Source organism: Caballeronia sp. INML1, from assembly GCF_023631085.1.
GTDB lineage: Bacteria > Pseudomonadota > Gammaproteobacteria > Burkholderiales > Burkholderiaceae > Caballeronia > Caballeronia turbans.
Genome location: NZ_JALQDT010000058.1, coordinates 1 through 56,515, shown reverse-complemented (window position 1 = coordinate 56,515; position 56,515 = coordinate 1). Strand labels below are relative to the sequence as shown.

The 56,515-nt window shown below is 60.6% G+C and carries 46 protein-coding genes and 7 pseudogenes; 31 read left to right on the top strand and 22 right to left on the bottom strand.

The window, feature by feature from the left end; all coding sequences use genetic code 11:
* Both NCR38_RS22930 and NCR38_RS22925 read right to left on the bottom strand, forming a co-directional pair.
* A partial coding sequence (locus NCR38_RS22930) for a porin (RefSeq protein ID WP_250477667.1) occupies positions 1-577 on the bottom strand: 577 nt, incomplete at its 3' end.
* A 284-nt stretch (positions 578-861) separates the two neighbouring features.
* Positions 862-1,191 (bottom strand): FAD-dependent oxidoreductase, encoded by a 330-nt coding sequence (locus NCR38_RS22925; protein ID WP_061121655.1) that lies wholly within the window; start codon positions 1,189-1,191, stop codon positions 862-864.
* Between the two features lie 419 nt (positions 1,192-1,610).
* On the opposite strand from NCR38_RS22925, the pseudogene NCR38_RS22920 reads away from it, so the two are divergent.
* Positions 1,611-1,865, top strand: a pseudogene (locus NCR38_RS22920) (SDR family NAD(P)-dependent oxidoreductase); the annotation flags it as partial.
* Between the two features lie 338 nt (positions 1,866-2,203).
* Here the strand turns inward: NCR38_RS22920 and NCR38_RS22915 are convergent.
* Positions 2,204-4,063: a sulfatase-like hydrolase/transferase gene (locus NCR38_RS22915; RefSeq protein WP_061121654.1), complete on the bottom strand. Its 1,860-nt coding sequence runs from the start codon at positions 4,061-4,063 to the stop codon at positions 2,204-2,206.
* Positions 4,064-4,329: 266 nt separating this feature from the next.
* Entirely contained in the window at positions 4,330-4,794 is a 465-nt protein-coding gene (locus NCR38_RS22910; RefSeq protein WP_061121653.1) for a DUF4440 domain-containing protein, read from the bottom strand.
* A 646-nt stretch (positions 4,795-5,440) separates the two neighbouring features.
* Here NCR38_RS22910 and NCR38_RS22905 point away from each other — a divergent pair.
* Both NCR38_RS22905 and NCR38_RS22900 read left to right on the top strand, forming a co-directional pair.
* Entirely contained in the window at positions 5,441-6,172 is a 732-nt protein-coding gene (locus NCR38_RS22905) for a protein-L-isoaspartate(D-aspartate) O-methyltransferase (protein WP_061121661.1), read from the top strand.
* A gap of 87 nt (positions 6,173-6,259) precedes the next feature.
* Positions 6,260-8,764 (top strand): SAM-dependent methyltransferase, encoded by a 2,505-nt coding sequence (locus NCR38_RS22900; RefSeq protein ID WP_250477666.1) that lies wholly within the window; start codon positions 6,260-6,262, stop codon positions 8,762-8,764.
* Between the two features lie 141 nt (positions 8,765-8,905).
* Here the strand turns inward: NCR38_RS22900 and NCR38_RS22895 are convergent, their stop codons facing one another.
* From NCR38_RS22895 to NCR38_RS22880, 4 genes are all read right to left on the bottom strand, one after another.
* Entirely contained in the window at positions 8,906-9,160 is a 255-nt protein-coding gene (locus tag NCR38_RS22895; RefSeq protein ID WP_061121651.1) for a hypothetical protein, read from the bottom strand.
* Positions 9,161-9,713: 553 nt separating this feature from the next.
* Positions 9,714-10,748 carry a Gfo/Idh/MocA family protein gene (locus NCR38_RS22890; RefSeq protein ID WP_061121650.1) on the bottom strand — a complete coding sequence of 345 codons (1,035 nt, stop codon included), beginning with the start codon at positions 10,746-10,748 and terminating at the stop codon, positions 9,714-9,716.
* Between the two features lie 21 nt (positions 10,749-10,769).
* Positions 10,770-12,122 (bottom strand): aromatic acid/H+ symport family MFS transporter, encoded by a 1,353-nt coding sequence (locus NCR38_RS22885; protein ID WP_250477665.1) that lies wholly within the window; start codon positions 12,120-12,122, stop codon positions 10,770-10,772.
* Positions 12,123-12,161: 39 nt separating this feature from the next.
* A complete protein-coding gene (locus NCR38_RS22880) occupies positions 12,162-13,007 on the bottom strand; it encodes a sugar phosphate isomerase/epimerase (protein WP_061121648.1) in 846 nt (281 codons plus the stop codon).
* A gap of 173 nt (positions 13,008-13,180) precedes the next feature.
* Between NCR38_RS22880 and NCR38_RS22875 the strand changes: the two genes are divergently transcribed.
* From NCR38_RS22875 to tnpB, 7 genes are all read left to right on the top strand, one after another.
* Positions 13,181-13,939, top strand: a complete 759-nt coding sequence (locus tag NCR38_RS22875) for an IclR family transcriptional regulator (protein ID WP_250477664.1) — start codon at positions 13,181-13,183, stop codon at positions 13,937-13,939.
* A gap of 593 nt (positions 13,940-14,532) precedes the next feature.
* On the top strand, positions 14,533-14,817 hold the full coding sequence (locus tag NCR38_RS22870) for a hypothetical protein (protein ID WP_086961630.1): 285 nt from the start codon (positions 14,533-14,535) through the stop codon (positions 14,815-14,817).
* Between the two features lie 274 nt (positions 14,818-15,091).
* On the top strand, positions 15,092-15,928 hold the full coding sequence (locus tag NCR38_RS22865; RefSeq protein ID WP_250477663.1) for a transporter: 837 nt from the start codon (positions 15,092-15,094) through the stop codon (positions 15,926-15,928).
* A gap of 307 nt (positions 15,929-16,235) precedes the next feature.
* Positions 16,236-16,538, top strand: coding sequence for a hypothetical protein (locus NCR38_RS22860; RefSeq protein WP_250477662.1), 303 nt, complete (start codon positions 16,236-16,238; stop codon positions 16,536-16,538).
* A 145-nt stretch (positions 16,539-16,683) separates the two neighbouring features.
* Entirely contained in the window at positions 16,684-17,172 is a 489-nt protein-coding gene (locus tag NCR38_RS22855; protein ID WP_086961628.1) for a MaoC family dehydratase, read from the top strand.
* 287 nt (positions 17,173-17,459) lie between these two features.
* The gene (gene tnpA / locus NCR38_RS22850) at positions 17,460-17,900 is read left to right on the top strand and encodes an IS66-like element accessory protein TnpA (RefSeq protein ID WP_086961626.1); all 441 of its coding nucleotides are present in this window, start codon (positions 17,460-17,462) and stop codon (positions 17,898-17,900) included.
* Positions 17,900-18,253 carry an IS66 family insertion sequence element accessory protein TnpB gene (tnpB, locus tag NCR38_RS22845; RefSeq protein WP_061121645.1) on the top strand — a complete coding sequence of 118 codons (354 nt, stop codon included), beginning with the start codon at positions 17,900-17,902 and terminating at the stop codon, positions 18,251-18,253. The genes tnpA and tnpB overlap by 1 nt, the downstream gene beginning before the upstream one ends.
* A 76-nt stretch (positions 18,254-18,329) precedes the next feature.
* Here tnpB and NCR38_RS22840 read toward each other — a convergent pair whose 3' ends face one another.
* Positions 18,330-19,100 carry a LysR family transcriptional regulator gene (locus NCR38_RS22840; RefSeq protein WP_086961624.1) on the bottom strand — a complete coding sequence of 257 codons (771 nt, stop codon included), beginning with the start codon at positions 19,098-19,100 and terminating at the stop codon, positions 18,330-18,332.
* Between the two features lie 105 nt (positions 19,101-19,205).
* Between NCR38_RS22840 and NCR38_RS22835 the strand changes: the two genes are divergently transcribed.
* On the top strand, positions 19,206-20,321 hold the full coding sequence (locus NCR38_RS22835; RefSeq protein WP_061121644.1) for an NADH:flavin oxidoreductase: 1,116 nt from the start codon (positions 19,206-19,208) through the stop codon (positions 20,319-20,321).
* 28 nt (positions 20,322-20,349) lie between these two features.
* Here NCR38_RS22835 and NCR38_RS22830 read toward each other — a convergent pair whose 3' ends face one another.
* Entirely contained in the window at positions 20,350-21,321 is a 972-nt protein-coding gene (locus tag NCR38_RS22830; RefSeq protein ID WP_061121659.1) for an AraC family transcriptional regulator, read from the bottom strand.
* A gap of 119 nt (positions 21,322-21,440) precedes the next feature.
* Between NCR38_RS22830 and NCR38_RS22825 the strand changes: the two genes are divergently transcribed.
* The 5 genes from NCR38_RS22825 to NCR38_RS22805 all read left to right on the top strand — a co-directional run bounded on the left by NCR38_RS22825 (position 21,441) and on the right by NCR38_RS22805 (position 26,898).
* Positions 21,441-21,980, top strand: coding sequence for a carboxymuconolactone decarboxylase family protein (locus NCR38_RS22825; protein ID WP_061121643.1), 540 nt, complete (start codon positions 21,441-21,443; stop codon positions 21,978-21,980).
* A 68-nt stretch (positions 21,981-22,048) separates the two neighbouring features.
* Entirely contained in the window at positions 22,049-23,446 is a 1,398-nt protein-coding gene (locus NCR38_RS22820; protein ID WP_061121658.1) for a mercuric reductase, read from the top strand.
* A gap of 201 nt (positions 23,447-23,647) precedes the next feature.
* Positions 23,648-24,334 carry a DUF3667 domain-containing protein gene (locus NCR38_RS22815; protein WP_250477661.1) on the top strand — a complete coding sequence of 229 codons (687 nt, stop codon included), beginning with the start codon at positions 23,648-23,650 and terminating at the stop codon, positions 24,332-24,334.
* Between the two features lie 333 nt (positions 24,335-24,667).
* Positions 24,668-25,069: a phasin family protein gene (locus NCR38_RS22810; protein WP_061121642.1), complete on the top strand. Its 402-nt coding sequence runs from the start codon at positions 24,668-24,670 to the stop codon at positions 25,067-25,069.
* A 95-nt stretch (positions 25,070-25,164) separates the two neighbouring features.
* The gene (locus tag NCR38_RS22805; RefSeq protein WP_061121641.1) at positions 25,165-26,898 is read left to right on the top strand and encodes an alpha/beta hydrolase; all 1,734 of its coding nucleotides are present in this window, start codon (positions 25,165-25,167) and stop codon (positions 26,896-26,898) included.
* A 27-nt stretch (positions 26,899-26,925) separates the two neighbouring features.
* Here NCR38_RS22805 and NCR38_RS22800 read toward each other — a convergent pair.
* The 3 genes and pseudogenes from NCR38_RS22800 to NCR38_RS22790 all read right to left on the bottom strand — a co-directional run bounded on the left by NCR38_RS22800 (position 26,926) and on the right by NCR38_RS22790 (position 28,764).
* Positions 26,926-27,342, bottom strand: a pseudogene (locus NCR38_RS22800) (nuclear transport factor 2 family protein).
* Positions 27,343-27,360: 18 nt separating this feature from the next.
* Positions 27,361-27,958, bottom strand: a pseudogene (locus NCR38_RS22795) (NADPH-dependent F420 reductase).
* 71 nt (positions 27,959-28,029) lie between these two features.
* Positions 28,030-28,764: an SDR family NAD(P)-dependent oxidoreductase gene (locus tag NCR38_RS22790; RefSeq protein WP_061121640.1), complete on the bottom strand. Its 735-nt coding sequence runs from the start codon at positions 28,762-28,764 to the stop codon at positions 28,030-28,032.
* A 106-nt stretch (positions 28,765-28,870) separates the two neighbouring features.
* Here NCR38_RS22790 and NCR38_RS22785 point away from each other — a divergent pair.
* The 3 genes and pseudogenes from NCR38_RS22785 (at position 28,871) to NCR38_RS22775 (ending at position 32,288) form a co-directional block, all read left to right on the top strand.
* Positions 28,871-29,843 (top strand): annotated as a pseudogene (locus tag NCR38_RS22785) (LysR family transcriptional regulator).
* 123 nt (positions 29,844-29,966) lie between these two features.
* Positions 29,967-30,710 (top strand): GntR family transcriptional regulator, encoded by a 744-nt coding sequence (locus NCR38_RS22780; protein ID WP_061121639.1) that lies wholly within the window; start codon positions 29,967-29,969, stop codon positions 30,708-30,710.
* A gap of 262 nt (positions 30,711-30,972) precedes the next feature.
* Positions 30,973-32,288 (top strand): annotated as a pseudogene (locus tag NCR38_RS22775) (MFS transporter).
* Between the two features lie 325 nt (positions 32,289-32,613).
* On the opposite strand, the gene NCR38_RS22770 reads toward NCR38_RS22775, so the two are convergent.
* Both NCR38_RS22770 and NCR38_RS22765 read right to left on the bottom strand, forming a co-directional pair.
* The gene (locus NCR38_RS22770) at positions 32,614-32,751 is read right to left on the bottom strand and encodes a hypothetical protein (protein ID WP_250477668.1); all 138 of its coding nucleotides are present in this window, start codon (positions 32,749-32,751) and stop codon (positions 32,614-32,616) included.
* Between the two features lie 83 nt (positions 32,752-32,834).
* Positions 32,835-33,371 (bottom strand): hypothetical protein, encoded by a 537-nt coding sequence (locus NCR38_RS22765; RefSeq protein ID WP_311394675.1) that lies wholly within the window; start codon positions 33,369-33,371, stop codon positions 32,835-32,837.
* Between the two features lie 8 nt (positions 33,372-33,379).
* Here NCR38_RS22765 and NCR38_RS22760 point away from each other — a divergent pair.
* A pseudogene (locus NCR38_RS22760) lies at positions 33,380-33,598 on the top strand (tyrosine-type recombinase/integrase); the annotation flags it as partial.
* 587 nt (positions 33,599-34,185) lie between these two features.
* Here NCR38_RS22760 and NCR38_RS22755 read toward each other — a convergent pair.
* A complete protein-coding gene (locus NCR38_RS22755) occupies positions 34,186-34,338 on the bottom strand; it encodes a hypothetical protein (RefSeq protein WP_250477660.1) in 153 nt (50 codons plus the stop codon).
* Between the two features lie 312 nt (positions 34,339-34,650).
* On the opposite strand from NCR38_RS22755, the gene NCR38_RS22750 reads away from it, so the two are divergent.
* A complete protein-coding gene (locus NCR38_RS22750; protein ID WP_143756456.1) occupies positions 34,651-34,860 on the top strand; it encodes a hypothetical protein in 210 nt (69 codons plus the stop codon).
* 363 nt (positions 34,861-35,223) lie between these two features.
* On the opposite strand, the gene NCR38_RS22745 is transcribed toward NCR38_RS22750, so the two are convergent.
* Both NCR38_RS22745 and NCR38_RS22740 read right to left on the bottom strand, forming a co-directional pair.
* The gene (locus NCR38_RS22745; protein ID WP_250477659.1) at positions 35,224-36,609 is read right to left on the bottom strand and encodes a UbiD family decarboxylase; all 1,386 of its coding nucleotides are present in this window, start codon (positions 36,607-36,609) and stop codon (positions 35,224-35,226) included.
* Positions 36,584-36,904, bottom strand: coding sequence for a hypothetical protein (locus tag NCR38_RS22740; protein ID WP_143756455.1), 321 nt, complete (start codon positions 36,902-36,904; stop codon positions 36,584-36,586). Before NCR38_RS22740 ends, NCR38_RS22745 begins: the two co-directional genes overlap by 26 nt.
* A gap of 350 nt (positions 36,905-37,254) precedes the next feature.
* Here NCR38_RS22740 and NCR38_RS22735 point away from each other — a divergent pair.
* The 5 genes and pseudogenes from NCR38_RS22735 to NCR38_RS22715 form a co-directional block, all read left to right on the top strand.
* A pseudogene (locus NCR38_RS22735) lies at positions 37,255-37,395 on the top strand (aldehyde dehydrogenase family protein); the annotation flags it as partial.
* A gap of 780 nt (positions 37,396-38,175) precedes the next feature.
* Entirely contained in the window at positions 38,176-39,399 is a 1,224-nt protein-coding gene (locus NCR38_RS22730) for a glutamine amidotransferase-related protein (protein WP_250477658.1), read from the top strand.
* 113 nt (positions 39,400-39,512) lie between these two features.
* Positions 39,513-40,406 carry a LysR family transcriptional regulator gene (locus NCR38_RS22725; protein ID WP_061121807.1) on the top strand — a complete coding sequence of 298 codons (894 nt, stop codon included), beginning with the start codon at positions 39,513-39,515 and terminating at the stop codon, positions 40,404-40,406.
* Between the two features lie 93 nt (positions 40,407-40,499).
* On the top strand, positions 40,500-42,461 hold the full coding sequence (locus NCR38_RS22720; protein ID WP_061121806.1) for an aconitase family protein: 1,962 nt from the start codon (positions 40,500-40,502) through the stop codon (positions 42,459-42,461).
* Between the two features lie 52 nt (positions 42,462-42,513).
* Positions 42,514-43,956 (top strand): MFS transporter, encoded by a 1,443-nt coding sequence (locus NCR38_RS22715; RefSeq protein WP_061121805.1) that lies wholly within the window; start codon positions 42,514-42,516, stop codon positions 43,954-43,956.
* A gap of 441 nt (positions 43,957-44,397) precedes the next feature.
* Here the strand turns inward: NCR38_RS22715 and NCR38_RS22710 are convergent, their stop codons facing one another.
* From NCR38_RS22710 to NCR38_RS34355, 4 genes are all read right to left on the bottom strand, one after another.
* A complete protein-coding gene (locus tag NCR38_RS22710) occupies positions 44,398-45,951 on the bottom strand; it encodes a methyl-accepting chemotaxis protein (RefSeq protein WP_061121804.1) in 1,554 nt (517 codons plus the stop codon).
* A 162-nt stretch (positions 45,952-46,113) separates the two neighbouring features.
* A complete protein-coding gene (locus NCR38_RS22705; protein WP_284502353.1) occupies positions 46,114-47,331 on the bottom strand; it encodes an MFS transporter in 1,218 nt (405 codons plus the stop codon).
* Between the two features lie 304 nt (positions 47,332-47,635).
* Positions 47,636-47,902, bottom strand: a complete 267-nt coding sequence (locus NCR38_RS22700) for a hypothetical protein (protein WP_143756454.1) — start codon at positions 47,900-47,902, stop codon at positions 47,636-47,638.
* Positions 47,903-48,188: 286 nt separating this feature from the next.
* The gene (locus NCR38_RS34355; RefSeq protein WP_250477656.1) at positions 48,189-48,527 is read right to left on the bottom strand and encodes a reverse transcriptase domain-containing protein; all 339 of its coding nucleotides are present in this window, start codon (positions 48,525-48,527) and stop codon (positions 48,189-48,191) included.
* Positions 48,528-48,814: 287 nt separating this feature from the next.
* Here NCR38_RS34355 and NCR38_RS22690 point away from each other — a divergent pair, with 287 nt between their 5' ends.
* The 5 genes from NCR38_RS22690 to NCR38_RS22670 all read left to right on the top strand — a co-directional run bounded on the left by NCR38_RS22690 (position 48,815) and on the right by NCR38_RS22670 (position 55,953).
* Positions 48,815-51,133, top strand: coding sequence for an EAL domain-containing protein (locus NCR38_RS22690; protein ID WP_061121801.1), 2,319 nt, complete (start codon positions 48,815-48,817; stop codon positions 51,131-51,133).
* Between the two features lie 6 nt (positions 51,134-51,139).
* The gene (locus tag NCR38_RS22685) at positions 51,140-51,877 is read left to right on the top strand and encodes a TenA family transcriptional regulator (RefSeq protein ID WP_061121800.1); all 738 of its coding nucleotides are present in this window, start codon (positions 51,140-51,142) and stop codon (positions 51,875-51,877) included.
* A gap of 127 nt (positions 51,878-52,004) precedes the next feature.
* Positions 52,005-52,736, top strand: a complete 732-nt coding sequence (locus NCR38_RS22680; protein WP_409219301.1) for an OmpW/AlkL family protein — start codon at positions 52,005-52,007, stop codon at positions 52,734-52,736.
* Positions 52,737-53,041: 305 nt separating this feature from the next.
* Positions 53,042-54,178, top strand: a complete 1,137-nt coding sequence (locus tag NCR38_RS22675; protein WP_086961656.1) for an extracellular solute-binding protein — start codon at positions 53,042-53,044, stop codon at positions 54,176-54,178.
* Positions 54,175-55,953, top strand: coding sequence for a GGDEF domain-containing protein (locus NCR38_RS22670; RefSeq protein ID WP_061121799.1), 1,779 nt, complete (start codon positions 54,175-54,177; stop codon positions 55,951-55,953). The genes NCR38_RS22675 and NCR38_RS22670 overlap by 4 nt, the downstream gene beginning before the upstream one ends.
* Positions 55,954-56,515 lie beyond the last annotated feature (562 nt).

Here is a 56,515-nt window from a genome sequence, read left to right as displayed (position 1 = left end):
CCGAGAGCAACAAATCAGCACTTGCGAAAGGAGGTAAAAACAAGGATTCTTGATCCCCGTTCGAGCCCCGAAACAGGCGCCTTTCTCTGGCGCCATTACGCCGAAAACACCCGGCTCCTTTACGGCGAAAGGCAACACCGCTGGCGAGACTGCCGGGCACGCCGCCCGGCGCGTAGTCCGCGCGTGCCGTCCACGGACCGAAGTCGCCGTGGTAGTAGATCGCGTTGTCGTCCCGTCCGCTCGTGCCTCCGGCGATCGCCGCCGCTTCGGTGACAGAAAGATAGTCGAGATCGAACGGCTCGAACTCCTTGATCAGCCTGTGCTGCAACGTGAATTGATGGCCGATATCGACCCGTCCGAACGCCCCGCCGACACCGATCGTCGAATTACGCTGGAACATCTGGTTGGTCGTGCTGCTGTTCGCGCCGGTCGAGAGAACGTAGCCCGCCTCCAGGTTGAAGCGAACGTAGTATCCGCCGCCCAGGTCCTCCGTGCCGACAAAGCCCCAACGGTTCGATTTGTACATCCCGTTCGAGGCCATCGTCAGCGCCGCGCCGCCTGCCTTGGTGCCGTTCACCAGATTGCGCAGACCGCCGTCAAGCGGAACCGTACAGCGTGACGCTGTTTTGTCCGTACGCGGCGCCGCTCGACAGCCCCACCAACGTCAATGCGGTCAGCGACCGTCTCATTCCACTTCTCACCATTTCTCCTCCAGTTGACATCGTTAAATTTGTGCATCGAGGATCGGCGGTGTCATCGCCCTCCTCGTGTAGGTCGGTCTTGAAACTCACGCATGTCGAGGCTATCGATTCGTCATGCTAATCGATAGATATCGCACACTCATTCACTTCACTTCGATGCTCAATGCCGCGTAGGCGTGGCGGCGGCGGATGGCGTCGCCGATGGCCGTTGCGACGAGCAGCCGGTACGGTGGTAAAGCCGTTTGCCCGTCTGCGCTTCGAGCTCCTGCCAGATGTCATGGGAGCGCTTGATGAACGGAATGTAGTCTGCACCTTCGCCTGCCGCGAGCCGTGTGATTCGCGTGTTGCCGTGACTCGACCCTTTGTTGTGTGGCGGTGCAAACTGGTCGATACCGAGGACGCTCGCGCCTCGTTTCGCCAGCTGATAAAGCGTCGCGCTCCCGAACGCACCGAGGCCGACAACGATAACGTCAAATGAAGTACGGCTCACGGCTTCCCTCACGTGTTAAGCAATAAGTGTTGAAGGCCGATACCTTACCATCCGATGTTAGCGCGATGGCAGAATGGTGCATCAGATCGGGCTTGCGGTTCAGAATTTGTCGTTTCGTTGCTGCGAGGGATGGTTGTCGGTCGCTTCTCATTTGCTGCATTCTGTATGACGCTCGCCATGCTGCTTCCTCTCCAAGGAACTAGCATTACTTTCGGCGTCGCGCTTGTGCTCTCGATGCTTGTTCAATGGAGCACGCGGATGTTGCTCAGACGGTTTCGGCGGGTCGCATCCGGAACGCATAACGCTGCCAACGAGGGCAAAAGTCATGACCCGCGCGGAACTGACCGAAATTCCCAGTCACGAACTGGTCCATCTGCTTGATTGGATGGTGTGGGACATGAATCACCGAGCTCAGAGCGATGAGACGCCAAGGCTTTGGAGGCATTGTGAACCTGTCCTCCATCGGCGGACAGGTCGGATTCCCCACCAGCGCAATTTACGCGGCGAGCAAGCATGCTGTCGAAGGATTGACCAAATCGGCGGCGCTTGAGGTTGCGTTTTTGGGCATTCGAGTGAACGCGGTCGCCCCAGCTCCAACCGAGTCCCCGATGTTTGACCGACTTGCTGATTACGGCATGACCAAGGACGTCCTTGCAGGGATTACTCCTGTGAAGCGAGCGGGTAACCTCGCCTTCATGCCGGGGGAGATAAGGCGACAAAGATCGGCGTCAATCGCGTGGTACCGGTGCGCGCTCAATGGGGTCCCGTTGTCGCCGTCGGGAATCTCGAAAGCCCAGGTTAGCGTGGTTCTCACGCGGACCGCTTCAGGAGCGGAGACCGCCACGCGCATCTGCGAGAACGCATATGACGCGCGAGCGCGGAGTCGGCGGCGCGGCTTCCTGCAGTTAAAAACGCATCGAGGAGCACGCCAATTTGCCGGTGTCGACGTCCACGCAGAACGAACTCTGTCGTCGCCGGCGATGCGGGCCTTCCTCGATGCACCGCTGATGCTTCAGATGTCCCCGATCTTGAACGGCAGCTCGAAGTTCCCTCCGCTGTTGATGAGGCTGATGTACTCGAGATATCGCGACTGCGCCGTATTCTGCGCGGCGACGAACTTCCCCGGGATCGGGGCTTGCAGCTCGTTCGGAAGGATCTCGTTTATTAGCTTCTGATACATTTCCTGCGCCGCGTGAGAACTAGACCGATTGTCCAGTTCGAGCCTGCCGTGCTCGGTAGCGTAGTCGTAATACTCAAGATCGCTCGATCCGCTGATGGTGGTCGTCGACGGCGCCCAGTACGAGTACGTTCCGAGTTTGCCCGCCTCGGTTCTCACGCCAATGATGTGCGATGCCGAAGAATTGAAGTTGTAGACCTCTGGCACGATCTCGTCGGATGCAAAGACCACATACGGCCGGCCTGGCGCGCTCGCGCTCTTCAGCATTGGAAGCAAGTCGTGTCGGTTCCCGTACAGCTGCGCATAATCTCCAGTCATCCAGCTTCGCGTGCCGCCGTTGGCAAAGGTTGCCAACATCGGCAGGATATCAACTGACGAGGTCAGGCCGCTGCGAACGACGTCAAGATCCCCGTTGTACTGCCCGGTCGGATCCATCACGATGAGCGGGACGTTAAACGCCTCTTCGTAGCACGTCCCGGTCTTACCCGAAATCAAGCCATGAGCGCCTGCATAGTCGCCATGGTCCGAGGTCAGCACGATGATCGTCTTCTTCGCGACCGCAGGCGGCAATGAGTCAACGACCGCGCCAATTTTTGAATCTACTATCGACATGATCTGTGTGTAGGAATCGAGCCCGCGCTTCCAATAGTTGAAAGGCGCCTTGGCAACCCCCTTCGTCTCGGAGGGCGGCGGCAGGTTCGGATTGACTGGATAAGCCGAGATTTCGAAATCCGTACCTCGCGTGTCCTGCACGCCACCCCAGACGGCTTCCTGCAGCGTGCGGTTGAAGGTCTGCATCGGCGGTTTGTTGGCCGACAGTTGCGAGGCAGACTCCCAGTTCGGCGCAGTTGCCGGATACCCGTACTGCGGCGGATTGCGCAGCGGGTTGAACTCCCAGTTGTACGTCGGGGGCCCTGCGGTGTAATCGATCCACTGGGAATAGCCATTCGGGTTGTAGTTGTTCGAAGCAAAAAGCTCCGTAAAGCGCTTGAACTCCGTGCCCGCGGGGAAGAACTCCTTGTCGTGCGGATTGATGAAGCCGACGGTCAAACACCAGGGCGGGTCGGCCGGCCTGCGCCGCTGCAACCACTGCGTTGCCTGGTCCGCGATGTTCGTGTCGCTCAGGTAGCCTTGTCCCGGGTCGCCAATTGTGCCTTGAAGGTTGCTGCCCGTCGGATCCGGGTACGTCATCCCTTCGAAGCCGTAGAGCCCGAGCGGCCTTTGCCCTTTGTGCACGATCGACAGATGCCACTTCCCTATATAGGGCGTGATATAGCCGAGCGACTGCAGGACCTTGCCGTAGGTTGGAAACTGCCGGTTCAGCACCGGCTGGATCGAAACCTTGGTGTCGGGTGAATCCAAAATGGTCGTGAGCAACCAATTCTGGTGGGTGTACAGCCCGGTGACGAGCGCGGCGCGCGCGGGACTGCACGCCGAGGCTGCGGTGTAGTGGCCCGAAAATTTGACTCCCCTCTTCCACAAATCGAACGTTCGGGGCATATAGGCCTTGAGAAACTCGCGTGCGTCCTGAACCCCTTTCGGAAACACCCGGGGAAAGCGCATTTCATCCAGGAGAATGAACAAGATGTTGGGCTTGCCGCTTGGGCCGTCCCCGGCGCCCTGGGCGGCGGCGTTCGTCGTCGCAATGGCTGCGCCAACCGCGGAGGTCTTTTTGATAAAATCTCGCCTATCCATAAGTAGTACTCCTTAGAAAACCTAGTGGGGATACGCTTTTGTCCGGGCGTTGCCCGACTTTGATACGATTAATTCAGCCGGCGCCGTTGTTTAGCTATCGCAAGCGGTGTTGGGCCAAACGAAGGATAGGCGAAACCGCCCGTCGCCCCAGCGAAGAATTAATTTCATACGATGTCACCACCGCAAGGGGACGGCGGCCTCGGCGTGATGCTGGCGGTGTCTGTTTCGACACAGTGGTTCACGAGGGCAAATCGCACCGGCGCCGCTTATTGGTTCTCCGGCATTTTGGAAGAATAATGGCTAGTAATCACCCATTTGTGCCCGTCCCAGACGTGGGTGAACGTGTAGCGCGCTTTGACGATCGAACCGTCCCGGAACTTGAAGGTGTAGGTTCCGGCGTCGATCGCGGTATTGCACTCGATCATGATTTCGCGGAAGTCGATGGTGCCATCGGGCTCGCTCTCGAGAAAATGCTTGGAATAGTCTAATTTCTCATCGACAGACACGCGCGGCTTGTTCGAGACGGTCGGCAATAGAACCGAGCGTGGAGCGGAGTTCGCCACCACTTTCTGAGGATCACCCGTTTTAAGCGAATCGTTCCAGCGATCAAACAACGCAGCAATCTGCTTTTCTGATGCCGGATGGCAGGTTTCAGTCTTCGCGAGGGCACTGCCGCTTAGAACGAACAGCACTGCCGCAATTGCGAATCGTTTCGGTAGGTGATTTACCATGAAAGCACCCCTCTGCCCGTCGAACGTGGTGGCACGAACGCCGTCCTTTCGCTGAGACTCCCGAGACCTTTTATAGTTGAAAATTCGCACAACACCAACAACATTTGGTTCGCGCTTTTCCGCCGTGCAAGCAATGTGCGTTAGCGCACGTAGTCCCGACTTTGGTCAACCGGAGTCGTTCGGAACCGTTCAGACAGTCCCGCGCTCCCGCAACTATCCAGGTGGTCCAACTGTGCGACCGCCTGGCCTGAGTCGCCGTTTTGATGGGCAATCGCAATACAACCGCCGCGTACACGCGAGCAAGCCTCACGCGCGAACGAGTCAACGTCGATGCCCTCGAGTTCGAGGTACACCACGCCCGACTATTCGCTGGAGGAACGGGTTCGTTGTCGCGCTCCGGCACGCCTACGCCGTTCTTCACCCTTGCCAAGTCGACGCCCCTCACTCCCGTCCCGATCTGCTCTACCACTCGAATGCGGACCTTTGCCTTTCCAGAGGCAATGTGGCCTTTGGCGGCGACACGACGACGCGCTCGAAGTCTGCGCTAAACATACGACAAACGGCCGGACGCGCCCTGCCCGACCTCGCGTGCGCGGGCGTAGAATTTCAGCAGACAGCCAACTGGGGCCGGACGGTGAAACGAGTCATGCTGCGCTGGCTGCGTATCCTGATTCCCGCAATCACACTGGCGTGGATGCCTTCTGGCATTCACGCCGCCGATGACTTCGCGTCCCTTCGTGCGACGATGATCAGGAACATCTCGGAGCTTGCGACCGAAACCTCCGTCGCAACCGGCAGAGCCGCAATCGATCCGCGCGTGCTCGCCGCGATGAACCAAGTGCCTCGCCACCAGTTCGTGCCACCCGACGACGAGCGCAACGCCTATGAGAACCGGCCTCTTCCCATCGGCTATGGCCAGACCATTTCCCAGCCCTATATCGTCGCGTTGATGACCGACCTGATGATGATCAAGCCCACTGACGTCGTGCTGGAAGTCGGCACCGGCTCAGGGTATCAGGCGGCGATTCTCTCGACCCTCGCGCGAGCGGTCTATACGATCGAAATCATCGAGCCTCTGGGCCAAGCGGCTCAGGAGCGCTTGCAACGGCTTGCGTACAAGCGCGTAGAAACCAAGGTAGGAGACGGCTATTACGGATGGGAAGCCCACGCGCCCTACGATGCCATCATCGTCACCGCCGCCTCGAGCCACGTCCCCCCTCCTCTCGTGCGGCAGTTGAAGCCCGGCGGCAGGATTGTCATTCCCGTAGGCGCGCAGTTTCTGACGCAATACCTGCTGCTGATCACGAAGGCGAACGACGGGACCGTCTCCACCCGACAGATACTGCCCGTCCGCTTCGTGCCTCTCGTCGGGCATTGAAACGAGCGACCCAACGAGATCGCGCGAACCCGCATCGCAGCATGGCTGAGCGCGCGCCCTCCGCATCCCCTTCAGGTTCATGCCATCATGCCTGCCGTGCCGTTGCTCTCCGTCTCGCTGCTTTCAGCCGCTGCCCTCGGTTACGAGCTGCTGTTGATGCGGCTCTTTTCGATCATTCAATGGCATCACTTCGCGTACATGATGATCAGCGCGGCGCTGCTGGGCTACGGAGCAGCCGGCGCGATGGTCTCGCTTGCGCAGCGCTGGCTCGTGCCACGGTTCGCAGCCGTGTTTGTAGCCGGTGCAATCCTGTTCGGCGTCTTTGCGGTCACCTCGTTCGCGTTCGCGCAGCGCATTGCGTTCAACCCGCTGGAGATTCTCTGGAATCCGCGCGAACCTTTGCGCCTGCTGTTGATCTACGTGCTCCTTTTCGTTCCTTTCTTCTGCGCCGCGACCAGCCTCTGTCTCACCTTCACACGTTTTAATGACCAGATCCCGCGTATCTACAGTTTCGACATTGGCGGAGCGGGCGTGGGCAGCGTCGCGATCATCGGCGCGCTGTTCGTGCTTCGTCCGCTGGATGCGCTGCGGGTACTGGGCGCTGCAGGCATCACGGCAGCGGCGCTGGCATGCGTCGAATGCCGCTGGCACCGGAAGTGGTTGCCGATCCTGTTGCTCGGCGCCGCAGCCATGCTGGCCACCGGCCTGCCGCGAGACTGGATCGTATTGCGGCCATCGGAGTACAAGGAACTGAGCCAGGCTCTGCGCATAAAGGATGCGCACGTGGTCGCCGAAAGCTCAAGCCCGCTGGGTGTCGTCACGGTGGTGGAAAGCCCCTCGATTCCCTTCCGACATGCGCCCGGGCTTAGCCTCAACGCGACGATGGAACCGCCGCCGCAACTCGGCGTATTCACCGACGGCGACGGACTGTCCGCGCTCAATCGCTATGACGGGCGGCGCGAGCCGCTCGGTTATCTGGACTCTATGACCTCCGCGCTCCCCTATCACCTGCTGCGGCGGCCCAAAGTCCTCGTGCTCGGCAGCGGGGCAGGAGGCGACGTATTGCAGGCGCTGTATCACGAAGCGAGCGCAATCGACGCGGTCGAACTGAATCCACAGATCGTCGAAGCGGTTCAGCACCGCTTTGCCGACTTTTCCGGCAAGCCGTACAGCGCACCGAACGTTCGCCTATTCGCCGGCGAAGCGCGTGGTTTCGTCGCTGCGCGCGGTGAGCGCTACGACCTGATCCAGGTCGCGCTGCTAGACTCCTTCAGTGCCACCTCGGCCGGGCTTTACTCCCTTTCCGAGAGTTACCTCTACACGGTGGAAGCATTTCAGGACTATCTGCGTCATCTCAACGTAGGCGGCATACTGGCGATCACTCGCTGGGTCACGCTGCCCCCGCGCGACGTCCTCAAGCTGTTTGCGACGGCCGTACTGGCGATGGAGAACGCCGGTGTAAGACAACCATATCGACGGCTCATGCTGATCCGCGGATGGAAAACCGCGACGCTGCTGGTCAAAAACGGGGAATTCGATGACAGGGACATCGCCGCGCTGCGCAGCTTCTGCCATGCCCGTTCGTTCGACGTCGAATACTACCCGGGGATGCAGGCCGCAGAAGCGAATCGCTACAACGTACTTGAAAGGCCCTACTTCTTCGAAGCCGCGCACGCTCTGCTGAGTCCCGGGCGAGAAACGTTCTGGGCGCGCTACAAGTTCGATATCCGCCCCGCCACGGACGACAAGCCGTACTTCTTGCACTTCTTCAAATGGCGATCGCTGCCCGAGTTTCTCGCGTTGAAAGGGCGAGGCGGCATGACCTTGCTGGAATGGGGATACCCGGTACTGATCGCCACCCTGCTGCAGGCGACATTCATGGCCTTCGTGTTGATCCTCTTTCCTCTGTGGGTGATGAAGCGCCGGACGTGCACGGCTCACGGTTCATCGCGTTTGGACGCCACTTCCCGCAATGACGCCACAGCTTCGGTGGCGGCGATATCGGAAAGCAGAGTCGCGATCTATTTCGTCGCGATCGGCTTCGCTTTCATGTTCATCGAGATCGCGTTCATCCAGAAGTTCGTTCTGCTCCTGAGCCACCCGCTCTACGCTGTGGCGGTCGTGCTGTGTGCGTTCCTCTCGTTCGCGGGACTTGGAAGCCGGTACGCGCAGCGCCTGCAGGGTCGCGAGGTGCCGGTCGCCCGTTCCGCGACACGGCCGCGCACGATCAGAAAGCACCGGTCGACTGCGGCGACCGCCATCGTGGCCCTTTCTGCCATCTCGCTGTGCTACCTGCTCGTGCTGCCCCATCTGTTCTCGTTCCTGATACCTCTATCCGACCCGGTCAGAATAGCGATTGCCGTGCTGCTCATCGCGCCGCTCGGCTTTGCGATGGGCATGCCCTTTCCGCTTGGGCTCAACCGCGTTGCCGGCTGTGCCGAAACGCTCGTGCCCTGGGCGTGGGGCGTCAACGCATGCACGTCCGTCGTGGCTGCAGTCCTGGCGACGATAGTGGCGATTCATCTAGGCTTTACTGCGGTGGTCGTGACAGCGGTCGTGCTCTATTTCGCCGCGGCGGCTGCCTATCCCTGATCCGCCCAATCCAACTTGACCGGGCGCCCCTTTGAGCGGGATCGCGCTCAAAGGGCGACCAGCCCGGCGAGCGTCCGCTCGAGCGACGCGACATTCTTGCCAGGCGGAGTGTCTTGGCCGCTCGATCAAGCGTCGATCCGACTACTCGCAGTATTCGTGACAGCCGCCATGTCGCGTTCGCCGCGCCGAGCACGAAAAGCGGCGCATCCGCGCGTCGGTTGCCGCCACGCCGAGGCCATCGCGCACGAGTTGCACGATCACCGAAATCGACGTCCAACCGGTGATGCGCGTATCTGCGAGCGGCACGCCGTTGGCGAGCGCGAGCTTGTCGACGATGTCCTCCAGCGCGCGATGCGGTGCCGTCCCGCGCCCGAACGTCAGGATCGGATGACGCAATACGCGTTTCGCGAGTCCGCTGCGCGAAAGCGGTAGCCGGCCCCGCGCGCGATGGATTCTTCGTCGCTGCCTTCAACGCGAATGCGTGAATCAAAACACATCACAACGAAAGTGAGCAAGCGGGCAACTACCCCTTTCCCGCAAGAGGCAGGAGTCTGGTCGCCTTCGCAAATGGAACGTCTGCTGCCAGGGGGCAAGCCGACGTCGGAGTGACCAAGCGAGATCCCCGTCGAACGTCGCTCACTGGCCGAGAGCGCCAGCTCGATGAACCTTCTACAGGGCTGTCGTTAGGGTTGCCCGTGTCAGCTTTTCGGTGGCGAGTCGGAACGCGAACAAACGGCCATCTGCCGACGTTCGAATCGTTGCCGCCGATAACTTGAGACGGGGCGAATGCGGCCATTCGCCTTTCACGAACGACCGCCGTCAGCACGAACAACCAGCGATAGCCGATCAGACAGTCGAATAGAACTTATGCATTTCGAGCCTTTGCACCGGGTTCATTCTTGTTACCGCGTCTTAATCGCGGCTCTTCCCGATTGTCGATGCGTTAGCATCACCCAAAGCGGATCGTCGTACCGGAACGCGCGGCGTCGCGAACTGCCAGTGTGACTTCGAGGGTTCTGGTCGCGTCAAACGCATCGGTCAGCGGTTGCTCTTTTCGCCGAATCACCGCGCCGAAGTGTCGCATCTGCTCGATGTACGGATTGGCCGCGTCGAAGTGCACCTCTTCGTCCTGCAGCGGCTGCAACCAGCCGCGCTCGCCCGGATAACGCCACATCCGCAACGTCGGCAAGGCGACAGACGCCTCAGTTCCGCACAAAAAATGACTCTCGACCGGAGTCTTCGGAAAGGCCGGGTTCTCGCCCGACGACAGATCCCAACTCCACGGCGCAGCACTGCTGTCTGACAGGGTAATCGTTGCGATTGCTCCGCTCTTGAAACACAGCAGCGTGGCCGCCGTGTCCTCGACTTCGAATCCGCGAATCGCATTCGACGTAACAGCCTGCAGGCTTTCGATCTCGCCGCATACGAAGCGCAACAGGTCGATCTCGTGAATCAGGTTGATGAGGACGGGTCCCGCAGCAGGCGTGCGGCGCCAAGCTTCGTTGAAGTAGGCGTCGTGTTTGAGGAAAGTCGCTAGCACCGATGCAGAGACGAGCCGCCCGAGTTGTCCTCCCTGAACCAAAGCCCGCGCGGTGCGGACGATCGGATTGTGCCGCCGGTGATGGCCGACGAGCAGAGGAACATCGGCGTCGGCAGCCGCGCGCCCGAGACGCAAGCCTTCGTCGACCGTATCGGTGATCGGCTTTTCGACGAGCACTGCCGTGCCGGCGGCGATCAACTCCAGCGCCATGGGAACATGCAGCGCGTTCGGCGTGGCAACAATTGCGCCGTCAGGCTTCGTCTCGTCGATGAGCGCGCGATGGTCCTTGAACCACGGGATCGAGAACTCCTCGGCGAGCGCCTGCGCCGCCGGATTCGGGTCGGCGATGCCGACGATTTCGAGCCCCTCGGCGCCCGCTGCGCCAACAAGATGCGCACGACCAATCGCGCCTGCACCAATAAGACCAATCTTCGAATCAGACATGAGAAAAAGGGTCTCCGAGAATCAGTGAGTAGTGGCGTTGCGCAACACCGGCGCTGCGCCCGCGCTGCGGCGGCCCTTGATGTACGCCGCGACGATGGCGATCGCGATTGGCACGGTCAAGGCAAGGAACAACTGCCCGAAATTCCACTTGAAACTGAGCAAAACCGCGCCGATCGACGCGCCCGAGATCGCGCCGAAGCGACCAATGCCAGTCATCCAGCTCGTACCGGTGGCGCGCATCTCGGTCGGATAGTAACCGGCGGCCATTGCGGTCCAGCCAGTGTTCGTTGAGTTGATGCAATAGCCCAACAGAAAAACCAGGGTCATGAGGCCGTAGAGGCCCGGACTCATCTTCGCCAGCGCAACGGTGAAGATGCCTGCAGCGAGGAGCGTGCCGATCATCACCTTGTGCGGGTTGAAGCGATCCATTTCCCAACCGATGATGATGTTGCCAAGCGTTCCGCCCACTTGAAGCATGGCGCCTACCAGCGCGGCATCGGCAAGCGAAAAGTTGTTGTCCTTCACGATGATCGGCAGCCAGCTATTGAGGAAGTAGACCGTCATCAGGTTCATGAAGAGGCCGACCCAAAGAGCGAGCGTCACAGTCGTGTGCGGCTTGGCAACGATAAGTCTGATCGCGCCTTTGCCGGCGTGCTCGCGTTCCGCGGTGATCAATCTCGTCGAGGCATCGACCGCGTTGGGTTCGATCTGGTTGACGATACGTTCGAGCGCGCGTCGGCCACCGTGTTTGACTGCGAGAAACTTCGCGGATTCCGGCAGGATGAAGCACAGGACGAGCGCAAACAGGATCGGCACAACGCCGCCGACAACCAGAATCGATGCCCAGCCGTGAGTCGGGATCAAATAACTCGAAAGGAAGCCGCCACCGGCCGCACCAAACGTGAATCCGCAATAGATCACCGTCACCATCAGCGCACGATACTTCTTGGGCGCGTACTCGGAGGCAAGCGTCGCGGCATTGGGCTGAGAGGCGCCAAGTCCAAGTCCCGTGAGAAAGCGCATGATCGAAAGCACCTCGACGTTCGGCGACCATGCGGAAGCGAGACTCATCAGCCCGAAGAAGAAAATTGCGCCGATGATGACCTTGCGACGGCCGAACCGGTCCGCCAGCGGACCGCCGGTCAACGCGCCGATCGCGAGCCCGAACAAGCCCATGCTCAGCACCGGCCCGAGCGCGGCGCGTGTGAGCTTCCAGTCGGCGACGACTGCGGGCGCGATGAAACCCATCGCGACAACATCAAATCCGTCGAGAATCAGGACCACGAGGCCCAATAACAGTATCTTCCAGTGAAAGGGCCCAAAAGACCGGGAATCCAGGAATTCCTGAATGTTGAGTTGTTTCTCGAATGGCATGGTTGTCTCCTGTGGATTTCTGGCGAGCGACGGGCATGCTCAGAGCAGGCTTCGCATGTAGTGAATGCTTTCGGCGATGGCTTGCTCATCGCTCTCGTAAGCGGGATGTAGATAGTCGATTTCCAGCGCGAGCAGTCCTGCGTAACCGTGTTTGCGTAGTTCGGCGAAGGCGCGTGGCATGTCGATAATTCCTCGGCCGACCGGCACGCTCGGCCAGAACGCAAAATCGCGCGGATCGCCACCCTTGGCAGCAATGTCCTTAACGTGGGTCGCCCGGGCGTAGGGCGCGAGCTTTTCAATCGCGACGGCCGGGTCTTCGAGCATGCGCAGGTTATTCGCGGTATCCAGGCACACGCCGAGCCACGGCGAATCGATCGTATCAATCAGCTCCACCAGTTCGTCCGCGAGCATGTCGATGTGATTTTCGATGGCGAGCACGACGCCGTGCCCCTTCGCATGCGCGGCGGCGTCGGTCAGAAGTGGGACGAGCTTTGCCTTGTGGTCGCTCCAGTTGTCGGGGCGGGTGCGGCGGCCGCCGCAGCAGATCCGCATGACCGTCGCGCCCACAGCAGCGGCTATTTCCGTATGGCGCTTCAGGTCGGCAACTTCCTCGGGTGCGTCGCCCGAGCGGAGGCCGGACGGGTGGCCCCATGCCCACGCGGGCTCGAGTCTCAGTTCGTCTAGGTCGGCGCGCAACGTGGCGATTTCTTCGGGCGACGGATTCGGCATGAAGCACGACTCCAGAGAAACACCCGCGACGCCCAGTGCCTTCGCCCGGTCGAGGAAGCCCCGCATAGTTATCCGCGTTCCGGGATCCTGCTCGAGGCCGGCATAGACCTCGCCGAAATAACGGTGATAGCTGTATGAATCGATGGCAAGTTTCACGGGGCAGCCTTCGCGGTTTGTTATTTGGATTACTTTACCAAGTGGATTATCAATCCACATCGAGCGTAAACCCGGATTGTCGTTCCAGATGAATCGCAAAGCCACATGGGTTAAAATTTCGATCCATCGTCATCACGCTTAAGGTGCATATGACCGCAGTCCGAGACCGAGCCTTGGCCATCGTCGAGCTTCTGGCGCACAACGTGCACGGCCTGCCAATGTCAGAAGTGGGCGACCGTCTGGGCATTCCAAGGACGGCCGCGCATCGAGTGCTGGCGGATTTGAAAGAGAGCGGATACGTCAAGCAGGACCCGAACAGCTCGCAATACATGCTGACTGTGAAGCTGGCGTCGCTCGGTTTGAGCTATCTCGCTGCGACCGGCATCACCGACGCCGCGCAGCCCTTGCTCGACGATCTGGCACAAGTGAGCGGAGAACTGGTTCGCCTCGCGGTCGTGGAAGGCGACGATCTGATTTGGGTGGCGAAAGCGCAAGGTGCGCGAACCGGGTTGCGCTATGATCCAGATGCCGGTCTGGAGATTTACCTTCCTGCGACGGCGAACGGGCTTGCGTTTCTCGCGGCCGTCGATGAAGACCGGGCGCTGGCACTCGTGTCGCGTCAAGGAATGGACCGCGCTCGCGAGATGGGCCCAGGCGCGCCGCAGACTTTGCGAGCGTTGATGGAACAAATAGCGCAGACAAAAGCACGCGGCTTTGCCGTCGTCTTCGATGCCTATGAGGCAGGGACCAGCGCGGTTGCGGCTGCAATCCGCATCGACGAAAAAAGCGAGCCGATTGGCACTGTCAGTATTGCCGGGCCGTCCATACGGATGACCCGCGAGCGTATGGACGCCTTCGGGCCTAAGGTTCTGCAATGCGCGGAGGCACTTGCGCTCGCGAGCCGCAGTTCGCCCATGTTTGGCCGTCGGTGAGGAAGCGATCAGCCAGTCATCGTCATGGGCGTGCCTACACATTCCTCGGTGCACCGACGGCACAGGACGCTCCGACGCAAAAACTGTCTGCGATCATCTCCCGGTGTCTGAAGGCATCGCAGGAGCGGTCAGTCGCGAGCGGCCGACATATGGCCGTTGAGGGTCGGTGCTGAAGTTCGAGCTGCGGTTGCACGGCGCGCCAACTGCGATTTCAGCAACCGGCCCCGAGACCTCGCGAAACGAATGCGGCCATCGCCGCACTCAAATTTTGAGTCACGAGACCTTCGTTCCCGAGAGCGACAAATCTCCCACAGACCAGCATTGTCAGCACGATCGCATTGACTGGTGCGGTCGCCGTTGTCGTATCGAACGAACCGTTCGCACCGACTTTCAACACCGCGACTGACCCGTGTCGGCGGAGCTTGCCATGCGAGGATTGCCACTGCGGAACAGTGCGAGCCGATGATGTTCGCAGTCGTGGCTCTACCGTCGTCCCTCCATTCAATTGCCCGGATAACGTTAGCGATGCACTACCATTCAATCACGCACACGCCAAAGCGACGGTCTTGTGCCGAAAATGTCCGGAGACGACGATGAAAATCATGGTGATATTGGCATGTGTAGTCCTCTCTTCTAATGCATTCGCCGAGTGCAGAACAAGTGCCACCGGGCGCACAGTCTGCGATAACGGGCAGAAAGCCGGCGGCTATGACCGCAACACCGGCACCGCCTGGAAGTCTGAGAAGGATTCGGACGGTGTAACCACAACCCAGACGAGCAAGGGCGGAGAAGCGAAGACCAAAAATGGCAAGGGCGTATACAAGAGCCCAAGCGGCAAGACATGCGTTAAGACCGCGAACAATCAGGGATGTAATTAAACAGATATTGCTACTCCTCGACCACCGAGATTTTCTCGGACGTCAAACGCGCGCATCCGGCTCGCGCATCGAGCCTGGTCGCTCCGTACGTCGCTCAGTTTGCAAGCGGGCGCGAGCAACTTATGACAATGCCGGGAGCGTCGATCGACTCGCATTGCGCAGTCCGTGTCGGACGCCCTGCGGATTGCGGTTCGACAAAAAGAAATATTTGGCGCTTCCAGTTCGGTGGGCGGGAATACTGCTTGTGTGGTCCATACTAGCGTCCGCGCAGGAAATGGAGCCGCGCAGCTATTCGGCCGTCCCGGTTGGAACGAACTTCGTGGTGGCGGGCTATGCTCGATCAACCGGCGACGTTTCGCTGGACCCGTCGCTGCCCATCACCGATCTTCAAGCCCGAATCAATACGTACTCACTGGGCTATTCTCACAGCTTTGGCGTCGCGGGACATGTCGCCAGCGCTGCTGTGTTGCTTCCTTATGCCAATGCGAACCTGACGGGGAATGTAGCAGGCGTGCCAGGCCAGGCCTGGCGTTCGGGGCTAGGCGATGTACGGTTCCGGCTTGCCGCGAATCTGCTGGGTGGTCCCGCGCTCACGCCAGAGGAATTTGCCCAGCGTAGCCCGAGCACCATACTGGGCGCCAGCCTGAGCATGGTGGCGCCGACCGGTCAATATCAGCCAGCCCGTATCATTAATGTGGGTTCGAACCGATGGGCGTTTAAACCTGAGCTCGGATTGTCTCAGCCAGTCGGCAACTGGTTTGTAGAAGGCGCCGCTGGGGTGTGGGTGTTCACCGACAATACAGACTTTTTTGGTGGCAAGCGACGAAGTCAGGCTCCGCTGGCCGTGTTCCAATGGCATGGAGGCTACACGTGGCGGCCCGGACTGTGGATTGCCGCAGACATTACGTATCTCACGGGCGGCCGGACAAGCATCAACGGCGCCCAGAACGCGGATCTGCAAAGCAGTACTCGCTATGGGATCACGTTGTCGGTTCCTCTTGCTGCACAATGGTCAACCAAACTCGCATGGTCGCGTGGGTTAACGACACGCATCGGCGGAAATTTCCAGACCATCGCGGTCGCGCTCCAATACCGCTGGTTCAATCGCTGACTGAACGTGGAAACACGTGTGCTCGCCACTATTTCGCGCCACGGCCGGCGGCTTCCCGGCTTGCCGGCGGCAGATCCACCTCGAGCTTGCCTCCGATGTCGATCAGGCGCTGGAAATCAGGGGACGCATGATGATCCGTCCCGGGGCAGCGACAACAGTCAACCGCCTTGTGCGGCAGCAAAAAACTCGTGTGGAGTTCATTTAGATAGGCTTCACGTCCATCTCCGCCGATTGGGCGAACGACACGTCTATTGCGTAGATCGTCGACCCGGCGTGCGCGACGCACTCATGGCTTTGGCTTGTCGAGATGAAACCTTGTCAGATTAGAAGCTCACGCGGTGCTCGCCTGATCAATATTCTGTTGCCGTCGCTGGGGCTTTCGATATTGGGTATCCACCGCGAGTTCTTTTCCTTGCTGGCCGCCTATTCGGAGCTGCTCATTTCATTGCTGGGCTTGTATTGCGCTGGCGCCGTGTTCTTGAACACCTACTTTGGCAGGGTGCTGCTGCCGCTGGGTAAACCTTTTGGTTTCATCCAGAAAGGGGCTGGGGGTCAGCGAAAAGGCGCGTTGCAAGCGGCGGACCTCCTCGACCTTAAAAAGATCGCCTGAGGCGTGACGCTGCTCGACAGTCATCAGCCTCCAGTACCGGCTCGCAGTAGGAGAGTCGTCGGCGCTTGATCGGTTGGAAGCGCCCCACGAGTCATGTCATGAAAGGCGTCGGTTCGCGCCTGACTACCGCTACCACGGAGGAGTTATGAACGAGCTTAACGGCTACGACTACGAAGATTTGAAACCGGGGATGAGCGCTACGTTTGCGAAGACCATCACCGAGGCGGACGTCGTGCTGTTCGCCGCGGTCTCTGGCGATAACAACGCGATGCACATCAAGGAAGAGTTTGCGCAGACCACCCGGTTCAAGGGCAGAATCGCGCACGGCATGTTGACCGCGAGCGTCATCTCAGCGGCCATCGCCGGCAGGTTGCCCGGGCCGGGAACCCTGAGCCAGACCCTTCGCTTTAAGGCGCCGGTGAAGCCCGGCGATACCGTCCACGCCACCGTGACGGTGGTTGCATTGTTGCCTGAGAAGAGGCGCGTGTCACTGACCACCATCTGTCGCGTGCTCAACAAGGTGGTGATTGAAGGGGACGCGGTGGTCATGCCTACCTCGAGGCAAACCGCGAGACCTGAGGGCGGAAGCGATAGCTCAGAAGACCGAACTCTAGCCAATGCCATAGCAGCCTAAGTGGATATCACCCTCCCCCTGGGTGTCAATTCGCGAGACAAAATGAAATATCAGGACACCGCCAAGACGACGCTGCTGCCGATGTCATCAACGAAGTATGAGCGGACCGTGCTTCCGATTGGAGAGGCGCGAACGTTCAGCCGGCACTCGGTCATCCTGTAGTAGGCGGTGCCGGAAGGTGCCATGCTGCTGGTTGTTTGAGAGTAAGCGCTAAAACGAGCACACCTATCTTTGTCGGCTTCTAAGAGCGACGATTGCGTCCGCAACCCACATTGCGGACGCAAGCCATGAGCGACGATGAGTTTGACTTTCTGCCACTTCGAGTCATTCGAGAGTGCTCCAACGGCAAACGACGATACGACCCTGACGGGAAGCGCCGACTGATTGAGGCGTGCTTGCGACCAGGAGCGTCAATCGCTGGGCTCGCACTTAGGGCTCAGGTGAACGCAAACCAGCTTCACAAGTGGATAAGGCTACATGAGAGAGCAAACTCTGCTCGTGCAGCACGAAATACGGTCGAGCCGTCAGCGGCGGCCTTCATCCCGGTCCTAGCTATTGAACAGGGCTCTGCGCCGCCGGCGTCTAGTCACAAGCAATCAGCGACTGCGTCGCGACCAACGGCGCGCCTGTCAGCGCATCTCCCGAACGGGGTAACCGTCGAACTTGAGTGCTCACGGCATGATGCGACACTCGTCGCGGCGTTGATCGCCGCGCTGGGAGAGCATTGATGTTCCGCCTTGATTCCGACCTTCGCGTTTATTTGCATCGCGAACCGATTGACTTTAGGGCGGGAATCAATAGCCTCACGGCGCTGGTCGAGCAGTCGATGCAGCTCGACCCCTTCGCTCGCGCCGTGTTCGCTTTCCATAATCGGAAACGCAACCGCGTCAAGCTGTTGTTATACGAACGCTCGGGCTTCTGGCTGATGTTGAAACGCCTCGAGGCAGACCATTTCGCGTGGCCATCCCGGAAGCAGCCCGTGATCGAGTTGACGACCGAACAACTGCACTGGCTTTTAGACGGCATCGACATCGACGCGGTACGACGTCATCCGGCCCGGCAGTACCATCATACGAGTTGATGCGGCGCGCCTTCTCCAGGCGACGTTCCCGATAGCTGTTACAAATTTCCGTAAACCCATCGAGCGTTGCATTTCGCTACTGTGGGTACCATGGATGAACGCGAATTCTCCCAATTGCCTGTCGGAAGACGTCCCAATACGTCAACTGCGCGAGTCCCAGACCTTGCACGGCAGCGGTTCGCGCCGCTTCGACACTGGTCGTGGTGAAACAAGCATCCACGCGCTTGCGGATCAATGCTCCGTCGACGACAAGCGGCCACCGTCGCACCGCACTCAGTCGGATGCAGGCGTGATTGTCCAGATCGGCAACCGTCGAGGGTCGCCCGTGTTTCTTCAGATAGGCCGGCGCGGCGCAAACGAGGCGAGGATTGGGAGCGATCTTCTTCGCCACCAGCTCGGAGTCCTCCAAGGGCGCAATCCGCAAGGCCACGTCGAGGCCCTGCCCGACGATATCGACCTGACGATCCGAAAGATCGAGGTCGATGCGAAGCTCCGGATTGGCTTCGAGCAAACTCGCAAGCATGGGCAGCACGACCGATTGTCCGAACCCGCTTGGAGCCGTCAGACGAAGCACGCCCGACGCCTTTCCCGGCAACGGGCTAAGCTCGGCGCGCGCGCCGGATTCCGCATCCACCATCGCCGTAGCGAACGGGACGAACGCTTCGCCTTCGGCAGTCAGCGTGAGCGACCGGGTCGTGCGATGAAAAAGACGCACGCCGAGATCTTCTTCCAGCGCGGCGATGCGTCGCGACACCTGCATGGGAACGACGTCGAGCTGGCGCGCCGCAGCGGAAAGACTGCCCGCCGACGCGACGGCGAGGAAGGTTTGAACGTCTGGAAGGAACATGGTTTATATCCGATAAAGTTACGGCGGCTTCACCATTCGATGTCTGTTTTCCTGCCCTCCCAACGCCTAGGATGAAGTCACTTTCCTTCCTTGACGAGACGCGAAATGAACGACTTCACCTCGCAGATCCTTTCCCCGTACGACGGCAACGGCATTGCGGTGCGCAACCGCATCGCAGTCGCCCCGATGACGCGCATCACGGCTACCGAATACGGCCATCCGACACAGACGATGTTCGACTACTACGGTCGGTTCGCGAAAGGCGGCTTCGGTCTTGTAACGACAGAAGGTATCTATACCGACAAGGCGTTTTCGCAAGGATACCGTTTTCAGCCTGGCCTGGCCGATGACGAACAGGCGCGCGCATGGGCAGCCTTCAATCGCGACATGCACGCACATGGCGCAAGCGTGTTCGCGCAACTGATTCACGCAGGCGCGCTGAGTCAGGGCAATGTTTATCGCAAGCACACGGTGGCGCCATCGGCCGTTCGGCCCAAAGGCGAACAGATGGCGTTCTATTACGGCGATGGACCGTATCCCGAGCCCAGACAGATGACGGATGCCGAGATCGATGAAGCGATCAGCGGCTTCGTGCAGGCGGCACAGCGCGCGGTGAATATCGGGCGATTCAGCGGTGTGGAAATTCACGGCGCGAACGGCTATCTGCTCGACCAGTTTCTGGGCGCACAAACGAATCTCAGAAACGACCGTTGGGGTGGCAGCACGAGAGCGCGAGTACAACTGCTCGTCGATGTCATGAAGTTGGTGCGGCTCGGCGTCGGCGATGCAGTGCCGGTCGGCATCCGCATCTCACAGGGCAAGGTCAACGACTTCGCGTCGAAGTGGCCCGGCCGCGAGGCGGACGCCGAAGTGATCTTCGGCACGCTCGCCGACGCAGGCGTGAACTTCATCCACGTGACCGAGCACGAAGCGTGGCAGCCCGCATTCGAAGGCACACGCGACAGCCTCATCGCGCTAGCGCGTCGCTGCGCGCCGAACGCGACGATCATCGCGAACGGCGGCTTGCATACGGCCGAGCGTATCGCCGGTGCGCTCGGGTCCGGCGCGGACATCGTGACGGTCGGACGCGGCGCGCTCGCCAATCCCGATCTGCCGATGATGCTCGCGAGCGGGCGCGAACCGAGGCAGTTCAATAGCTCGATACTGCAACCCATCGCCAGCATCAAGGACGACGAGTTGGCGATGCAGTTCTCCGCCTGAACGCGGTTGTAAGCGCGGGCGCGTATCCTCAGTCTTCGACACGCGCCTGCTGCGTGTCCACATTCGAGCGCCGCCAGTGCGCCGGCGTCATGTCGAAGTGCTGACTGAACGCGCGCCTGAAGGCCGCCACGGATTGATAGCCGACGGTCTCGGCCACCACTTCGGTCGATACGCCTGGCCTCTTCAACTCATTTGCCGCCAGCGCCATTCGGATGCTGGTCAGCAGATCGATGGGTGAACGTCCCACCTTGTTCTGAAAATGACGGATCAATGTTGCGCGCGACATGCTGCATAGACTCGCCAGTTCCGGCAGGGTCCAGTCGCGCGCCGGCTCGTTGAAGATCGCGGCGAGCGCCGGCGACAGACGCGAATGTCCCGCGACCGTCAGCAGACCGGCGGGCGCTTCGTCGGACTCTGCGCTCGCACGCAACGCCAGCGCGAAAAGCGCCGCCGACAGCGCGTTCATCATCGCGTAGCCGCCGAGATTGTCGGCGATCGATTCCGTGCGCATCAACGCGACGAGACCATTCAATTGTTCCAGCGCCGCGCCCTGTCCGCTGCCCTTCGCTGTCGACGTACGGACGACGAGCCGCGCCGGCAGATATGCACGAACGAAGCGGTCATGCGGCGGCGCCAGGACGATCCGTCCGCACAGCATGTCCAGACGCTCGCCGGCGCCCTTGTTTTCGCTGATGATCAGGTTCAGCGCCGCGCGTTGCCGGGCAGGTTTCGGCCGCGCCCCGCTGCCATCGCGAAGCGTATGCGCCGAACCGTGCGTGAGCATCACGATGTCCCCGGCGCGCAGATGTTGCGGCCTGCCGCCGCCGGGCGTCTCCAGCACGGCCGATCCGCCGAGAACCATGTGGTACGGCATCTCGCCCGCGTCTGAATCGGCGTAAATGACTTCCCACGGCGCGCCGTACGAACAACGAAGTTCGAGCTGGCCGCGCACGGTCATCATGCCGAGCAGGCGGCTCAGCCAATCGATCGACATCGACATGCTTACCTCGAATGAAACGATGAGACTTTTGAGCATGATATTGAGAATTTAGCGACTCAACAAGCTCATCCGGCGACCCTAAAGTGGAGGCTCCCAACCACCGCCGAATGAGGTCCACCATGAGTCGCATCTCCATTCCCGCCGTCGCCAACGCTACGGGCGACACCGCCGACGTCTACGCACGCGTTCGCAAGATTGCGGGCGGCAGCGTGCCGAATCTGTTCGCGGCGCTCGGCCATCTCGCGCCCGCGACGCTGAACGCCGCGCTCGACGCCGAAGGCGCGCTGGCCGCCAGCAGCCTGAGCAAGCAGGATCTGGAAACCATCAAGCTGCTCATCAGCGAGCAGACGGGTTGCGACTACTGCGTAGCCGCGCACGTGATGCTCGGCAAGATGACCGGTCTGACGCCGGAAGCGCTCAGGCAGATTCGCGCCGGCCAGCTGACCGGTGATCTCAAGCGCGATGCGCTGATCCGCTTCGTGCGGCTTTTGCAGACGACGCGCGGCACGATCGGCGCTGACGAACTCGCCGCCATCCGCGCGGCAGGTTATCGCGATTCGCAACTGGCGGAGATATCGCTGGCGATTGCCATGACGATCTTCACCAACACGTTCAACCGCATCAACGACACCGACGTCGATTTTCCGCCCGTCGAGTAATGCAGACACTCGCGAGCGGATTCGTCCGCTCCACATCGATTCATCCGTTAGCTGATTGGGAGAAGGTCATGTCTCAGATCGAACAGTTCGATACGTTGATTCTAGGTAGTGGTCAGGGCGGCAAGCTTCTGGCGTGGCATCTGGCGCGCTCGGGGCAGCGCGTCGCCGTGGTCGAGCGGCAGTGGGTAGGCGGCTCGTGTCCCGCCGTCGCGTGTCTGCCGAGCAAGAATGAAATCTGGAGTGCGCGCGTGGCGCATCTGACGCGGCATGCCGCCAATTTCGGCGTAGCGACGGGACCCGTCGCCGTGGATATGGCGAAGGTTCGCGATCGCAAGCGCGGCATGGTCGAACGGGAAGCCGCGTTTCACGTACAGGCGTATGCATCGAGCCGCGCCGAGCTGATCATGGGCGTCGGACGGTTCGTCGGACCGAAGACCATCGAGGTGCAGCTCAATGACGGCGGCACCCGCACGCTCGGCGGCGATCAGGTGGTGGTCAACGTCGGCACGCATGCCGCGATTCCGGATGTGCCAGGCCTGGCGTCGGCCGATCCGTTGACGCACATCGGCGCGCTGGATCTCGATCGCGCGCCATCGCATCTGATCGTGATGGGCGGCGGCTATATCGGCGTCGAGATGGCGCAGGCGTATCGGCGCTTCGGCAGCCGCGTGACGATCATCGAGCGCGGTGCACGACTGATGTCCCGCGAAGACGCGGACATCGGCGACGAAATGCTGCGCATACTTCGCGCGGAAGAGATCGACGTCGTGCTGGACGCGCAGACGATCCGCGTCGAGGGGCACTCGGGCACGCAGGTGCGCGTCGTCGTGCGCACGCCTTCGGGCGAGCAGACCATCGAGGGCAGCGACATTCTGGTCGCAGCCGGGCGCATTCCGAACACCGCCGATATCGGCCTGGAGCGTGCAGGCATCGAGTTGGACGAGCGCGGCTATATCCGCGTGAACGATCGGTTGCAAACGTCGGCGCGCGATGTGTGGGCGATCGGCGAGGTCGCGGGAAGCCCGCAATTCACGCATGTTTCCGTCGATGACTTCCGGATCGTGCGCGACAACATGGCGGGCGGACACCGCAGCACCGGCGATCGGCTGATTCCATACACGCTGTTCACCGATCCGCCGCTCGCGCGCGTCGGCCTGAGCGAAACCGATGCGCGGCGCGAGGGCATCGCCGCGCGCGTCGCGACGCTACCGATGAGCAGTGTGCTGCGAACCGAAGCGACCGACGAAACGCAGGGCTTCATGAAGGTGCTCGTCGGCGCGGAAGACGACCGCATTCTCGGCTTCACGATGATCGGCTCGGAAGCGGGAGAAGTGCTGGCCGCGGTGCAGACGGCGATGATCGCAGAACTTCCGTATCCGAAGCTCCGAGATGCCGTGATTTCCCATTTGACGATTGCAGAAGGTCTCGGGCCATTGCTGTCCAGGTTGCCTGAGCGCGCCGTGTAGTAGTGGCACGCGGTAGCTCGGGAGTCCGAGCTACCGCGCCCGTGCGGAGCCGTTCGTCGTCTAGACTGCTTCTATGGCGCAGAGCCCGTGGCACCCACTTGACGGGTGAGATTCGTCGCTGCATCGCGCAGATGATACGGTCGCAGGGCTCACAATCGACTCTGTTAGTCCATGTGTACGAGCGGTCCAACGGAGGACGTCATGTCTGCGACCGAACCCTGGATATGTCCGACGTGCGCAAATCGCGTCACCACACCGTTCTGCCCGATGTGCGGCGAGAGCCCGCTCCGGCCTTCCGACCTTACCCTGCGCGGGATCGGAGCGAAGGTCCTGCACGCGGTAACGACCATCGACGGGCGCCTGCTCCGCACGATCTGGATTTTGCTGCGTCATCCCGGCGAGCTGACGGTCGCGCATTTGAACGGAAAGCGGATGCCTTATGTGCCGCCGTTCCAACTGTTTCTCAGCGCCAACGCGTTTTTCTTCGCGATGCAGTCGCTGACCGACACCCAGGTCTTCGGCTCGACGCTGCAGTCCCATCTTTATCTTCAGGACCGGAGTCCGCTCGCGCGGTCGCTGGTGGCCGAACGCGTCGCGAAACTACGGACGGACCTGCCTCAGTACACGTCCATTTTCGATCGTGCGGCCGTGCTCAATGCCAAGTCACTCATTATTCTCATGGTGATTCCGTTCACGCTGTTGTTGTGGACGACCTTCCTCCGCGCGCGCAAGCCATTCGTCACATTGTCTTTTTCTCGCTCCATCTCTATGCGTTCTTGCTGTTGCTGTTCTCGCTCGCGCTCGGCGTCGCGGCCATCGAGGTCCGTCTCGGCGGCCTCGGACTCGGTTCACCCGTCGTCGACAACCTTCTTTCGATCATCAATCTGAGCCTCTGTGGCGGTTATGTGTTCCTGGCGTTGTTGCCAGTCTTCGGCTCTCACGGTGTGACAAGGCTCGTTAAAGCGGCAACTTTGGCGCTGACGGCTGGCCTCATCGTTCTAGGCTACCGATTCGCAATCTTTCTAATCACGCTATACACGGCGTAATCACGGAACATCTTGTGCAAAGCACGGAGCACGCTGCGCCCGGACGGCGTAAAGTGATGTCCGCGAGGCCTGGGTCTCGACGGCGCCACCAAGCCGGCGAACCGCACGAGCGTTCCGCGAATCCAGCATCGCGATCCGAGCCCTCCGCATCACACAAACAACCCAGGAGACAGTCATGGCTGACCCAAAGAATCCCTTCGAAGATCTGACCAGGATGCTCGAACAGTTCAAGGTGCCCGGCGTCGACATGTCGGCACTGGTCGAATCGCGCAAGAAGGACATCGAGGCTATCGTCGAAGCGAACAAGACCGCGTACGAGTCCATGCACCAACTCGCCCGGAAGCAGACCGACATGCTCACGCGCGCGATGCAGGACATTCAGGAAGCGGCGAAAACCGGCATCAGCGATCCGGGCAAGCAAAACGAATTCGTACGCAATGCCTGCGTGAAAGCGCTCGAAGACATCAAGGATCTCGCGGAAATCGCACGCAAGTCGCAGGCCGACACGATGGCGAACATCACGCAGCGCGCCAACGAACACGTAGACGAAATAAAGAAGATGCTGCAGCGAAAATAGCGCGGTTTCGTCCAGTCGGAATGCTGCACTTCGGCGCGCCCTGTCTGATGACAAGGCGCGCGGCGTGCTTTTGACGATGACCCCAGGGAGACAACATGGCCTCGCCGTTCAACATGCCGGAAGAGTTCGTCCGGGGGTTTTTCAAATCCGGGCAGACGCTGCTGGAAGCCTATATGGGCGTGGCCGGCAACACGACCGACGCGCGTTCGGAGTCCGGTAGGACATTGCCCGCGCTGGCGCTCGCGCAGGCTCAGGCGCATTACTGGCAGCAGCAGATGGCGCTCTATGCGGGCATGATGGCGAGCGCGACCGGCCAGAAGCCAGAGCCCGCCATTCAGCCAGAGCGCGGCGACCGCCGCTTCAAGTCGGATTCCTGGCACGACAATCCGTGGTACAGCCTCCTCAAGCAGACTTATCTGCTCAATTCGAAGCTGCTCAACGATATGGTCGAAGCCGCGGATATCAACGCGAAGGAGAAGCACAAGCTGCGTTTCTACGCGCGCCAGTTCATCGACTCGATGAGTCCGGTCAATTTCGCTGTCACCAATCCGGAGGCGATGCAAACCGCGATCGAGACGCAGGGCAAGAGCATGCGCACGGGGTTCGCGAACCTGCTCGAAGACCTCAGGCGCGGACGCATATCCATCACGGATGAAAGCGCCTTTGAAGTCGGGCGCAATGTGGCGGTCTCGAAGGGATCGGTGGTATTCGAGAACGAACTGTTTCAACTGATCCAGTACGCGCCGCTCACGGAGAAGGTTGCCGAGCGGCCGCTCGTCATCGTGCCGCCATGCATCAACAAGTTCTATATCCTCGACCTGCAGCCGGCGAATTCGTTCGTGCGCTTCGCGTGCGAACAGGGGCAGACTGTGTTCCTCGTGTCGTGGCGAAACCCCGACAGGGACCTGGGCCACATCACCTGGGACGACTACATCGAGAGCGGTGCGATCAAAGCGATCGAAGTGGGCCAGGCGATCAGCCGCGCCGACAAGGTCAATGCGGTCGGCTGGTGCGTCGGCGGAACGATTCTGTCGTCGGCGCTGGCGGTACTGCGCGCGCGCGGCGAAGATCCGGTCGCGAGCCTCACGCTGCTCACGACGATGCTCGATTTCAGCGATCCCGGCGACCTGGGCGTATTCATCGACGAGGCGGGCGTCACGCAGCGCGAGCAGACCATCGGGCGCGGCGGCATTTATTCGGGCGGCGAACTGGGCTTCGTGTTCCAGACGCTGCGTGCGAACGACCTGATCTGGCCGTATGTCGTCGACAACTACCTCAAGGGCGGCGCGCCGCAGGCGTTCGACCTGCTCTACTGGAATGCCGACGGCACCAACCTGCCCGGGCCGATGTACGCCTGGTATCTGCGCAACATGTATCTCGAGAACAATCTTTGCCAGCCGGGGCGGCTCACCATGTGCGGCACGCCGGTGGATCTCGCGCGCATCGACATGCCGAGCTATATCTTCGGGACGCAGGAGGATCACATCGTTCCGTGGAAGGGCGCGTACCAGTCGACGCGTCTCCTGGGCGGCGAGACGCAGTTCGTGCTCGGCGCGAGCGGACATATCGCGGGCGTGATCAATCCTGCATCGAGGAACAAGCGCTCCTACTGGATCGACGGCAAGCTCGGCGACGAACCAGAAGCGTGGCTCGAATCGGCCACTTCGCAGCCGGGAAGCTGGTGGACGCACTGGAGCAAGTGGCTGCAAACGTACGCGGGCGAGCAGGTCGCCGCGCCGAAGAAACTGGGCAGCGCGAAGTTCGCGCCGATCGAGCCCGCGCCGGGACGTTATGTTGCGAAGCATCCACCGGAGGCAACGGTCGCCTGAGCATTCATGACCATGCCGAAAGCCGGGTCAGGATCCAGGGGTCGCGTCCGTCTCGCTGGCCCGCGCCAGGGCTTGCGTATCGATATATTCCCGGATGTTCGCGAGCTTGCCATTTCTAACGGTAATGGCGAAGACCCAATCGTCCTTGAACGTCTTATTCGTCGCTTTGATTTTGCCCGTAGCGACGCCGATGACCAGAACCCGGTCTCCCTACGCGACGAATTCGGGGGGCGCCAGGTATGTCATTTCCACCTCGTTCGAAGCCTTCTGAAGCACTTTCGCCAATCCCGCGTGCCCGCGGTGCGTGCCAGCCAGCGGCCAGTCCTCGCCCGGAATGATCCACTCGATATCTTCGGCAGCCAACGCCAGCAGACCTTGCTCGTCGCCGCGACCGATTGCTGCAAAAAAATCCTTCACGATCCGGACATTCTCTCCAGTGCTCATCGAGTTCTCTCCATTTCATCAGTCGAACTTGACCAGGTCCTTGAAGATCAGTTGACCCCAGCTGTTTCCGCGCCCCTGCACGAGCAGTCCACCTTCCGAAAGTCCGCCAAGTTCGATCGGCGAGAAACCGAGATCTTCCGCAAGCGCTCCAATCTCCGCTGCGGCGCCGTCATTGTCGCTCGCCAGGAACACGACTCGCTTCCCACCATGTACGGACGGGTCTTACGCGAGGACCGCGGCGGCCAGATGATTGAAGCCCTGACCAGCCTTCCGCCAGCGAAAGCCTGCGCGACGAACCTGGACGAAGCTTGTCCTCCCAGTTCCTCGGGGGACACGCCGTATGCATTGGTCACATCGACGATGGTCTTCCCGTGCCAGCTCGGCAACGCCTTCGTGACATCCTGGTGCGACTCGAAACGTCAGCCAAGAAGACAATGTCCGCCTCGACCGCTTCAGCCAGTTTCGTTGGAACGATCGTGGGTCCGATTGCGGCGGCAGCGGAGGCAAAGCTTTCCGGGTCGCGAGTGGTCGCGACGCATACTTCGATGCCGCTTCGGGCAAACGCCTTGGCAAGCGCCTGGCCAATCTTGCCGAAACCAATAATTGCGTAGCTCATTTAATCTCCTTGGTTTGCAACGCCCTGCGAGCCGCGAGTATCGAATGGAGTGACCGGCAGGGCGCAGCGCGTCAGAGTTGCGCAAGGCCGCCGTCGACGGCGACCTCGCTGGCGGTCATGAAGCTGCTGTCCGGCGACGCGAGAAAGGCGGCCACCGCTCCGATCTCTGCCGGATCGGCCATCCGCTGGAGCGGCGTCATCGCGGCGAAAGCCTTCTGGCCTTCCTCGCCCAGCGCCTCCTTCGCGAGTTCGGTGGCCGTCGCCCCGGGCGACAGCACATTTACGCGGATGCCGGTGCCCTTCAGGTCCTCCGCCCAGGTCCGAGCGAGGTTGCGCACTGCGGCCTTGCTCGCGCTATAGGCGCTCATTCCCGGGGCGCCCGTGGTGCCGGCGCTCGATCCGGTCAGGATGATCGAACCGCCCTCGCCCATTAGCGGCAGCGCCTGTTGGACCGTGAAGATCGAACCCTTCACATTGGTGTCGAACGTTTCGTCAATGTGCCCGGCGGTGATCTCGCCTAGCCGAAGCTGGCTTCCCGCCCCGGCATTGGCGAAGACGATGTCGAGGGTTCCGCGCTCGGCCTTCACCGCCGCATAGAGTCGATCGAGGTCGGCCGGATCCGAGACCGAGCCCTTCACCGCGCGGGCATTGGGCCCAAGGTCAGCCAAAGCGGCGTCGAGCGCGTCCTGCCGGCGGCCGAAGATGAAGACGAAGGCGCCTTCCTCGATGAAGCGCTTTGCCGTGGCGCGGCCGATGCCGGTGGCGCCGCCGGTGATCACAGCGGTCTTTCCATTCAGTCTGTTCATGTCGTGCTTCCTTCGAAACAAAAGTGACAAACACCATTCTGAGACTCTTGTTTCATGAAGCCAATTGACTGAATATCTATAAATGCCATCTACTTTTTAGATATCTGTGCTCGACAACGTCACCATCAATCAGCTTCGGGCCTTCGTCGCCGTGTGCGACCAGGGAAGCTTTTCCGGGGCTGCACGGGAACTGAGGCGTGCACAGTCGGCGATCAGTCACGCGATCAACGCGCTCGAGAGCGCCTTTGATGTGGTGCCGTTCGAGCGCAATACTCGGAAAGCGACGCTCTCGGCCGCGGGCCGCAGCCTCTTGCCCGATGCTCGCGGGGTGATCTCACGCACCGAGGAAATGAAGATGCGCGCGGCGTCGATCGCCGAGGCCGGGGTCCCATAGGTCTCGATAGCCGTGGATACCTATTTTGCGCGTGCGCATTTGATCGAATGCCTGCGTACCCTGCAGGCCGACTTTCCAACGGTTGCAATCAATCTGCGCATGACGACGATGCAAGGCGGCGAGCGTCTGGTTCTCGAAGGCACGTGCGCGTTGGCAGTGACGATCACCGACGTGCCGGAGTTGAGCCCAGGCACCATAGAAAGGCAGCATTTATGTGAGGCGCGAATGGTGACCGTCTGCGCGCCATCGCATCCGCTAGCCGCAACCGCGGGGCCCATCCCGCGGGAGGAATTTGGCCGGCACATCCAGCTCGTCGTAACCGACAATCAGCCCGATGCAGAAAAGACACAACAGGGCCAGCGAACGCCAATGGCGAGTGAATGACCTCGGCGCGAAACACGATCTGCTAAAGGGAAGCTTGTGCTGGGGGCACATGCCGCATCACATCGTCGCGGAAGACCTCGTGAATGGAAGCCTTGTCGAACTTCAACGGCGCGCATGGCACATGCGCCCCCTCACCTTCGTGGTCTCGCAGCGGCGCGGGTACTCGTTTTCCGAATGCGAGACACGGCTGGTCGAGCTCCTTGGCGATCCTCGGCGCTTGCCGAAAGATGCCAGCCAGCGCTCCGTCTCCCCCAAAACCAAAAAAGCCCGAAGGCCTGCGACGCGCAAGCGACGGTCTTAAACCCCGAAACCAGCGAATCGTGCGTTGGATGGCACGGACTTGTCCTGATCCGTCGGGGGATTAACCCGCAGAGATTGCTGTGATCCACACGGAGAGCTAGAGTTGTGGTTAACTATATGAATCATGAACACGGCCTCCTTCCACGCTAATGCCGACCTACGGCTTCCGCGCTATCAGCTGATCCGCGACGACCTCGTGCGTCGAATCGCCAATGGGGAATGGACGCCCGAGCAGGCGCTACCGACCGAGGCCGACCTTTGCGAGGCCTATGTCGTCTCGATCGGTACGCTACGGAAAGCCATCGAATTGCTCGTAGCAGAAGGCGTCGTCACGCGCACGCAAGGGAAAGGAACATTTGTGCGTCGACCGCGGTTCGATTCATCCCTCTTTCGCTTCTTTCGGTTCAAATCGGCGGAAGGCCAAGCAGTCCAGCCGATCGGCAGAGTTTTGAAGCGTGAGATCGTGAAGCCGAACAAGGCGATTCGCGATGCGCTCCAAATGGAGCCGACCGAAAAGAGCATTCACCTGTCCCGAGTGCGTCTCATCGATTCGAAACCGGTTCTCCGCGAGGAAATCTGGCTCTCCCGACCCCGCTTCGATGCGTTGGCGACACTTCCGCTCGACGATTTCGGGAACCTCATGTACCCCCTCTACGAGCGGGCTTGCCGGCAGATAGTGGCATCGGCTACTGAAACCCTGACCGTCGAACAGGCCAATCAAGAGGATGCGGCGACACTTCACGTTGACGTCGGCAGCCCCGTTATTATGGTCAATCGAGTGGCGCTGGACTTCGCCGGAACACCGATTGAATGGCGCACAACGCGAGGCGCCGCGACAGGGTTCCAATATCAAGTAGAAATCCGGTAACCCTCCCTCTCTAGCCCGCCCGTGCGCGGACTCCTTGACAGACAACTTTCTCCCGGCTTTACGCGCAACCCGCGCGTGCCTTTTTGCGCCCCGACCGACTTATGTTCGCGCTCCGGCTGCTCCCTGCATCGTTCGGGTAACACCTCATAGTTCGCCCGTGTCATCCAGAGATATAAAGATATATATGTTTATATCTTGTGTCGGATGCCACTGCCCGTCTCCACGAGGGACCGGTGTCGCAGGCGACATTTCTGGGGGGTACATGGATTCGATTCCGATTTCTGAACAGCATGTGATGAGAAAAATGGCGTGGCGACTCATGCCGCTGCTCATCGTGATGTTCCTCATCGCGTTCATCGACCGGCAAAATGTCGGATTCGCAAAGCTTGAAATGGTGCAAGCATTGGGGATGACCGAGGCGGCCTACGGTTTTGGCGCATCACTGTTTTTCATCGGTTATCTGCTGTTCGAAGTGCCGAGCACTTTGGCGCTCCACCGCTTTGGAGCGCGTACATGGCTGGCGCGAATCATGATTACGTGGGGCATCATCACTGTCTTGCTCGCCTTTACGAAGTCGCTGCCCCTGTTTTACTTTTACAGGTTCGCGCTCGGAGTAGCTGAGGCAGGCTTCTATCCTGGCGTGATCTACTACCTCACGCAATGGTTCCCGCAGAGCTATCGAACGCGCGTGCTTGGGTTCTTCACCCTGGGTAGCGCACTGGCAAACATGCTGGGGTCGCTTGTCGGTGGCCTGCTGCTTTCGCTCGGCGGCACGTGGGATTTGCAGGGCTGGCAGTGGGTGTTCATCGCAACCGGCATTCCGGCCATCCTCATCGCCTTTGTCGCGCTGAAGTATCTTCCGAACTCGGTTCAAGTCGCGCCATTCCTCTCGCAGGCGGAGAAGGAAATTGTACTGGCGGCTTTTCAAAGGGAGGCGCCTACCGAGGCGAAGGCGTCGCATCCCTGGGCTGCATTCATCGACCCCAAGGTTCTCATGTTCGCTGCAACCTACATGCTGATGTCGACGTCACTCTATGGAGTGACCTACTGGATGCCTACACTGGTGAAAAGCTATGGCGTCTCGTCGACGGTCAACGGACTGCTCAACATGATTCCGTGGGCACTGGCAGCCTTGCTCCTGCTGTGGCTGCCGGGCAAGCTCAAACGAGAGCGCGTTGTCCTCCGAGCGATGACCGTCGTTGCGGGCGTTGGAGTCGTTTGCTTCGCCTCGAGCCTGATATTGCCAACCGTTTCCCTTCGCTTCATTGCACTGTGCCTCGGCGGGGCGTGTATTCCTTTGCTGTATCCGTGCTTCTGGCGCTTCCGCCGCGCTTCTTCTCGGGTGCTCGAGCCGCAGCGAGTGTTGCGGCCATCAACTGCATCGGAAATCTCGGAGGTTCCTTCGGTCAAAACCTCATGCCCTATGTCGGCAAGATCAGCGAGAGCCACACTGCGCCGATGCTTGTTCCTACCGCATGTCTTTTAGTGCTCGCGATCGGAACAGCCATCGCACGGTCGGTCGGCGCACGGCGGCAGGCAGCAGTGATCACCGCGCACGCGGACCTGAGTCAACCGTAGAGCTCTTTCGGTCTAGATCAGTGACGCATCTTGACCAGGCCGACACACCGAAGCGGCTCGTTTCGACCAGCCGCACGAGCCGCGCGACGATCTCGTGTACGGTTGTCCCCGGTCCGAAGATCTCTGCCACGCCCATGTTCCGTAGAGAAAGCGCGTCTTTATCGGGGTTGCGCGTGGCATATCTCATGGCGTCTACGCTGCGGCAGACGCAGCGGATCGCGGGCGCATAGGTGCCAGTTCGATTGCTATCCTTGCAATACACGATCTTTGACTTCGCTGGGTGCATCGTCAGGCCTACTCCCATCTTCGGTACAGCACCGCAGGCTCACGCCTGCGTTCGTGACACACAAAAGAACGACTGCTTTCGCCCCGTGGCCTCTGCCAGCACCCGCAACCGCTGTTCGATGACGGGGTCGATGCGCACCGCCACCACCCGCAACTTGTTCTCTGCTGATCTTCTCATCTGTTCGCTCCTGTCAGCCGACGACGCGGCTAGCGCGCTTTTCGATCGTAGACCACCACCCGTCCGCGCCATCCGGTCATTATCTAAGGGCGACCTTTCACTCTCGCCGTTTTGCCAGCCACTGCCTTTCGAGCGGCTCGCCTGGCAGGCGGACTGACTTCGGCGGCGGGTACGCGGCGCGTAGGCGGCCGCGCCGCGGTGCGCAGCGACTTCAACTGCTCCTGAAGTGACTGATGCGCCGCTTCGAGCGCGGCGAGCTTGCCCTGAAGCACCCCGTTCTGATGGCGCGTGTCGCCCTGCTGCGTCTGCAGCGCTTCGACGGTGCGACGATGCTCGGCCTCTCGCTTTTCCGCCCGCTTGGCCACCTCGGCCAGTTCCTTCTGAGCCTTGGCCGTGGCGCTGCGTTCCCGATCGATCTCCAGGAGCGCCCGCTTTTCCGATGCGCGTAAGCGCTCCTCAGCACGGCTGGCCGTCTCGCGCGGCTTCTCCAGATCCCGCGAGAAAATATCACGTACTTTTTCCAATTCCCGCTCGCGTGCGACGGCCTCCTCGCCGAGACGCTTGATCTGCGCCTCGAGCGCTTTGCGCGTGGCAGCCTCTTCGGCCTGCTGCCACTCCAACTCGCGGCGACGATACGGCGAGCGCGCGAGCCGATCTGCTTGAGAAGGCGTCCGCGCATTGGCTCAGGCACAGCGCCGGCTCGCACATGGCCGACCGCAAGGTAGATCTGCGCACGGTGCGCGACAACCTCGGACATGCCTCGCTGACAACGACTAGCATTTACTTGCACGTCGACGACGATCGGCGCCATCAGGAGACCGAAGAGAAGCATCGCGTAGACTGGTGAAACTAAGCGAGGTCACCCAACACATCCCGACGGCGCACCCTGCCGATTCCGATTCGCCAACCGCCACTCTCTCATGAAAGTCCCTGTGCCCAAACCCCAGATCTCTGCAGAGCTCGTTGCGATGCCAGGGGTATGCAAACATAGACGATTAGTTGCATCCAGGGACCGGCGAAACTTGCCTGTCCGACCACGGTAAGTCCGTTAAGCGTCAGCGGCAATGCACACTTTCGGCCATGGAGGGACATTCGTATGCGATCGTACCGAGACACCGAGACGGCTGGTCCCTCCCTGATATCGGCCATTTCATTCGACCTTGAAACGCATAGGATCGGGCAGTTGCGCGGTCTCACTATCAGGTAGCGTCAACTGGATAGTCCCGGCCACGCACCTCGGCCAGCGAAGCAGCGACGCGCCGCAGATGCTGACATAAACTTATCCAGGCAGACAAACTGTTCGCTAAGGCGGAGCAACGTGTGCCTTGCTGCCGCGTCTAACAAGGCGCGCTCGCAAAAACGGCTGCCTCGCGGCGAGGTTGAGGGCGCAGACCGCTATCCAATTTCCAGCAGTGCCCGCGAACTCTCATGCAATCAAAACAGATGGGTTACTAAATCGCCCACACTGTTCAGCGGAACAGTTTGTTCCAGCACCACGCGTTTGGCGGCCTCCCTATCCTTCAGATGCTCCGGGACGAACGGGATTGGATATTCTGTCGGCGTTTCCCCCTGAAGCGCTTCGGCCATGAGCTTGCAGATTTGCGTACCCCGCGATCAGATCGAGATAGAGGAATTGTCCCGCAGGATTCACTTCAAAGCAACAATGGTCCCCATCGGCCAATTCTCTTAAGTCAATTGCTGCATATCGAAGCCCAGCCCGCCGACAGAACTCGAAAAGCCTATCGATCAACGGCTGCGGAAGAACAGTCTCGCTGCAAGAAATCCGAGTATCAATCCGAACATCCCACTTGTATCGGTTCTTGCTAATATCGAAAGCGACGGCAGTAACAGATCAATCTATAAGTGTAACGCGAATATCGCGTTGTCCAGGCGACGGGTATGGAAGACGATCCGATCAATCACCCAGTCGTCATATATATTCGTAAATTGTTTTATCCGGCTATGGTTCGTGCTTCCGGTCGAAAATTCATAATTACGGATGAAGTCGGTTTCACCACACGGCCAGCAAAGGACGCTCTCGGCGTTTCCGTGACTGACTGTCCAAGTCCACGTCCGGTCATCTGGCCACAGCCTGAAATCAGTGATTGATAGATGATCTGGGGTAACGAAGCAATTGCGGCTGAGCGGCGAAGCAGGGACGATTGAAGCTGGCCGAAGACCGAGATCGGCTTAGGATGCGTATCCCATCTTGAAGAGGGCGGCCTTGTCGTCCTTTCCGAATGCGAACTCCATATTGGCAAAGATGCCGTGAGCAGGTTTCAGGACGTACTGTACGCCGAGGCCCGCGCTCGGCAACCGCTTGGCCGAATACATACAGCCGACACGGTTCGCGCCGTACAGGCACGCCACACCAGCAAAAGCGCGGCGGCCCAGCGCACGGCCAGGCGACGGGCGCTCCTCGACCGCAAAGGAGGGATGTAAGTGCCGGCGAACTCGCCCATCGTGTACACATTACGACCTCAAATAGCTGGCGAGTGATTGACTGTCCTTCGCTAGTCGGTCATAGACGTTGCCCAAGCTAGGCGGGATGCGAGACACATAAAATCGTTCGTCATCGCCCAGATATTTGGTCGCGTCCAGGCCCATCTTGTCATTCAATCCGCGCTTGTCTCCCGAAGGATCGAGCTTAGAACCCAGACCGTGCTGGATGATGACCAGATCGCGAGAAGCCTGAAAACGGGTTGCGATTGCCCATTCGATTTGCTCGCTGTCGTTGATATCGATGTCTTCATCGACGACAGTCACCATTTTGATGTCGTAATGGCAGCCAAATGCACAGGCGATAACGTTTTTTGCTTCGCCATACTGCTTCTTTATTATTTTCACGATCAAATGAAAACGTCCGAGCCCTCCCGACGTGAGGCGAACATCCAGCACATTAGGAAAATTGAGCTGCATTGGCTCCAGAATGGACGACTCCCGGGGGATTCCGCCGATAATGACGTTCTCGATCCCGGAGGGATTGTTGACGCGATAAATCGGATTGCGGCGGTGGGTGATGCAGGTAATCCTGATGTAGGGAAGCAGGTCCTGACCGGTGTAGTATTTTGGAAATTCTCCAAATGGGCCTTCCAATACGCGTTTATGTGGAATGATGAACCCCTCGATCGCTATCTCGGCGTCCGCAGGAATATGGACATCGTTGGTGTATGATTTTACGACATCGATCGGACGCTGCTTGAGTGCGCCTGCAATGGTCAGTTCGCACACGTCGCGCGGCGCAATGGCCTGCGAAGCCAATTCGACCACCGGATCGTGGCCGATGGTAACGGTAACCGGCAATTCCTTATCCAGCTTTTCCGCGGCCTGATAATAAGCGAACAGATCGCGCGGGAGCATCAGGATGCTCAGCCTGTCAGGCCCTTGCACTTGAAGACGGTTTATCGAGAGGTTTTGCTTGCCTGTTTCCAGATTCAGTCCATGCACGAGGCCGCTGGTGATGTAAGGGCCACCATCGCGTTCGTGGCAGGTAATGATGGGCAGGATCCTTTTTAAATCGATATCCTTGTCGTGCGTTACTTCGTGGACAGCAGCCGAATCCTGCTCGACCACATTCCACTCCAATGGGGCTTTCAATGCCCTCTGAAAGGCGGGCAGGATCTGATCGATGGGAAGCTCGAGCAACTCAGCCACCCATTGCCGCTGCCCAAGCAATCCTCCGGCAATCGGTACCTCATGTCCTCCGGGTCGCGAAAAAAAGCAGGCCTGCTTCCCTTCGAAATGCTCGATATATCGAAGAACATCATATTCGAGCGCGATATTGTCTTCGAGGCAGATCAAACGCTTGGTGCGGTCAAGGAATTCCAGCCAGTCACGAAGATTGTTTATTTTGCTCATTCTGAATTCCATTGCGTGAGTTGACATTCAGGCAATCCAGGAAATGATCTGAATTGATGTCTTTTCCTCTTGGCTCTTTTGGCTGGCTGGGTGCATCCGAGAGCGCGCGTATATCAATGCCCAGGAAAACGCCATAACCGGCCGTATATGAAATCGCCAGAAGAGAAGAATCGGATATATCCAAGCCCCTTGCTTTTAGACACGCCAGGGGTTCGTCCAGTAACTGCTGGCGAAAGGCTCCATCCTGGTTCGCCTCTTCGACGATGGCTGCAATCTTTTCGGTCAATCCGTCCATGAGTGTTCGATCCTTGGTTGAGTCCAGAGGTCTTTATCCACGCAGCGCGCCGGCGCTCACCCCGATAGCCTTTGAACCATAGACGGCGTGTCTTCAGTATTCAAGGGGCCGACTATCTGCTCACCCAGGCAAGGCGGCACATCAGCATAAAAGACGATTTGCGCAAGGTCTGATTGCGGATCGCTCACTAGAGATCCGGTATCTGTCTTGTCCGAGGCGAACTCGGCAGCCACCTCGGCAAGTCCAGACCACCGAGTCAACACGGCATGCGAAAGGCATTACGCGGCGCGCCTGCCCCCAAAAACGGTCAGTCATGCATCCCGGATCCCACAGGCCAGGAGACCAGAAGGATCGTGGGCGCGAACGAGGGTGTTGTATCGAGCGAGGCCGCGCCGTTTGGCGGGGTCAAAGAGTCAGGCTACGGGCGGGAAGGCTCGCGTTATGACCTCGACGACTACGCGACGCTCAAGAACGGTTGCGAGGGTGGGCTAGCCGGTCCTCCCAGACAGGAAAGAAATGACTGTTGTACTCTGGAACCGGTCGTTTGGATGGCGCCCATCCGACCGTCCGTAGTGGGTCGTCATGACTCGTTCGCCGTGCCGAGGAGCGGAAGTTCGACCGCAACCCATTGCAACGACAGCGAAGCCGTACGCTGGAGCCGCGCCGCCGATGGCCGATGAGCGTCGGCTAAGGCGCGAGATGCGTGCGCAAGACTGGGAGCAACTCCAGAAAGATTGATATGTAATTTAAGCTAGGACCACTACAGAACAATGGTTAGCTTAGGTTTATGTAAAATTATAGATCGACTGCTTTGTTCATCAACACGCGCAGCACAGTTACTTCGTCGGTGACCGGGCCTGCTCTGACGATCTGCGCGCTGCCATCGGACCGAAGACACGCAGGGTCATGCCGGCCTGCGTTGCGATGCACCCGTTGGCGCGTCATACGCCTTCGTGGACTGCTCGGGCGCGATAGGTGCTACTGCGCCTTCTGGCGATGTCATCGCTACCGATCTCGACTTCGCCGACTAATCTGCTGGAAGCGGCGCATGTCGGCGTGGTGCACGGCAGCGCGTTCGGCGTGGAGAACCATGTGCGGATCGCGTATGCTGGTCCGATGCCCACGCTGCGCGACGCGTGCCGGCGCATCGAGACCGCGTGTGCGGCGTTCACACCCGCTGTCGCCGCGGTCCGAAGCGCCGAAGCACCAGACGCCATGCCCGCGACACGTGTGCCGTGTCGCGGGTTTTTCTTTTTATCGGATGGCCTTCCATGCTCTATCTCATGGAAGACGCTACCCCCGAGCCGGCGCAATTCGGCGCCCTTCCCGCGCTGTTCGCCCGGACTTTGAATGCCGAACTCCGCTGCGAGGGCGTGCATTTCGACGAACAGCGGTTTCCCGATGCGCATCGGCACGTCACAGCAGATGGGCGGTTAGTCGCGAGCGGTCTGATCTGGCGCACGCGCACGGGCCTGCCCGACACTGCCGAACCATGCCATGAGATTTTTGCGTTGGCGCGCACGCGCGATATCGTGCTGCTCGTGCAATCGTTCGACGCGTTTCCTACGCAATGCACCGAAGACGTGGAGATGTTGCGCGTCGTTCATGAAGCCGATAGCGCACAGCTCGTCGAAGATGGTTCGGGCGTGGTATTGCAAGCGCATCGGGATCGCTATGGAAGATGGCGATCCACGGAAGACGCCGCATCGCGCGCGAGCGGGCCGTCCATGACGATTGCGCTGATAGGCCGGGAGTGCGACCAGCATCAGCAATACCCCGCGACGCTCGCCGCCCTCGGTGACGCCGCCGATGCGCTCGGCTTCGATCTCGACGTGCGCTTCATCGCGGCGCAGGACATCGACCGCGACAACACAGAAACTTTGCTAGCCGATGCACACGGCATTCTATTGCCGGGCGGCGCGGACATGGCGCGCGTGGCGGGACAGATCGAGGCCGCGCGTTTCGGCTGGCTGGCGTCGATTCCGGTTGTGGGTTTGTGTCTCGGCATGCAGTCAATGGCGACGGCCATCGCGCGGCTCGCGTTGAAGAGCGATGAGATCGGCATGAAGGAGGCGCAGGCCGATGCGCGCGTCGCCAGCTTCGAGCCGATTCCTGTCGGCGAGGATAGCGCGTTGTTGCATCGCTCAGGCTTGCGGCCAATAAGCCTCGTGCCGGGATCGCGTATCGCGGCCATGCTCGGCGCGCAGGCGAGCATTCTCTGCAACCATCGCTACAGGCTCAATCCGGTGCTCGAAGCGCCGCTCGCGTCGCTCGGCGTGACCGTCAGCGCGCACGACGAGAGCGGCTCGATCGCCGTTGCCATCGAGGCCGATAAGCATCCGTTCTTTGCGGGCATGCAAGGGTATCCCGAACTTTCGTCGCGTGATGGCGCGCCGCATCCGTTGCTGATCGGGTTTCTAAAAGCGGCGGCGCGCCGTTCAAAAGCGTATGCGCCCGCTTCGCAAGCGGGCGGTTACCCAAAAGCTCAAACTTAGCTGATCGCCGACGCGAACAACGCGGCATCGACATCCCCGCCCGATGCCACGCAGTAATTCGCTCTTGTGTGGCCCGTGACATACTTCGCCACTAGCCATCTTTTGTCACACGCATGCGCATCGATCCCTACAGTCTCGAGCTCTTCATCTCGGTCGTCGAAGAAGGATCGATCGCACGCGCCGCGAACCGCAGTCACATTGCGCCCTCGGCGTTGAGCAGGCGCATCGCGGATCTGGAAGCGGCCATCGGGGTCGCGCTCTTGATTCGCTCGCCTTCGGGCGTGCAACTGACCGAGGCGGGGCAGCATGCCTATGCGAGCGCGCGCTCCATTCACGGCCAGCTCGAAGGCATGGCGCGCGAAGTGCGGTCGATGAGCGGCCAGATCGCGGGCGTCGTGCGTCTCTATGCGAATGCCTCGGCGATCGTGGGCTTTTTACCCGAACGCCTGACGCTGTTCAAGACGCGCTATCCGCTCGTCGAGATCGCGTTGACGGAACAAATCAGCGATGAAGTGATTCGCGCCTGTCTCGACGATCGCGCGGACGTGGGCATATCGGCGAGCACAAAGGTGCATGCCGGCCTCGACTCGTGGCACTTCGCCGAGGACCCGCTGATGGTCGTCCTGCCGCCCGGTCACGAGCTCGCGCAGGCAGAGGCCTTGAGCTTCCTCGAAGTGACGCGCTTTCCGCTCGTCGCGTTGCAGGCGGGCGGATCGCTCGATCAGACGTTGAAGGAGCACGCCGATGCCGCACGCGTGCCGCTCAACGTGACCGTCACCGTCAACAGCTTCGACGCGCAATGCCGTATGGTCGAGGCGGGACTCGGCATCGGCATCGTGCCGACGAGCGCGGCCTCTGCGTTCGCGGGCTCGCGCAACTTTGTGCGTGTTCCGCTGCGCGAGAGCTGGGGACGCGGCCGCCGGCTACAGGTGCATGCGCCGCGAAAGTCTTCGCGCCTGAAAGCTGTGCAGGCGCTCATCGATACGCTCGTCGAATTCGAGGGTTAATACGGACGTCGCGTCTCGCGACGCCCCCTGTGCCGAACGAGCACTTGGTGCAGGCGCGCGCGTGCGGCTAGATTGGCATCGGAGGAGAATGCGATGGCCAATCTTGATCCAAGCGGGCGAATCTTGTTTCTTTGCGCAGACCCGGCGAGGGTCGAACGGCAACTCGCGGGCGAAGACCTGACGCTCGACGAAGCAGGCGCGCTGCGCGACGACGTATCCACCGACGAAATCACGCCGATCAATGTGCTCACGCGTTTCGACGAGCGTCTCGGCCAATGTCCGTATGTTGGCTTTCATGCGGGTGGACGCAACCCGATTGGCATCGATGACGTGCGTTCGGGCGGATTTCAGGTCACCGTGGCGGGCACGCGTTACGGCAAGGGTTCATCGCGCGAGCATAGCCCGCTCGCCGAATATCACGCAGGGATTCGCCTCGTGATTGCGCGCAGCTTCGAGCGAATCTATCGGCAGAACGCGGACAATCTCGGGCTTTTCACGTCTTCGGACTTCGGATTGATCGAGCGCATCCGGCGCGGCGAGGCGATCGATATCGACGAACTCGTCGCGGATCGCGATCCGTTGGCGGCGGCGATCCTGAAGAGCGGCGGCTTGCTGCGCTATGGAAAGCTGCGCATGCAACGAGTGAGCGTCGGCGAACCATCGAACGACGATACGCCGCGCACGCTCGTCGAAAAGATTCTCGCGCGCCATGCCTTGACGACCGATGTGACGAGCGCGTCGCTGGAACCGGGCAACGGCATTTTCGTGCGCGCCGACTGGCGTTTCATCCACGAGTACTACACCGGCATGGCCGCGCACATGCTGCACGCGACGTTCGGACGCCCGCTCACGCTGCACGACTCGCAAAGCATGCTCGCGTTCGAGGATCATCTTTCGTATTCGCATCGCAGCGACCTGCATGTGCGTAACGGCCTGCTGCCGAACGTGCGCGAATTGTCCGAGGCACATCGCGCTTTCGCGCTCGATTACGATGTGCGCAATCACGGCTATCTGAACGAAGCGAACAGCGCTATCGACGAAGGCTCGGAAGGCATCTCGCACGCCATGATGGCCGAGCGGTACGCGTTGCCTGGACAGGTCGTCGTCGGAACGGATTCGCATACGCCGCATAGCGGCGCGCTGGGCTGCGTCGCGTTCGGCGTCGGCACGACGGACATGGCGAACGCGTTCGTCACCGGCGCGGTGCGCATGACCGTGCCGCAATCGTTGCGTATCGAACTGCATGGCCCGATTCCCCCGGGCGTGACGGCGAAGGACATCGTGCTTCACCTGCTTGCCGATGCGCGCATCCGCGCGGGCGCGGGTGTCGGCAAGGTGTTCGAATTCGCGGGCATGGCCATCGCGAGCCTGTCCACGGACGAGCGCACGACGCTCACCAACATGACCGCCGAACTCGGCGGCTTCACCGGCATCGTCGCACCCGACGATGAAACCGTGCGCTTCCTGAAGGAACGTCGCGGCATCGATTTCACGGTCGAGCCGTGGATGAAGAGCGATGAACGCGCCCGCTACGCCGATGTCATCGCGATCGATTGCGCGCGTCTCTCGCCGATGCTCGCCGCACCGGGCGATCCGGGCAACGGCGTCGCGCTTGCCGCACTCGATGACCGGCCATGCGTCGATATCGCTTACGGCGGTTCATGCACGGCGGGCAAGCGCGAGGACTTCGATCACTATCACGACGTGCTCGCGTGGGCGGCAAAGCGCGGCCTGCGTGTGCCCGATAATGTGAAGCTCTATTTGCAGTTCGGCACGCAGGACGTGCGCGACTATTGCGTCGCGCAAGGCTACGTCGATGCGTTCGAGCGCGTCGGCGCGATTCTGCTTCAGCCCTCGTGCGGCGCGTGCGCGAACTGCGGGCCGGGTTCATCGACACAGGCAACGCAAGTCACCATCAGCGCGATCAATCGAAATTTTCCGGGCCGGTCCGGGCCGGGGAAGGTGTGGCTCGCAAGCCCGCCGACGGTCGCGGCGAGCGCGCTTCTGGGCCGCATCGCATCGTTCGCGGAGTTGCAGCAGCGCTTCACGAAGTGAGCACGATCGAGCCGCCAACGATGCGGCATCAAAATACATACAGGAGACGACAATGGCCATCATGCAGGGCACCTCGGGTCTGCACGACGCCGCCGGGCACGCGCTATCGGATGCGCCCGCAATCGCGGACACAGCGGGCATCTCGGCGCGCATCGACCGGCTTCCCGCGACGCGCGCGGTGTGGAAGCTCGTCTTTCTCTTGAGCCTCGGCTTCTTTTTCGAGCTCTACGATCTGCTCTTCACCGGCTATATCGCGCCGGGTCTCGTGAAGAGCGGCATCCTGAGCGCGACTACCGCGGGCCTCTTCGGCACGACGGGCGTTGCGAGCTTCATAGCGGCGTTGTTCTGCGGGCTTTTCATCGGCACGATCGCTTGCGGCTTTCTAGCGGACCGCTATGGACGTCGCGCGATCTTCACGTATTCGCTGCTCTGGTACGTCGCCGCGAACACCGTGATGGCGTTTCAGGACACGGCGCTCTGGCTCAATTTCTGGCGCTTCGTGTCGGGGCTGGGCATCGGCGTGGAACTCGTGACCATCGGGACTTACCTGTCCGAGCTTGCGCCGAAGCATCTGCGCGGCAGGGCGTTCGCGGTGTGCCAGGCGGTCGGCTTTTCAGCCGTGCCGGTCGTCGCGTTTCTTTCGTATCTGCTCGTGCCGCACGAGCCGTTCGGCCTCGACGGGTGGCGCTGGGTCGCATTGGCCGGAGGCGTGAGCGCGCTCTTCGTGTGGTATTTCCGGCGCAATCTTCCGGAAAGCCCCCGCTGGCTTGCAAGCAAGGGAAGAATCGACGAAGCCGATAAAGTCCTGCGCCGCCTCGAAGACAACGTCTCGCTCCAGTTCGGAAAGCCCTTGCCCGAGCCGGGCCCGTCCGACCCGATCGCGAGGAAGGCAGGCTTCGCGGACATGTGGAAGCCGCCATATCGCAAGCGCACGCTGATGCTGATCGTCTTTCATATCTTCCAGACGGTCGGCTTCTACGGATTCGCGAACTGGGTACCGACCTTGCTCGTCAGGCAGGGCGTGACGGTTACATCGAGCCTGCTCTATACGACTGTGATCGGGCTCGCCGCGCCTATCGGACCCTTGCTCGGATACTGGATCGCCGATCGCTTCGAGCGCAAGCATGTGATCGTGTTCATGGCGGGCGTGAACATCGTCGCGGGCCTGCTGTTCAGTCAGGCATCAGCGGCGGTGATGATCGTCACGCTCGGCGTGTTGCTCACCCTCGCGGGAAATATCATCTCCTTTACCTATCACACGTATCAGCAGGAGCTCTATCCGACGACAATCCGCGCCCGCGCCGTCGGCTTCGTGTATTCGTGGAGCAGGCTATCGGCGGTGTTCAGTTCGTTCGTGATCGCGTTCGTGCTCAAGGAAGCGGGCGTGACCGGCGTGTTCGGCTTCATCGCGGGCGCGATGCTGCTCGTGATGCTGTCCATCGGATTGATGGGGCCGCGCACGCTCGGAAGATCGCTCGAAAGCATCTCGCACTGAGTGCGTCTCGCGTGCGTCAGGCGCCGCAGGCGTGAATTGGCAACTGCAGCTCGCCGAAGGTCACACTGGATTCGACGTCCATATGGCATGCGTAAAGCTAGACCATGGATGCGCCCGGCATCCTTGGCGGGCGGCGCTCGCCCGTCGCACCGGTTGCCAGTCACTGCCCCTTACGCTGATAACCGGCCTTCAACGCATCGACCACAAGCTCCACCGCTCGCTCGAAGTCGCTGGTCAATCCGGGAAAGCTCGTTTCGGGTCTGGATGCTCTCGCAAAGGCCCACGCGTTCAAGGCCACGATCGAACGCGTGGCTGACTGACGCCCGAATCATTAACCCAAATCTCCGTGCATTCGGGTTTGCCTATGCGCCGCAGCGTAGCCGGCCGCGACGCATCAGCAAGAACTTCGCGCTTGGCGAGGATCGACTCGGACCGCGCGGCTCACTCGACTTGAAACACCGCGACCGCCTGACGCAACGTTTCGGCCTGCTCGGCGAGCGATTGCGCGGCGGCTGACGCCTGTTCGACAAGCGCCGCGTTCTGCTGCGTGACCTCATCCATCTGCGCGACGGCTACGTTCACCTGATCGATGCCCATGCGCTGCTCGCCGGATGCCGCCGCCACCTCGCTCATGATGGCAGTCACACGACTCACGGACGCGACCAGCCCTTCGATCGTGCCGCCCGCATGCTCGACGAGCGCCGAGCCGTTCGACACGCGCGCGTTCGAATCGTCGATGAGCGTCTTGATCTCCTTGGCGGCCACGGCGCTGCGTTGCGCGAGTGCGCGCACTTCGCCGGCGACGACCGCGAAGCCGCGGCCCTGATCGCCCGCGCGCGCGGCCTCGACTGCCGCATTGAGCGCGAGGATATTGGTCTGAAACGCGATGCCTTCGATCACGCCGATGATGTCGGCCATGTGCGACGAAGCCTGCGCGATGCTCCGCATGGTCGCGACCACATTATTGACCGTGTCGCCGCCCTGAGTCGCGTCGCCGCAAGCTTTCGTCGCGGCGTGCGTGCCCTCGGCGGCGTTGTCGGCATTCTTCGCGACGGTGCTCGCGAGTTCTTCCATGCTCGCCGCCGTTTCCTCGAGCGATGCGGCCTGCGACTCCGTGCGCTTCGACAGATCGACGGTGCCTTGCGCGATCTCGCTGGCCGCTTCGGCGATCGCCACGCTCGATGACTGAATGCCGAGAACGATCGTGTTCAGACGCGCGCGCATCGTTTCGAGCGAGACCATCAGGCTGTCGGGGCTGCGGCCGTCGACGGCGATCCCATCGCGCAGATTGCCTTGCGCGATGCGCGCGGCGAGTGCCATCGCTTCGCCCGGTTCGCCGCCGAGCGCGCGCGTGAGACCGCGCGTGATGACGAGCGCGGCCACGATGCCGGTGAGCACGGCTGCCGCGCCGAGCGCGAGCATGATCGCCTTGGCGCGGGCGTAGGCGGCGTCGGCGTCGCGGTTGGCGACATCGTTCTGTTCATCCTGCAGCGCGATCATGTCCTTCGTGGTGCTCATCCAGTCGCGCTGCACGGGTCGCAACTCGTCGATCAGCACACGAATCGCGGCCTGTTGCTCGCGCGCTTCGGCAAGCGAGATCGCCTTTTCGATGATCGGCGCTGCGGCCGCTTCGTTCGCGCGCAGCTTGTCGAAAACGGCGCGCTCGCTTGCAGAGGTGTGGTCGCTTTCCCTGAAGCGCGTGCCGAGTGCGTCGTAGGCCTGCGCATAGCCTTGCGCCTGCGTGCGGATGCGTGCTTTCTCCGTCTCGACTGCGGCGGTATCTGTCAGGAGCGCGATGTTGCGCAGCGCGATCATCCGGTCGCTCACCGACAGGCTCAGCGCGTGTGCGAGCTTCGCTTCCGCATTGTTGACTTCGACGACTTCATCGAAGCGGGCCTGGATTTGCGACATGCTGACGAGACCGAAGGCGAGCACCGCGAACAACATCGACAGCACGATGCCGAAGCCCAGGCCCAGTTTGGTGACTACCTTCATGGTTGTGATTCTCCGTAGACAGATGCGAAAGGGTTTCCCCAATGGGAAAGCCGTTGCTTTCATGCTGTTTACGGACTGCCTTCGCTTTACTTTATGGTGCTTTCGCGGCTTTTCGGCATGCCTTCCGCGGACGCGTTGGCTCACAAGCGACCCTTCGCCCTTCTACCGATGCGACCTCTCCTTCACCGCGTGAAGTGTCAGGACACTGTTGCCGGCGATACCTGTGACGCCCAGCGCGATCAAGGCTCCCGTCGGTCCAAGTATTGTCGCAAAGAGGCCCGCTAGCAGCGTTCCGAGCGGCCAGCATCCGATACCGACAGTGACCAGACCGAACACACGACTGCGCATGACGCCGGGCACGGACTCGATCACGATAGTCGTCTGGTGTATGTTGTAGGCGGCGCTACCAAAGCCGCCGATGAAGAGAATGACGAGCAATGAAGCCAGCGAGCATCGGAAAGAACTTGCGAACCCAGCGATCGCAATAGCCAGGAAAAACACACTCGATCCGGCTATCAACCAGACAAAGGAACGCCCTCGCAGGCGAGTGCCTCCGATGATCGCGCCCGCGACAAAAGATCCCGCAGGCTCCGCCGACGAAAGCACGCCGATCATCGTGGCCGACAAGTCGAACGTGTCCCTTCCGAGCGGTGTCAGTAGAACGTTATAGCTATAGCCGCATAAGTTCGTGATTGTCGTCACGATCAAGAGCGCCATGATCGTTTTACTGTCGAGCGCGTATTGCCACGCTTCCCTGAGGTCCTCGCGGAACCGCGTCAGGGAGAGGCGCCCGGATGGCGCATGCACGGTCGAAAGTCGAAAGATGCACGCCGCGGCGCAAAGCGACGCCGTCGCGGAGAGAAAATAGGATGTCGCGACGCCGAGTGCTCCGTATATCAGGCCTCCAAGCAGAGGCCCAATGCATCGCGTCGCGAAGTTGGTCATGCTGTCGATAGCGACCGCGCGAGAGGCCATCGCCGAACCTGCTGTCTCTGCGATCATGCGCCGACGCGCAGGCATCTCGGTGGCATAGACGACACCGCTCACGAGCGCGGCAGCGCAAAGGTGCCATGTCGACAGAACCCCGAGGAAAGACAAGATTCCTACTGTCGCCGACGAAGCGCTCGCCAGCAACAATCCGAGCAGCACTATTCTCTTGCGATCCATCGCATCGGCGACGACGCCCATGACCGCGCCGCTCAAAAGCAGCGGGAGACTTCGACACGCGGAGACCAGCGCGACTTCTACTGCCGAATTGGTCGCCTTGAAGGTGAACAGCGCCGCTGCAAGCATTTCCAGCCACATCATCGACGTTGAGACCGCTCCGGCCGTCCAGAGTGGTAAGAAACCTTTGGTGCGTATCACGCTTGTCGGGTGCATCGATTGCGTTACACCACATTCCTTCGCTGATGGAGAATGTTCATCTCAAGCGTTTTGATTGGAAGCGGTCAGGCAGCGGCCGCGCCTGTCGCGTTGGTCCGAGAGGTTCTGTTACGCGTTGTCGTGATCGCCAAACGGCGAGCGCCGCTGGGCTACGCAGCAGTGCATCGTACGATGATGCCGCCGGCGGAATCGAAATAGACGATGCCGCGCTGGCTTCGTCATGTCGATGGATCGCTCCTAACAAGGAAGCAGCCGTTCGCGAGCCTTTTCAATGCCAACATGACGAAGCGATCGGTCATCGTCACTTTCTTTTGAGCGCGGCGTCTCTGCGGGGCGACTCGGTACTGTTGCCCGACTCAGGTGAGACTTCCTGTTTCGACCGGTGTTGTGCAGGAGACTGTTCGGCCTCGCCGGAAGTTGGTTGACGCACTCCTTGGGCGGGATCACCGCCTGTGGCGGCGCCCGGTCCTGGCTGGTTGCCCAGCGAGCCACCACCGCTGGCTCCGCTGCCGGCATCGCCGAGCGGCTTATCGGTGCTGCCCGGTCCTTCCAGACGATCGCTGCTCATGACCATTCTCCTTCCTTTTTGGCCTCATTAATGCGCAATGGGCGTGCCACGGGCGGCGGCTGGGCTTGCCATGTCGACTGTGTCGCGAGAGCTGGCCCTCTAGGCAACAGAATCGATTGGCGTGCCGGCGCGCTGCGCGAGCCGTCGTGTCACGCGCGGAAAGAGCGTCTTCATGCGCCCGTAAGCCGTCCGAACAGCACAACGCGTTGCGGCTCATCGGAATCCTCTCCGATGAATAGCTCGGCGCGATACCCACATCTCAGTTCGTCGTCGTAAATTGGGGCTATCAGGCACCGGCTGATAACACCACGGCGTCATCCGCGTAACGCACCATGACCAGCCCTGCCTGGCGCATTTCCACGTCAAGCTCGTGCAGATACGGATTTGCCAACAGGGGGCTGACAACCGCCCCTTGTGGAATGCCGGAAGTCGGCGTCCAACGCGTCATGTCTTCCATGATGTCTTGCTTGAGAAAGTACAGGGGTAAGTGTGGAAACGAGTCCTTCCGCTCGACCTTACTCCGCAATGCCGCGAGCGCATTCTGTCGCGACTCGGTTGCCTCATGCGATAAAAACAACGGTTGCCACTCTTTCTTATTATCAAACGCTTTGATGGCGGCTACCACGAGTACTATTCGACCCTCGAGGGTTTTCGAATAGGGCCTCAAGTTCATATTCCTCGTGCCGTTATAGATCGAAGCGACAGCATCTCACCGCAAAACACGATCGTTCGAAACAATTCGACGGTCTTTGCGGGGGGACTGTATTTTCTTCGCTATGCACAGAGAAACCGATAACAAGGCTCGGTATGCCAGCGTCATCGAAGACCAATCGACAGTTGTTGAAGACTACGTGGCCTTTTTTGGCAGTCGTTGCCTCGCTGCTGGCTCTTGTCGCTACGAGCCTCTCGATTATGTCGTCCGTTCGCGCGTATATCGGTGGTGAGAGCACGTGGTCGAAAGGCCAGAAGGACGCAGTTTTATATCTCATCCGCTATGCGCAGACCGGCGATGAAGCTTCCTTTCGTCAGTATGAAAGCGCGATCGCCTACCCGCTTAATCTGAAGCGTGCCCGACTCGCGCTCGAAGGTGCCTATCCCGATCTCGGCTCGGCTCGAATGGCACTGCTCGAAAGCGGCGTCGACGCGGCTGACGTTAGCTCAGTCATCTGGGTCTTTCGGACCTTCCGCCGCGTCAGCTACTTCGAACACGCGGTGACATATTGGACACGCGGCGATGCGCTCGTTGATCAGCTCGTCTCGACCGCCCAAAAACTGCGCCTCGCCAAGCTCACTGGCGCGTCCGGCCAGGTCGAAGTGGAGCTTTTGACGGGCGAAATCTGGAACATCAATTCGGCGATTGCACCCATTTCGCGGGCATTCGCCGACGTGCTCGGCTCCGCATTCCGAAAAACAGCATTGTTACTGTTCGCCATCAACGTCGTGGTCGCGGCGCTCCTGGTCTCACTGTCCGTGTGGTACGCACGCCGCTTCATTACCGCGCGACTCGCCTCGGAGCACGCGTTGAGGCGAAGCGAGGCGCGCGCGAAAGCCACGCTGGGCTCGATCGGCGAGGCCGTCGTCTCCGTCGGGCCATCGGGCCTCGTTGAGTTCATTAACCCCGCCGCAGAGCGCCTCTTCTGTCGTGAAGCAGGCAGTTGCGTGAAGCACGAGTTGACTGCGCTTGTCTCCATCGCACGGGAATGGGACCGGCGGCCCGTTGACCCGATCGAACAGGCACTGCGCGGCACCGAGCCATGGGACCCGAGTACCGATCTCGTGCTGACTAACCGAGAAGGCACAGAGACCGTTGTGCAAGCGATCACGTCCGTCGTGCACGATACGTCCGACACGATCACGGGTGCCGTGCTGCTGTTGCGGAACATGACCCGTGAGCGCGAATACGTCTCGAATCTGTCGTGGCAGGCGTCGCACGATGGCTTGACGGGCTTGCTCAATCGTACCGAGTTCGAGCGACGTCTGTCCGCCTCGCTCGATGCGCAATCGGACGTCAAAAGCACACAGCGTCCCTGCATGCTGATGGTGCTCGACCTCGACCAGTTCAAGGTGGTAAATGACACGTACGGCCATGCGGCCGGCGACACGATGCTGCGCGAGGTGGCGGCACTCTTCAGGCAGTGTCTTCGCGAGGAGGATTCGGTCGCGCGCCTGGGCGGCGATGAGTTCGCCGCGCTCATGGCCGATTGTGACGAGCAAACTGCGACGGGCATTGCCGAGCGCCTACGACAGGAGGTCGCCGCGTTCCAGTGGTCGTGCGAAACACACACGTTGTCGACGAGCGTGAGCATCGGCTTGGTCGATTTGCGGGGGCTCGACATGGAAACGGCGATGCGCTTCGGCGATATCGCCTGCTATCTCGCCAAGGAGCGCGGGCGCGATCGCGTGCATCTGGCCGTGCGCGGCGACAAGGAACTCACTCGTCATGCGAGCGCCATGTCATGGTGCGGTCGCATCAAGGACGCGTTGGCGAACAATCGCTTCTGCCTCTACGCACAGGAGATCCGCGCGGTTCAGCGGGCGGACGGCATCGACGAGTCCGCGCAGCATCCGCGTCACGTAGAGGTGCTGCTGCGCATGGTCGGTGACGGCGGTAAGATCGTATCGCCCTTCTCCTTTCTACCCGCTGCCGAGCGGTACGGACTAATGTCCGCGATCGACCGCTGGGTTGTGCGCGCCGTGTTCACGACGCTCGCCAGGATAGGCAATCCCGAGGGCGTGCAATACGCGATCAATCTGTCGGGTGCCTCGATCGGCGACGAGCGCTTTCTCCAATTCCTGACCGAACAGTTCGAACTCAGCCCCATCGCCCCTGAGTCCATCTGCTTCGAAGTGACCGAAACCACCGCGATCGCCAATCTCGCAGCCGCCGCGCGTTTTATCCGCACGTTGAAGAAGCGCGGCTGCAAGTTTTCGCTCGATGACTTCGGCGCGGGCATGTCTTCGTTTGGCTATCTGAAGCACCTGCCGGTCGATTACATCAAGATCGACGGCGGATTCATCAAGGACATGCTCAAAGATGCCGTTAGCAAGGACATGGTGGCAGCGATCAACGACATCGGCCATTCGATGGGGCGTCTGACCATCGCGGAATACGTCGAGAACGAAGCGATCCTGCGCGCATTAAGCACGATGGGCGTGGATTTCGTTCAGGGGTTCCATGTGGGCCGACCGGCTCTTTGGGCGCAGAACGTTGAATTTCTTGCAATGACGTAGGAGGAGATGTTGGATCCCACTTTTCAGCGGGTTGGCGACTTGAAGGACATCGCCAGCTACCCAGCCTGGTTGGGCGACGTGCTGACCGAAACAAATCAGACCAAGCAGACCATCATCGGCCATCCCATCTTTGCCGCGATGCGCGAAGCAAGGCTGACGTCGCGGCAGGCCGAAGCATTTCTCGTCAACGGCTGGCCGGTTGTCGAGCAATTTCCGCAGTACATGGCGATGAATCTTCAGAAGCTGCGCTACGGGCATTCTCGCGGCGAGGATCTGGCGCGGCGCTATTTGACCCGCAACATCCGCGTCGAGCAAAACCACGCGGACTACTGGGTCGACTGGGCAGCCGCGCACGACGTCAATAAGCGCGCATTGATGAAAGGCGGCGGCCCTTCCCTCGCCTACGCACTTTCGCACTGGTGCTGGAAGAGCAGCAGCGGGGACCCGCTTGCCGCGAGCATCGCCGCAACCAACTTCGCAATCGAGGGCGTCACGGGCGAATGGTCGACGCTTGTTTGCAGCAGTGACACCTACGCGAACAGCTTCCCCACCTCGATGCGCCGCAAGGCCATGCGCTGGCTCAGTCTGCACGCGCACTATGACGACGCACATCCGTGGGAAGCGCTCGAGATCGTCGCGACACTGCTCGGCAACGCGCCCGGCGTTGACGAGGTACACGCGGTGAAGCGCAGCATCGAAATGAGCTACGAGTATTTCAAGGTAAGCCTCGACTGCTGTCTGTAGGTTTAGAGACTACCGGTTCACTTGCTTTCTTTTGTGCGTACTTCGCCTCGGGCCTGGTGGCTGAGGCGATGTGAACGCGCTCGCCTGTTACCGATTGAAATCTGAAACGAGAAGAGAAGAAATGATGCTGAAACACATTACATGCGCGGCCCTCGCAACAATGAGCATGGCGGGCGTGACGTGCGCGAACGCGCAGTCGGCGGGCGATATCCAGGTCAGTGCCGGCTGGATGCACTTCGCACCGCAGGATTCGAGTGGCCCCTTCAACGTCACCGCGCTCGGTCAGACGGTGACGAAACAAGGAGCAAGCGCGTCAGTAAGCGATGCAGATACATTCGGACTGACCCTTCAGTATTTCGTCACCGACCACATCGCGGTCGAAGCGGTGACGGGCGTACCGCCGAAGTTTCATCTCAACGGCGAAGGCACGCTCGGGCCGCTGGGCGAACTGGGTACGGCCCGCGAGTGGAGCCCGACGCTACTGCTCAAATACTATTTCCTCAGCGCGCAGAGCAAGTTCCGCCCTTATGTCGGCGCGGGCGCCTCGTATGTGTGGTTCTCGGACGTAAAGCTGAGCCAGCAAATGGCCAACGGTGCGTTCCTCTATTCGCCACAGACAGGCACGGCATTGACGGGGCCCACGAGCGTGCATATCAGCAACTCGTTCGCACCTGTTGTGAACGCTGGACTTTCGTACAACTTCACCAAACACTGGTCGGCGGCATTCTCCGTGTCGTACATGTGGCTGTCCGCACGCGCAACACTCACGACGAATTCTGCCGTGGGGCAAGTCAAGAGCGAATCCAAGCTGAAATTGGATCCGATCGTGACGTTTTTATCGGTCGGCTACACGTTCTGAGTCTTCCAATGCAGGCCTATGGGCTATGTCAGCAATGTAGGGGCGAATACTCCGGTACAAAGTGGTGCGGGCGGGAGTGACTCGTAGAGGCCCCTCGGAAACTCAGCATCGGTTGGGCAACAGTCGGTAAATGAGCGGTGCAAACGTCCGGACGAGCCGGCGCGGCTAAAGATCGCCTGCACGAAACCGTTAACGCAATGGAGCCGTTTCAGGATATCGGATGCCGTTGCATTCAGCCTTGTCGAATCCAGCCGGGCTTGATGCTTTAGAACGACGCATCAGGTCACAGTTCGAAGGTCTACCAAATGAGCCTTGGTTCCTCACCGCCCAATCGGAGACGCATCCTGCTCTCTTGGGGATGCGAGATTGCGAAGCGCATATTTCGGCGCGTCAGTTTTTCTTCGCGCCCCCCCGTTGCCGCGCTCACTTTCTTCACGCTGACGTTGTGTGGCCTGCCGACCTTCGCCCAAGAAAACGTGCTGCGGGTGCTCGCGTGGCCGGGTTATGCCGACAACGACGTCGTGAAGAAGTTCGAAAGTCGCTTCAACGCGCGCGTCCAAGTGACCTTCGTAGACTCGGACGAAGCTTTGTCGGACAAGATGCACACAGGCGGCAAGCCGCCGTTCGACGTGCTGGCTGCCAACACCGCGGAGATACACCGCTATACGTTGGAGAATCTGCTCTCTCCGCTCAATCTGGGAGAGCTTCCCAACACGCAACGTCAATTGCCGCGGTTTCGCGCGGTCTCGTCGATCGACGGACTCACCGCGAACGGCAAGATCTACGCGATCCCGTTCACGTATTCGTCGATGGGACTGATCTACGATCGCAAGCAGATTCCCATTGCGCCTCGCTCCATGAAGGAGCTCTGGAACCCACGCTATCAGGGCAAGGTGCTCGACTTTAACAGCGCGCAACACAACTTTTCGTTCGCGGCGCTGGCACTCGGCTACCCGCATCCGTTCCAGCTCACCGACGGACAGATGCGAGAGATCGCGCGAAAACTGGTCGACTTGCGCCGTAACCTGCTCACCTATTACACCGTGCCCGAGGAAGCCACGGCGTACTTCATCCAGCACAAGGCCGCGCTCATGTTCGGCAATTACGGTACCCAGCAACTCGCCTTGCTGCGCAAGGCCGGTGCGGATGTGGGTTATGTCATTCCCGAAGAGGGTGCGCTCGCCTGGCTCGATTGCTGGGCCATGACCCAATCGGCCACGAACCGGCCGCTCGCGCTAGCCTGGATCAACTACATGCTCGAACCCGACGTGAGCGCCCTGCTCACCCAGCGACAGGGCCTGGCGAACACGTTGATCCTTCCACCTGAACACAGCAGCGACAGCGCTCATCTCATCTGGATCCAGCCCGTGGAAAACATCGAGGAGCGCGAGTCGCTCTGGAGCCGGATCGTGTCGGGCGACCGGCCGGAGCGCTTTCGATGATGCGGCCAGGACTGATGGTGAAGTTGTCGTTGCTGCTTGCTTTGATTGGCGTGCTGGCGTCGGGCTCGACCGGCTACTACGCGTATCGCGCCAATCGCACAATGCTGGCCGGCGAGGCGGGGCGCAATCTTCTCACTGCGACGGAGCTGCTTGGCCAGCGCTTCTCGGTTTCCATCGACGACATGGCTGCCGACGTGCTCGTGCTCGCCACCATGCCGTCCTCGGCGCTCATCGCACAATCGGCGAACGACCTGAAAACGAAGGAGGACCGGGCGCGGCTTGCACAGGTCTTCTCGAGCTTCATGCTCCATCATCCTGGGTATCTTCAGGCACGGCTCATTGCGCGCGATCGTTTCGGGCTGGAAAGAATACGATTCGATCGCGACGGACACGGCATCGTCGAGGTCCGGGAAGGCAACCTGCAGGAAAAAGGCCAGTTCGCGTACGTCTTCGACACCTTGGCATTGGCGCCCGGACGCGTCTATATCGGCCCGATCACCATCAATCGCGAACACGGCGCGCACTACGCCGAAGGCAGGCCCATCCTGCGCCTCGCCGCGCCCATCGCCACGCCCGCAGGCGTCGTCGTAGGCGTGGTGGTGCTCGACGTGGATCTCGCGGTCCTGCTCAAACTGCTGCGGACCGACTTGCCCGCCGACTATGAGGTGTATCTCGCCAACGAATGGGGCGACTTCCTCGTTCATCCCGATTCTTCGCAGTCGTTCGGCTTCGACAAAGGGCGCCGCGTGTTCATGCAGGACAGCTTCGCCGCGACAAAGCCGCTCTTCGAGCGCACGGCAAACAGCGTGCTGATCAACGGACTCGCCAACCCAGAGCAGGCGCACGACGAGGTGCTCGCATTCGTGAGGCGGCCGTTCGGCGCGTCGGCGGGCAATCGCTTCATCGTGCTCGGGCTCGGCAAGCCGCTCTCGGACGTGCTGTCCGGCGCCAATTTGCTCGGCGATCAGATCGTGCGAATGATCCTATTTTCGAGCTTGGCAGCGCTCCTGCTCGCCATCCTGTTTGCGCGCGCGCTGACGAGGCCGCTGCAGATACTCACCCATGCGGCCACGCATTTCTTTGCCGACAACGCGACCGAAGCATTGCCGCTCAAACGCACCGATGAGATCGGCATGCTCGCGCGCTGTTTCGACCACATGCGGCGCGAAATCAAATCCCAGGTGGATGCGCTTCACGACAAGCAGCATCAACTCGCGCATCTGGCCAATCACGACGTGCTCACGGGCCTGCCCAACCGCATGCTGTTCATGCAAAAGCTCGACACGGCAGTGCATGACGCGACCGCAAACGGCGAGAGGCTCGCCGTGCTGTTCGTCGATCTGGACCGCTTCAAGCAGATCAACGACCAGTTCGGTCATTCATTCGGCGACACCGTGCTCGTGGCCGTGGCGGGCCGTCTGCAACAAGTGCTTTCGAAGGGACATACGGTGGCGAGACTGGGCGGCGACGAATTCGTCGTTTTGGTGGAAGGCGCGTATTCCTCCGATTCGGCGGCGGATCTCGCTGCGGACATTGTGCGAGCACTCGATAGCGACCTTCCCGTGAGCGGGAGAAAGGTGGTCGTGGGCGCAAGTGTCGGTATCAGCGAGTTTCCACAAGACGGCATCTCCGCGCGCGATCTACTTCTCAATGCAGACACCGCGATGTATGTCGCGAAGTCGAAAGGGCGCGGATTCTGGCAACGCTATGGTGACTTGTCCGGGGAGCAGCATGTCAAGACCGCATATGTGAACACGCTTACCAACGAGACCTAGTTCTCGGCAGTTCGACGCTGTGGAAACGCCCGCGTGAACATCCGGGCGCGAATTGAAGACCGAAACGTGTACGCGATGACTTCCGGGGGGGGCCTAATGTGCGTGCTTGGGGGGCCCCCGCGGCTACTCACCGAAGAGCCTTGCGCAGGTCCGCAGCGGGACCCGCAACTGCGTTCGAACGTTCGCGCCTCGGCCCGACTTCGCGCCGGTAAAACGGTCTCATCGGCGTTCGTCCGGGATCGACCGTGGTCAGCGGGAGTTCAATTGGCGGTCACTGAACCTCCCTGTGTAAATAGATCACACCGCACGTGCTGCCCCTGCGGTGTAGGCAAGTCTCGAAGAAGTCACGCATTCCCCTTCCCTGATGGACGCGCAGACTCGCACGGAGTCGACAGCGCACGGTCATGGCGATAAAAGCGCCTGCGATCAGTGGCAACATAGCGAACGCCGCGCTACATCTAGACGATTTTGGCCGATCGCCCGATCCATTAGTCAGTATGACTCCGCGAGGCAGGGGCTGGCCTGGCGCGCGGAATCAGACGCGGGTTAGCATCGCTGCCAG

Coding starts and splice junctions, on each gene's coding strand:
- NCR38_RS22770 (WP_250477668.1), bottom strand. CDS start 32,751: ATGAGAAGATCAGCAGAGAACAAGTTGCGGGTGGTGGCGGTGCGCATC.
- NCR38_RS22905 (WP_061121661.1), top strand. CDS start 5,441: ATGCTGCGCTGGCTGCGTATCCTGATTCCCGCAATCACACTGGCGTGG.
- NCR38_RS22810 (WP_061121642.1), top strand. CDS start 24,668: ATGGCTGACCCAAAGAATCCCTTCGAAGATCTGACCAGGATGCTCGAA.
- NCR38_RS22915 (WP_061121654.1), bottom strand. CDS start 4,063: ATGGATAGGCGAGATTTTATCAAAAAGACCTCCGCGGTTGGCGCAGCC.
- NCR38_RS22745 (WP_250477659.1), bottom strand. CDS start 36,609: ATGAGCAAAATAAACAATCTTCGTGACTGGCTGGAATTCCTTGACCGC.
- NCR38_RS22685 (WP_061121800.1), top strand. CDS start 51,140: ATGTTGGATCCCACTTTTCAGCGGGTTGGCGACTTGAAGGACATCGCC.
- NCR38_RS22750 (WP_143756456.1), top strand. CDS start 34,651: ATGGAAGACGATCCGATCAATCACCCAGTCGTCATATATATTCGTAAA.
- NCR38_RS22900 (WP_250477666.1), top strand. CDS start 6,260: ATGCCTGCCGTGCCGTTGCTCTCCGTCTCGCTGCTTTCAGCCGCTGCC.
- NCR38_RS22820 (WP_061121658.1), top strand. CDS start 22,049: ATGTCTCAGATCGAACAGTTCGATACGTTGATTCTAGGTAGTGGTCAG.
- NCR38_RS22815 (WP_250477661.1), top strand. CDS start 23,648: ATGTCTGCGACCGAACCCTGGATATGTCCGACGTGCGCAAATCGCGTC.
- NCR38_RS22830 (WP_061121659.1), bottom strand. CDS start 21,321: ATGTCGATGTCGATCGATTGGCTGAGCCGCCTGCTCGGCATGATGACC.
- NCR38_RS22670 (WP_061121799.1), top strand. CDS start 54,175: ATGATGCGGCCAGGACTGATGGTGAAGTTGTCGTTGCTGCTTGCTTTG.
- NCR38_RS22690 (WP_061121801.1), top strand. CDS start 48,815: ATGTCGTCCGTTCGCGCGTATATCGGTGGTGAGAGCACGTGGTCGAAA.
- NCR38_RS22710 (WP_061121804.1), bottom strand. CDS start 45,951: ATGAAGGTAGTCACCAAACTGGGCCTGGGCTTCGGCATCGTGCTGTCG.
- NCR38_RS22890 (WP_061121650.1), bottom strand. CDS start 10,748: ATGTCTGATTCGAAGATTGGTCTTATTGGTGCAGGCGCGATTGGTCGT.
- NCR38_RS22715 (WP_061121805.1), top strand. CDS start 42,514: ATGGCCATCATGCAGGGCACCTCGGGTCTGCACGACGCCGCCGGGCAC.
- NCR38_RS22885 (WP_250477665.1), bottom strand. CDS start 12,122: ATGCCATTCGAGAAACAACTCAACATTCAGGAATTCCTGGATTCCCGG.
- NCR38_RS22840 (WP_086961624.1), bottom strand. CDS start 19,100: ATGTTCCTTCCAGACGTTCAAACCTTCCTCGCCGTCGCGTCGGCGGGC.
- NCR38_RS22730 (WP_250477658.1), top strand. CDS start 38,176: ATGCTCTATCTCATGGAAGACGCTACCCCCGAGCCGGCGCAATTCGGC.
- NCR38_RS22720 (WP_061121806.1), top strand. CDS start 40,500: ATGGCCAATCTTGATCCAAGCGGGCGAATCTTGTTTCTTTGCGCAGAC.
- NCR38_RS22825 (WP_061121643.1), top strand. CDS start 21,441: ATGAGTCGCATCTCCATTCCCGCCGTCGCCAACGCTACGGGCGACACC.
- NCR38_RS22860 (WP_250477662.1), top strand. CDS start 16,236: ATGAAACCTTGTCAGATTAGAAGCTCACGCGGTGCTCGCCTGATCAAT.
- NCR38_RS22870 (WP_086961630.1), top strand. CDS start 14,533: ATGAAAATCATGGTGATATTGGCATGTGTAGTCCTCTCTTCTAATGCA.
- NCR38_RS22740 (WP_143756455.1), bottom strand. CDS start 36,904: ATGGACGGATTGACCGAAAAGATTGCAGCCATCGTCGAAGAGGCGAAC.
- NCR38_RS22705 (WP_284502353.1), bottom strand. CDS start 47,331: ATGCACCCGACAAGCGTGATACGCACCAAAGGTTTCTTACCACTCTGG.
- NCR38_RS22755 (WP_250477660.1), bottom strand. CDS start 34,338: ATGGCCGAAGCGCTTCAGGGGGAAACGCCGACAGAATATCCAATCCCG.
- NCR38_RS22910 (WP_061121653.1), bottom strand. CDS start 4,794: ATGGTAAATCACCTACCGAAACGATTCGCAATTGCGGCAGTGCTGTTC.
- NCR38_RS22790 (WP_061121640.1), bottom strand. CDS start 28,764: ATGAACAGACTGAATGGAAAGACCGCTGTGATCACCGGCGGCGCCACC.
- NCR38_RS22675 (WP_086961656.1), top strand. CDS start 53,042: ATGAGCCTTGGTTCCTCACCGCCCAATCGGAGACGCATCCTGCTCTCT.
- NCR38_RS22805 (WP_061121641.1), top strand. CDS start 25,165: ATGGCCTCGCCGTTCAACATGCCGGAAGAGTTCGTCCGGGGGTTTTTC.
- NCR38_RS22855 (WP_086961628.1), top strand. CDS start 16,684: ATGAACGAGCTTAACGGCTACGACTACGAAGATTTGAAACCGGGGATG.
- NCR38_RS22835 (WP_061121644.1), top strand. CDS start 19,206: ATGAACGACTTCACCTCGCAGATCCTTTCCCCGTACGACGGCAACGGC.
- tnpA (WP_086961626.1), top strand. CDS start 17,460: ATGAGCGACGATGAGTTTGACTTTCTGCCACTTCGAGTCATTCGAGAG.
- NCR38_RS22725 (WP_061121807.1), top strand. CDS start 39,513: ATGCGCATCGATCCCTACAGTCTCGAGCTCTTCATCTCGGTCGTCGAA.
- NCR38_RS22700 (WP_143756454.1), bottom strand. CDS start 47,902: ATGAGCAGCGATCGTCTGGAAGGACCGGGCAGCACCGATAAGCCGCTC.
- tnpB (WP_061121645.1), top strand. CDS start 17,900: ATGTTCCGCCTTGATTCCGACCTTCGCGTTTATTTGCATCGCGAACCG.
- NCR38_RS22780 (WP_061121639.1), top strand. CDS start 29,967: ATGAACACGGCCTCCTTCCACGCTAATGCCGACCTACGGCTTCCGCGC.
- NCR38_RS22865 (WP_250477663.1), top strand. CDS start 15,092: ATGGAGCCGCGCAGCTATTCGGCCGTCCCGGTTGGAACGAACTTCGTG.